Source organism: Aliiglaciecola lipolytica E3 (assembly GCF_000314975.1).
In the GTDB taxonomy this organism is placed as follows: domain Bacteria; phylum Pseudomonadota; class Gammaproteobacteria; order Enterobacterales; family Alteromonadaceae; genus Aliiglaciecola; species Aliiglaciecola lipolytica.
This window is the reverse complement of record NZ_BAEN01000011.1, coordinates 1-57,671: the sequence shown is the minus strand read 5'-3', so window position 1 is coordinate 57,671 and position 57,671 is coordinate 1. Positions and strand designations below refer to the sequence as shown.

Sequence of the window (57,671 nt, the reverse complement as noted above, 5' to 3'; positions counted from 1 at the left end):
CACTGGTTTGAATGTATGACCCTTGTTGATGTAAAGCATGAGTTAGGGCAGCGGGATCTGAACAGAGAATGACACCACAATCGTATGGCGTATTTAAGGTTTTGTGTCCATCGACAGACCATGAATTGGCCAAGTTTATACCTTTAGTTAACGTGGAAAATTGCGTTGACGCAGCGGCCCATAATCCAAATGCACCATCGATATGCACCCAAGCTTCGGCCTTTTTTGCTATCGGTATGATGCGGGCAAAATCGTCAAATGCACCACTACACACGTTGCCTGCTTGCAATACCATGATACAAGTGTTGTCTAGCTCAGGTATTTTTTCAATCCGCATTCGACCTTGTTCATCACAATCTACCCATTCTATTTGTTGTTGCCCAAACCCAAGTAGATTGAGCATTTTAATCACGGTACCGTGAGTTTGTTTTCCTAAAATGATACGTAGAGTGGGGGCTCCAAATAATCCTTGTTCAGATATATCCCAGTTTAAATTGCTTAGCAGTCGATACCGAGCGGCGGCTAAGCCACACAAACTCGCTACCGATGTTCCCCCTACTAACCCAGCCACAGTCTCATCGGGTAATGCAAAAAGTTGTTTTAACCATTGTTGGCAAATACTTTCTAACTTGGCAGCGACAGGGGACATCACATGTAACGCAGCATTTTGATCCCAAATATCAGCTAGCCATTTGGCAGCTAGTCCGATTGGCAATGCGCCACCGTTTACAAAACCATAATAACGGCCCCCAGAATAACGCACGGTATTTTGTCCACCTAGTTCCGCTAACTGTTTTATAATTTGAACACCATCGCCTACGTTTTCAGGTAAGTCTCCATCAAAACCAGTCAATAAATCCAAACTTTCATCACTGGGAAATACGTTTTTTTGCTCTGCATCTTCTAAGTACGTAAACGCACTGGTGCTAGCAAGCTTTAAAAGTTCACAAGAACGTGTTTGTTCGAGCATATGAATTTGTAGTTTGGACATGGGCCAGCTTGTTTGTGATTATTATTTAATACGTTATCACTAAATGTGATGTTTTTTCAGAAAAATATAAGCATAAAAAAAGCCATCTTGACGATGGCTTCTTAAAAACTTTTTAGGCAAATATTTTGTTCTAATAGTTTGCGTTGCCTGGTGAGCGAGGGAAGGGAATTACGTCACGTACGTTCTGCATACCAGTAACATAAGCCACTAAACGTTCAAAACCTAACCCGAACCCAGAGTGTGGCACAGTGCCATAACGACGTAAATCACGATACCAAGCGTAATCTTCTTTATCTAATCCCATCTCTTCTAATCTGCGATCAAATACATCTAAGCGCTCTTCACGTTGTGAGCCACCAATAATTTCGCCAATGCCTGGCGCTAACACATCCATGGCGGCTACTGTTTTACCATCATCGTTAATACGCATGTAAAACGCTTTAATATCTTTGGGATAATTTTGCATGATAATAGGAGCACCAACATGCTCTTCAGCCAGATAGCGTTCATGTTCAGAGGAAAGATCGACACCCCAATCCACCGGAAATTCGAATTTTTTACCGCAGTTCTGCAGCACGTCAATCGCATCGGTGTAATCCATGCGCACGAAATCTTGTGAGATTACTTTTTCGAGACGGTTCTTAACATCTTTATTGATGTGCTGAGCAAAAAACGCCATATCATCAGCGCGTTCGTCTAAAACGGCTTTGAATACGTATTTTAAAAGATCTTCCGCTAGTTGAGCTACGTCAGACAATTCAGCAAAAGCGACCTCAGGCTCAATCATCCAAAACTCAGCTAAGTGTCTGCTAGTATTAGAGTTTTCTGCTCTAAAAGTAGGGCCAAAGGTGTACACTTTTGACATCGCAGTACAATAGGTTTCGACATTTAACTGCCCAGAAACGGTTAAGTAGGTTTCTTTGCCGAAAAAATCTTGTGAATAATCTACATCGCCTTTGTCAGTTTTAGGTACATTCATCATATCTAGAGTGGATACTCTGAACATTTCGCCTGCACCTTCAGTATCGCTGGCGGTGAGGATAGGAGTACTGATCCAAAAATACCCTTTTTCGTGAAAAAAGCGATGAATAGCCTGTGACAAACAGTTGCGCACGCGTGTTACCGCACCTATAACATTGGTTCTTGCTCGTAAGTGAGCGTGTTCGCGAAGGTATTCAATGCTATGACGCTTAGCTGACATCGGGTAGGTATCAGGATTTTCAACCCATCCTAATATTTCAATGTTTGACGCTTCAATTTCTACCGCCTGACCTTGACCTTGAGATGCTTTTACTTCACCTGTTACTGCAATTGAGCAACCTGTAGTAAGGCGCTGGATATCTGCATAATTTTGCATGGTATTCAGGGCAATGACTTGAATTGCGTCAAAACAACTTCCATCGTGCAAATTTATAAAAGACAAACCCGCTTTGGAATCTCTACGAGTTCTAACCCATCCTTTTAAAACCAGCGTTTCTCCAATTGAGTATTTGCCAGTTAAAACGTCAACCACTGGGGCGTGCGCCATTGATATTCTCCACTACAGCAGGACAAACCTGCAAAATTTTTGATTACAAACTAAAATACGATAAACAACTAGGATTAAACACACCTAGTAGAAATCAATTTATTGCTCTACAGTAACGAAAGCTATTTAATAAAATTGACACTCGATTCAGCCGTTTAAATAAGGTGTGTAATCTTACTTAGCTAAACGACAGACTCAAGTAAAAATAGGCGTAAAATAACGAATATGTCTGAACAATCCTCTTGGCACGGCGAAAATCGTCGAATAACACCGCGTAGTCACGATAAATTTTACCAAATTGTATTGGCATTGAATATTGTTGCTTGGTTGATTTTTGTCGCATCCTTGATAGTTTTTCATTACGCACGTCCAGAATTGATCTCGGGTGTACAAGAATATTGGGGAGTAACTGGTCGCGAAGATTGGTCAATGTCATTAAGTATTTACTTAATTTTGCTGTTAGGTTTATGCACTGTGATGAGTATATTTGTACTTTTTATGCGCCGTTTTAGAACCCGACGTCAAAATGATTATTTCGGCATTAACGTTGTTATCTTACTTGCAATAAGTATCACAGTGCTGATTTGGATTTTATCAGATTTATAACCGCTATCTAATTTAAGGTTTGTAGACTAATTGCGATTGCCGCAGTTAACTGCGTTAATTCTGCAGACTCAATAATGTACGGCGGCATGATGTAAATAAGTTTACCAAAAGGGCGGATCCATACACCGTTATCGACAAACACACGTTGCAAGGCCGCAACATTAACCGCTTTTTTACACTCCACAACGCCAATCGCACCAAGCACCCTAACGTCTTCTACTGCTACATGATCTCTTAAGGGTAATAACTGCTGTTTAAGTTGTTTTTCAATTTGTTTAACTTGTTCTTGCCAAAGATTTTGTTCAAGAAGTTGTAAACTGGCGTTTGCCACTGCACAAGCTAATGGATTTCCCATATAAGTTGGGCCATGCATAAATACACCGGGCTCTGAGGCACACACACCCAAAGCCACATCTTCTGTACACAAGGTGGCGGCTAAAGTCATATATCCACCGGTTAGTGCCTTTCCTACACACATAATGTCAGGGCTGATGTTTGCATGCTCACAGGCAAATAACTTTCCTGTTCGGCCAAATCCAGTGGCAATTTCATCGCAAATTAATAAGATATTGTGTTCGTCGCATAACTGGCGACAGCGATGTAAGTACTCTGGATGATAAATTCGCATCCCACCTGCACCTTGCACTATGGGTTCTAAAATAACCGCAGCTACTTCGTTTTTGTGGGCCAGAATTAAGTCTTCGAGTGGGCCGATATCATCTTCATTCCAGGTTTGATCGAAACGTGTTTGCGGGGCGGGTGCAAATATTTGTGAAGCAAGCACCTGATTAAATAAACTGTGCATGCCATTGACCGGGTCACAAACTGACATGGCTGCGAAGGTATCGCCGTGATATCCGTTACGCGGTGAAATAAAGCGATGTTTTTCGGGGGCTCCCTGACAAGCCCAATATTGTAAAGCCATTTTCATGGCAACTTCGACAGCAACCGAGCCAGAGTCTGCTAGAAATACTCGCTCTAAGCCTTGGGGGGATATATCGATTAGCCTTCTGCAAAGGTCGATTGCAGGTTTGTGAGTTATTCCACCAAACATCACATGGGACATTTTTTCTAATTGTTGTTTAGCCGCCAAGTTCAAATGTGGGTGATTGTATCCATGTACCGTAGCCCACCAAGAGGACATACCATCCACTAAAGATTCCCCATCTTTAAGTTTGAGGTGAACGCCCTCAGCAGATTCTACTTCATAACATGGCAAAGGGTTGATGGCTGAAGTATAAGGATGCCAAATGTGTTTTTGGTCAAATTCGAGATCTGATAGCTGTGAATTGTTCAAAAAATGCTCGCTTGTAAATCTTGCTGTCTGGTAAGAGTTGACAATGTTTAAGTCGGCTTTAGACTAAGCCAACAGAATTCGATAGTAAAGGACCAAATATGGCGACGCCAGCAGATTTTTCAGGTGCAGCAGCAATAAGACATGACTGGACATTAGATGAAGTAAACGCATTATTTGCAATGCCTTTTAACGACCTGCTTTTCCAAGCTCAATGTGTTCATCGTCAGCATTTTGACCCTAATTACGTGCAAGTTAGTACCTTGCTGTCGATTAAAACCGGTGCATGCCCAGAAGATTGTAAATATTGTCCTCAAAGCGCGCGTTACGACACTGGGCTTGAAAAAGAGCGATTATTAGAAATAGAAAAAGTAATCCAGCGCGCTAAAGAAGCAGTAGCAACGGGTTCTACACGGTTTTGTATGGGCGCGGCTTGGCGAAATCCCAAAGAGCGTGATATGCCTTATGTCTTAGAAATGGTTAAAGAGGTGAAAAAGTTAGGCCTCGAAACCTGCATGACATTGGGTATGTTAACCCGTGACCAAGCGATTGCATTAAAGCAAGCGGGCTTAGACTACTACAATCACAATTTGGACACGTCACCTGAATACTATGGCGATATAATTACGACTCGTACTTATCAAGACCGATTAGATACGCTGCAAAACGTGCGTGACGCTGGTATGCATGTTTGTTCAGGCGGTATTGTTGGAATGGGGGAAGAAGCAGACGACCGCTCAGGTTTATTGATGCAATTGGCAAATTTGGAACACCATCCTGAAAGTGTGCCAATTAACATGTTAGTGAAGGTTAAAGGTACGCCGCTTGATGACGTCGAAGATTTAGATTCGTTTGAATTTATCCGCACAATTGCAGTCGCACGTATTTTGATGCCGAAATCGTTTGTGCGCTTGTCTGCCGGTCGAGAAGCTATGAATGAACAGATGCAAGCTATGTGTTTTATGGCTGGTGCAAACTCAATTTTTTATGGTTGTAAGCTGCTAACAACTTCAAACCCCGATACCCATGAAGATGTGATGTTATTCAAAAAACTGGGCATTAATTCTAAGCAAACGCGTGAATATTCAGACGAAGCGCATGCTGCGGCGTTAATGGAAGAAATTCAAGCTGGTGAAGCCGAAGAAGCTGGTAACGAATTATTTTATGATGCCAGTAAACCCGCAGCCGCAGTACCAGAAACGACCAACTAGCCAGTGGCTTTTGCTTATTTACAAGAAGCATTAAAACGTCGAAAACAAGATGGATTATTGCGCCAACGGCAAGTTGTAGACTCATCCGCTGGCGCTATGATTACAGTGGACGGGCAACATTATCTGAATTTTTCTGGTAATGATTATCTTGGACAACGGCAAAATTTGGCCGTAATGCAAGCTTGGGTCGAAGGTATTTCGGAATATGGCGTTGGCAGCGGAGCTTCGCCTTTAGTGACGGGACACACTCGAGCTCATCAACAACTAGAAGAGTATATTGCTAGTGGTTTAAAGCGGGAATCAGCATTGTTGTTTAACTCTGGATTTGCTGCTAACCAAGCAATTTGTCAGGCCTTGGCCACTAAGCACCTGAGTATCGTATCTGACAAACTTATGCATGCATCTTTTGTCGAAGCTGCTATGCATTGTGACGCTGTTTATAAGCGATTTAGACACAATGATATGGCCCATTTAACCAATTTGTTGGCTGATAAAAAGGACCCGCGAGATCAACCAACTGAAATAAATCAAGATTTACTCATTGCTACTGAAGGGATATTCAGTATGGATGGAGATGCCGGCGAGTTAACCCAATTAAAATTAATCGCTCAACAACATGATGCTTGGTTGATGGTTGACGATGCTCACGGTATGGGCGTATTGGGAAAACAAGGGTTAGGAAGCATTGAAGCATTAAACCTTAGTCAAGATAATGTGCCCGTTGTGATGGGGACCTTTGGTAAGGGCATTGGCACTGCCGGTGCTTTTGTGGCGGGTTCGCAAATTCTTATTGATTACATGCTCAACTTTGCCAAACATTATGTATATAGCACAGCAATGCCGCCAGCCATGGCAATGGCAACTTTTGCTAGTTTTCAATCTTTAGCAGATGGCCAGATGCAAGCACAGTTAACGCAGCGAATTTCTCAATTTCGTCACTTATGTTCCCAAGTTGGTCTACCCATTGCTGAATCAACTAGTGCAATTCAACCGATCGTGATCGGTGATCCGGACATTTGTACTAAAATTAGCACTGAGTTAAAACGTCTAGGCTTATGGGTCGCGGCAATTCGCTCTCCGACTGTGCCTAAAGGTACCGATAGACTTCGTATTACACTTGCCGCAAATCATACGCAAACTGATATAGAAGCGCTTGTAGATGCACTTCTTATTGTTCTTAGGCGATTTCAGGTAGTCATAAATGAGTGAGTTAGTATTGGATAAAAAACGCCGTATTGCTTATCAATTTAGTCAGTCAGCGCATCGCTATGACAATATTGCTCAAGTCCAATTAGACATAGGTTTTGATGCCATCCAACAAGTGCAACCTAATGCAACGGGGAAACTACTTGATATTGGCTGTGGGACAGGACGGTTAACGCGAATGTTAGCGCCTAAATTCCAACATACTTATGGTATTGATTTAGCGGAAGGGATGATAAATCATGCCCAGCAATGCATTGGCCAAGAACATGACCAACACAATATTGACTACCGCGTCGCTGATGCAGAAGCACTGCCATTTTTAGATAACCAATTTGATACCGTGTTTTCTTGCATGGCATTGCAATGGTGTTCGCCCATTAGCCAAAGCCTACAAGAAGCATTTCGGGTGTTAGTTGAAGAAGGAAACGCCGTAATTGCAATATTAACGGATGGTTCTATGGCGCAATTACACGCTACCTGGCAAAAAATTGATTCAGTACCAAGAGTTAATCACTTTATTTCTCATCAAGAACTCGTTGACGCGGCACAACGCATTGGATTTGATGTGTCTCATCAGCAAAAATCTTATACAACTTGGCATAAAGGTGCGGTTGAATTACTCAATAGTATTCGTCATATAGGTGCGAATGTTGTGTCTAAAACCGGCAATCACGCTAGATTTGCAAGAAATACATTAGCAGAGTTTGAACGTGCGTATCAGCAAGATTTTGCGGAACAGGATTTATTGCCTTTGACTTACAATGTAAGTTTTTTGAAGTTACATAAAAAGAGAATGAAATAGCTAAATGAAAAACTCTGTATTTATAACCGGGACAGATACGGATGCGGGTAAAACAGTAACTGCTAAAGCGATATTGCAAATTGCTGCTCAACGAGGATTAAGCACCGTTGGTTTTAAACCGATTTCCGCAGGCTGTAGCGAGACTGCAAATGGTCTCAGGAACGAAGATGCGCTGAGCTTGCAAAGTGCGAGCAGTATAAACGTCACGTATGACGAAGTTAACCCGGTGGCGTTCGCTGATCCGGTTGCACCACATTTGGCTGCGCTAAGAACAAAGCAAAAAATAAACGTTGAACAAATCACCAGTGCATATCTTCATTTAAATTCCTACAACGCAGACTTATTGTTAACCGAAGGAGCAGGGGGTTGGCGTTTGCCTTTAGGTCAAGGGCAGTTTTTATCCGACTTTGTTATCCAGCACAAAATACCGGTTATTTTGGTTGTGGGTTTAAAACTAGGGTGTTTGAATCATGCGCTTCTAACTTACCAAGCAATCATTGCAGATGGTGTAGAAGTGATAGGCTGGGTGGCTAACCAAATAGACGAGCAAATGTTATATTTGCAAGACAATATTGATAGCCTAAAAGAACTCATTCCAGCCCCGTGTCTCGGTGTAGTGCCTCGTTTAAACAATATAGAGCAAGCGCAAGACTTTTTAACCCTCGATGTTTTGTTTAAGTAAATAACTTAAATCGGCGTTTACGGGGATTATTTGATGACCGTTGCCATTAAATACGATGCCTTCGAGATCACCAACTAAGCGCAGTTCTTGATTTTCTAGCAACAAACCACTGCCTTCTCTGATCCCAACGACTGGAGTATCTGGATTCAAGATACAAAACTCTGCGATACGTTGTGCTCTGGTTTCACCATTGTGACCAGGTGGTTGGTAGTCACTGTAGTGTGGATTAATTTGAAAGGGGACAAACCCTAAAGCAGAAAATGATTGTGGTTGGATAATTGGCATATCATTAGTGGTTTTAATGCTCAATCCACAAATATTCGAACCGGCACTCCAGCCAATGTACGGCATACCATGGTTAACCGCATTATTGATTGGCTCGATAAGACGATTTATCTGTAATTCATGCAGCAAATTAAATGTATTTCCACCGCCGACTATGACCGCACTTGCTTGTTTAATCGCATCTATTGGATTAGAACAAGTATGAATGCCTTGGATGCTAATTTCAGGCAACGCTTCCTGTACTTTTTGTGTGTATAGGTCCCAACTCATTGAAACGCCAGCATAAGGAATGAAAATTGCGCTTTTGATTTCTCCTAAGAACGGCAAAATTGAGTTCTTAGCAGTGGCTAAATAATCTTCGTTACCCACTTTTGAACTGCTTAACATTAAAACACGCTTGTTAGACATTTTTTTCCTATGAATTGAATTTAACGCTAGACGCGCTCTGATACCTAGATAGAATAGTAAACAAAGCATAAGAGATTCAGGAATAGGAAACAACTCGAATGACTGACACAATTCGCTCTGTACTGTTTGTATGTTTGGGCAATATTTGTCGTTCTCCTAGCGCTGAGGCGGTGTTTAGACACAAGGCCGAAGAAAAAGGATTGCTGCTAAAAATCGATTCTGCTGGCACTCAGGGGTATCACACTGGAGCGAGTCCAGACGAGCGTTCTGTAGAGGCGGGTAGTGCTCGAGGTTACAATTTTGATGGTATAACTTGCCGTAAAGTCACCAAGCAAGATTTTTCAGATTTTGATTTGATAATTGCGATGGATGAAATGAATTTGCGTGGTTTGCAAAGTGAATGTCCCGAACAATATCAGGATAAGATCAAATTATTTATGTCTTTTTCAGGATTGGACGATGACATCATTCCTGACCCTTATTATGGTGGCAAAAAAGGATTTGAATACGTTTTGGATTTAATCGAAGCCTCTGCTGATGGTTTAGTTGAACATATTTCCGCGTTATTAGTTTTAGAAGAATAACGATATCCAGCGTTTCAGTAGTTTCATACGAATAAAGTTTTATACTGGTAGCCTAGATATACCGGTATAATGCAACGTTATAGTCCATAGATGAATAGGTTAGCGCTTATTGACATTGTACTATGTGAACGAACTAGGTTAACTTCCCCCATAATTTTATTTACTACAGATTAACCCTGTATTTTTTTGACTGTATTTGAGGAACGCCCGTGAGCCAATGGCAACCTGACAGCTGGAGGTCTAAACCTATCCAGCAACAACCCACTTATCAAGACCAAGCACTATTAAAAGAAGTTGAAGCCAAACTTCATAGTTATCCGCCTTTGGTATTTGCAGAAGAAACTCGTCAGTTGTATAAGCAATTAGGTGATGTTGCCGAGGGGAGAGGTTTTCTTTTACAAGGTGGCGATTGCGCTGAGTCTTTTGATGAATTTAACGCGCCGAAGATCCGCGATACGTTTAAAGTTATTCTGCAAATGGCGATTGTTTTAACGTTTGCAGGTAAATGCCCAGTAACTAAAGTAGCTAGAATGGCAGGGCAATATGCGAAGCCTCGTTCTGCGGATATGGAAACAATTAATGGTGTTTCGCTGCCAAGTTATCGCGGCGACATTATTAATAGTTTTGAATTTACCGAAAAATCGAGAATGCCAGATCCAAATCGGATGTTAGAAGCGTACCATCGTGGAGCATCTACTTTAAATTTATTGCGCGCATTTGCACAAGGTGGCTTAGCAGATTTACATCAGGTTAATCGTTGGAATATGACGTTTGTTGAAAACAATCCACTACGTGATCGTTATCAAGATATCGCCAACCGATTACAAGAAACCCTTGAGTTTATGGATGTAATTGGTATCAACAACCTCAATAATGCAACTTTACATGAGACTAACCTGTTCACATCTCACGAAGCATTGTTATTAAACTATGAACAAGCGTTAACTCGGATAGATACACTGACCGGCAAACCATATAACTGTTCAGCACACATGGTGTGGATTGGTGAGCGAACTCGTCAATTAGATCATGCGCATGTTGAATTCTTCCGTGGTATTCATAATCCAATTGGTGTCAAAATTGGCCCGACTATGCAAGAAGACGAACTGATAAAGTTAATCGATACTTTAAATCCAGATAACAGTGCTGGACGTCTTACTTTCATCACTCGCATGGGAGCTGATAAATTAGAACAAAACCTACCTAAATTATTGCGTCGCGTGAAATCTGAGGGACGGAAAGTCGTTTGGAGCTCTGATCCTATGCATGGCAACACGAAAAAAGCGTCTAGCGGCTACAAAACGCGAAACTTTGATGACATTCTTAGTGAAATTAAACAATTCTTTGCCGCACATGCAGCAGAAGGGACTCATCCAGGTGGTATTCATTTAGAAATGACAGGTCAACACGTGACTGAGTGTACGGGTGGGGCTTATCAAATCAGTGATGATGATCTGGCTCAAGCCTACAAAACTCAGTGTGATCCGCGTTTAAATGCTGATCAAGTGTTAGAAATGGCGTTTTTAGTGGCCGATCATTTAAAATCTGGTAAATAAACTGAGCAAAGAAATTTAGCTCTCGTTAATAATTTCAGATAGAGTTAATGCAAACTATAAAACCAGTTGTGAAAACAACTGGTTTTTTTTTGTGTTTATTCGCCATCAGTTCAAGTGACTTCCGATGCGTTTGTGGTAGCCTTGCTATAAAATAATTATGTAAACCTTAGTAAAATGAAAACGTTAATCGATCTTAGTCATACTATTGAAAATGGATTAGTCACATACAAAGGGCTCCCTGCTCCGATCATATGTGATTACATCAGTCGCGAGGCGTCTAAGGCGGTATACGCAGAAGGAACCAGTTTTCAAATTGGTAAAATTGACATGTGTTCCAACACCGGGACATACATTGATTCGCCATTTCACCGTTATGAATCAGGCAAGGATCTTTCAGAGCTTAATCTGGATGCTGTTGCGCAACTAGAAGCTATTAAAATTACAGTTCCTGAAAATCAGCATGCAATAGATGAGGCATACTTTAAAAATCAATCAGTTAACGGCAAGGCTGTATTAATCCAAACTAATTGGTCACGGCATTGGAATACAGAATCATACTATGAGAATCATCCTTTTTTGACCGAATCCGCTGCTTTGTATTTACGTGATCAAGGCGCTGTTTTAGTTGGCATAGATAGCCATAATATTGATGATACCCGTGGCAATCAAAGACCTGTTCACAGTATTCTACTTGGGGCTGACATCCTCATTGTCGAACATATGTGTAATTTACAATCTTTACCAACTGATAATTTTCACTTCTATGCTGTTCCGGTCAAAGTTAAAGGGTTCGGTACATTTCCAGTAAGAGCTTTTGCACAATTAAAAGCCTAGGGATGGCACAACTTTCTTAAGACGCAATTGTAGCGCTAGCGGCACGGCTTCATTAAATAGACTGCTAATAACTACATTAAAGGGAAATAACTGTATGAAAACGACCATTAAATGGATTATCTATACTTTGTTAGCAATGGGCATAATCGCCGTTGTTAGCTGGTGGTCGATTGGACCTGACAGGCGTGCTCTGCTTATCGAACTTCCAAAAAATAACGATGTGCTTTTCTGGACGCAAAAACAGCGAGATGTAGGGTTTCGCGTATTAGATCAGTTTTCTTGGTTAGTGAATACCCGCGAAATTTTACCAAGCAACAAGGTAAAAGAATTGGCTGTTGGGGATGAGTTAGTCATCAATGATGACGTTGATAGGTTTTTTACAGAGCAACGTTTGTCGGGAGCGATAATACTGCATAAAGGCAAGATTAGGTTTGAGAGATACAGTCTTGGACATTCTCCAGACGCACGCTGGACAAGTTTTTCAGTGGCTAAATCATTCACCTCAAGTCTTGTAGGTATTGCTCTTAAAGAAGGACATATAGAAAGTCTAAACGATAGTGTTTCGAAGTATATTATTGGTTTAAAAGGTTCAGCATATGATGATGTCACCATTGAACAATTGCTTACTATGACATCAGGCGTTGATTGGAATGAGGACTATTATGATCCAAACTCTGACGTTGCTATGTTTAACTCTCATCAGGCAGAAAATGGTTTGCCAACTATCGTTAGTTACATGCGCAACCTAAAAAGAGCTAATCCTCCCGGTGAAAAATGGCATTATTCTACAGGTGAAACAAATTTAATTGGCATTTTGGTAGAACGAGCAACCGGACGCAACTTAAGCGACTATCTTACTGAAAAGATATGGCAACCATATGGAATGGAAAATAAAGCAACTTGGGTCTTGGGCGCTGATGGTAATGAAATCTCAGGCTGTTGTATTCAGGCCAGTTTAAGAGACTTTGCTCGTTATGGTTTGTTCATATTAGATGGAGGGCGGATAGAAGGGCAGTCAATCTTGCCGAATGATTGGATAAGCAAAGCGACGTCTAGTCAAACCGACATTGGAACAGACGATGGTAGAGGTTACGGTTATCAATGGTGGACATTTGAAGATGGAAGTTTTACAGCGCGGGGAATTTTTGGACAGACCATTTTTATTGATCCAAAAAGAGAGCTAGTTATAGCTTTTAATGGTAATTGGCCAACAGCAACTGATGCTGATTTAGACCGAAAACGTTTCACATTTATTGATAGCGTTCAAAGCGCGATTGATTTGCAACAAAATCCTTGATTCGAGACTTGGTGCTCAGCGCAGTTGATTTACTACGTCAGTCTGGGTCTAATATCGCAGCAATAAACAGAGCACAGTGAATATCAATCCAAGCCACCTTGGCAAGGTACATAGTTTAGCGCTCTAAACTTATGCATGGGATTTGCTATGAGGGCCTGCACAATTCCACTAAATAAGCGAAGCGAATGAGATATCAATTTACCTCAAGATTAGACGATTTAATGGGGGAGAATTAATTAACGCTTACCGTCGTTAGTAAGCGTTATTTAGATTTGTGAAAGTAATTAACCTATTGATTATGCTTTCTTTTTATCCATTTTCACAACTTCCGCCTTTTCTTGTTCTAAAATCGAATCAGCATCTGTACCTTTAAATAATTTAGCAATCACATCTTTATTTTTCGATAACAAAATAGTTAGCTCTTCAGAAACATCACTCGGAAGTTTAATGCCTTTGGCTTGAATGTATGTACCAAGATTTTCTGCAACATCGAGCATTTTGTCATATTGATCAGCCGCTTTTTTATCTGAAGTCACCAGTTTTTCTTCTCCGTTTCGCTCAACAACGTATTTCACGATAATAGCCATAACGTATCTCCAAAGGTCAGTTGGTTGTGTTCTGTAAACTTATAAACAAATATAGCTTTATACTGTCTATATGTACAGTGTTAATATTGGCTATTTCAAAAATGAGGAGTCTGAATTAATCGGATGATAAGTATCAACACTTTCAATGAGGGTTTTTGCGGTCAATTGGGGGACGCTATAAACCTCAGTAGAAACATTGTATTTAGTTTTAATGTAACCCATGAGCATAGCGAAATCACCATCGCCACTTAGTAAAATAACTTCATCTAACTGCGGGGCTAAATCTATCATATCGACAGTAATTCCCACATCCCAGTCACCTTTGGCGGTACCGTCACTGCGTTGTATAAATGGCTTTAACTTGACATCAAAGCCAATATGTCTGAGAGCATCTTGAAACTTTATTTGTTGATCGTCTTGGCGAGCGATAGCATATGCATTGGCAACGATTAAATTGCCACGGTATGACAGTTCTTGCCACAATACACGATAGTTAAATTGTTTATTGTGAGCTTGACGGCAGGTGTAGTAAACATTTTGTACATCGACGAACAGACCAATGTTTTTTGACTTACTTTGCATACTGACTCCTGACGTCGGTCGCTAGATTGTATTTCGTTATGCTAGTTTTTTACTATTTAAATAATCTTCGTAATTTCCTTTGAAATCTACAATGCCGTTTTCAGTAATATCCAATATTCTTGTGGCCAAAGAAGATACAAATTCTCGATCGTGACTGACAAAGAATAGGGTGCCTGGATAGTTTTCAAGGGCTAGATTCAACGATTCAATGGACTCCATATCTAGGTGATTAGTGGGCTCATCCATTAAAAGAATATTATTTTTTTGGAGGATAAGTTTGCCGAAAATCATTCGTCCTTGTTCCCCGCCTGAAATAACTTTGACGGATTTGTCTATTTCTTTCTGTGAAAACAGTAATCTACCTAATGTACCACGAATAACTTGCTCATCGTCGCCGTCTTGGCCCCATTGATACATCCATTCTAATAACGTCATGTCCTGTTCAAAGTCGTGGGCATGATCTTGAGCATAGTAACCAAGCGACGCATTTTCTGACCATTTAATCGTACCGCTATCTGAAGCCAAATCACCAAATAAACAACGCATCAACGTCGTTTTACCTGCGCCATTAGGCCCAATAATGGCAACTCTTTCACCCACTTCTACCATTAAATCTAAATTAGAGAATAATGGCGTTTCAAACGATTTACTTAAGCCTTCAACTTCAAGCGCTAAGCGATGTAACTTCTTGTCTTGATCAAAACGAATAAATGGATTTTGTCGACTTGATGGTTTCACCTCATCTAATTGAATCTTATCTATTTGTTTGGCACGAGAGGTTGCTTGTTTAGATTTAGAGGCATTGGCAGAAAAGCGACTAACGAACGTTTTTAATTCCGCTATTTGCGCTTTTTTCTTAGCATTGTCTGATAATAGGCGCTCTCGTGATTGAGTGGCAGCGGTCATGTATTCATCGTAATTACCAGGGAAAAGTCTTAATTCACCATAGTCAAGATCGGCCATGTGCGTACAAACACTGTTTAAAAAGTGACGATCATGGGAAATAATTATCATCGTGCAGTTACGCGCGTTTAGGGTATCTTCCAACCAACGAATCGTATCGATATCAAGGTTATTGGTCGGCTCATCTAACAGCATGATATCAGGATCAGCGAATAGAACTTGGGTAAGTAAAACGCGCAATTTCCAACCTGGTGCCACCTCACTCATTGGTCCGAAATGCAAAGACTCATCTATACCGACCCCGGTTAGCAGCTCGGCTGCGCGAGATTCCGCAGTGTAACCGTCCATCTCGGCAAATTCAGACTCAAGCTCTGCTGCTCGGATGCCGTCCGCTTCGCTCATTTCAGGATTTGCATAAATCGCATCACGTTCTTCTTTAACTTTCCAGAGCTCTTCATGCCCCATAATCACTGTATCAATGACCGAATAATTTTCGAATGCAAACTGATCTTGCTTTAGTTTTCCGATTCTTTCGTTTGGATCTTTCGTAACGTTACCGGATGATGGTTCTAGATCATTGCCTAAAATTTTCATGAAGGTAGACTTGCCGCAACCGTTTGCGCCTATTAGCCCGTAGCGATTGCCCTCGCCAAACTTAACTGAAACATTTTCAAAAAGGGGCTTGGCACCAAACTGAATGGTGATATTGGCTGTCGTTAACACGTTGAAAATTCCTAATTTTAAGAAACAGATAAAAATTGCGCGGGATTATGCCACAAATTACGTTATATTTATGGGGTTTGTTGAGATTAATCACTTAAACCTACCCATCCAAAATGGGTTTAATAGATTTACAATTGATTAAAGAAGAGAAAACAAACTTCAAGTTGGTTAAATGAATCGATACGGAAAACGCTATTGGAGTGTTAATTCACTAATATTCCACCTAAAACATCATTTTAAGTGGAATAAATTTGACAATAGGTTTGACTCAGAATTGTCTTAGTAAGAATTATTGATCGAGTGGCGTATTAAAATCTTCAGATAATTCAAAATCACCAGTCACACTAGCAATTTTTTCATCAGCAAATTGAATAATTAACTCTTTGCGAAAATCTTCGCCTCTTTTTCGCATACCACGCTTCATTTCGTAAACATAATACCAAGTGTCATGGTCGAAAGAATCTTTTACCACTGGACGACCCAAAACATAAATAACTTGTTCTTTGGTCATTTCGATGCGCAATTGTTTAACGCTTTTATCTTGCAAAAAGTTCCCTTGTGGTACGTCGATCCGATAAATCCAGTCCACACACCCAGATAAAAATAATGTGGTTAAAACAGCAATTAATACACTTTTATACTTCATTCTTTCATTCATATTAGATTATTAGTCAAGCTATACTCATAGAGTACGCGTATTTCTGGACACGCATGCTAACTCAGCAGTAGGCTTGCAATCAATGATTAATCGAGACTAATGATAACTACCCAATAGCTCTTTTGCATTTTCAATTGCCGAGTTGGTCAAAGTGTCACCCGCTAAAAGACGAGCTAACTCTTCAATACGTTCCTTTTCCTGCAAACATATCATATGCGTTTCGGTGGTTTTTTTGTCTGAAAACTTAGTGACAAACATCTGTTGATGCCCACTGGCTGCGACTTGTGGTAAATGAGTAACACAAATTACCTGGCTCGATTGACCTAATTTACGTAGCAACTTACCCACCACAGAAGCCGTAGGGCCACTTATTCCAGTATCTACTTCATCGAAAATCATAGTAGGAATTAAGTTACCTTTTGCACTGATAACTTGTAAGGCAAGACCAACTCTAGAAAGTTCACCACCTGAGACGACTTTTTCAAGGCTATCAGCTTTTATACCTAAATTGGTTGAGATCAAAAAGCTAACCTTGTCTAATCCAGAAGGTGAGGGGGCTAATTGCGGATCGAACCCTATGCTGACCGTAAACTTAGCCTGAGTCATATTCATATCTTGAATATGTTGCTCTACCAATTTTGCTAATTTATTGCCTGCTTTACTTCTACTTGCACTGAGCTTTTGAGCAACTTGTAAGTAATTTTCCTGCAAACTTACAATTTTACGTTGTAATTCTTCAAGGGATTCATCTTGGCTATCCAAATCGTTTAACTCAGAAGATAATTGCTGATGATGTTCAAACAGTGCTTCAGGACGAACTCCGTGTTTTCTAGCAAGATCTAAGGCTAATGAATAACGTTGTTCGATTTGTTGCATTCGCATTGGATCTATTTCTAATCGGTCGGTATAAGCACGTAATTGACTAGATGCTTCATCAATATTAATCAAAGCTTCGTTTAATATGGTAACGATTGGGCTTAATTCCGGATCATGTTCCTGAAGTTCGCTTAGCATATCAATACTGCTTTGTACCGCACCTAATGCACTTCCTTCATCGGCATCGAATAACTGATAGAAGCTTTTTTGAGACTGTTCTAACAAAGCCTGACTATTACTCAGTTTTTTATGTTCACTTTCTAATTCAACGAATTCATTTTCATGTAAATTAAACTCATCTAATTCCTGTACTTGATACTGCAAAAGGTTACGTCTATCGGAGCGCTTTTGGCTGCCAGAAATAAGGGCTGTCATTTGCTTTTGAGCTTGGTTTAGTAGTTCGTATTCTTGCTTGACCGCTTTTATGAGGTTGTCATGTTCAGCAAAGTTATCAACTACCTGTTTTTGTACATCCGCTTTAAGTAGCATTTGGTGGGCATGTTGACCGTGGATGCTGATTAGTTGCAATCCCAGGGTTCTAAGTTGTTGTACAGGGACTGGGTAGCCATTTACGTAGGCTTTGGAACGGCCTTCACTCGATACGACTCTACGGATCATTAATTCTTGATGAGTATCACTATTATTTAGCTCTTGTTCGCCTAAATCGTTTTCAAATAACCAAGCTTTTACTTTTGTTAAGTTTGTGATGTCAAAGGTTGCACATACATCAGCTTTATCGCAATTTGGACGAACCATACCGGCATCAGCACGATTACCTAAGCACAGGCCAAGGGCATCAATTGCAATCGACTTACCCGCGCCAGTCTCTCCGGTGATAACGCTAAGACCTTGCTTGAAATCAACATCAAGAGATTTGACAACCGCTAAATTTTGCACAGACAAATGAATTAACATAAAAACTTACATGGTTATTTATACAGTAACTGTAAATATATACATAAATTTGTGCTTGTAAAGTAGAAAAAGCGTTTTGATGTGAAATTAATAGAGTTTTGAACCCCAACCAAGTTTGGTCCGTAAAACATTAAAATAGTTATAATCTTTGGGATGTATGAGTGATAGGCGATCTTGATTTTTCTTAATGTGTATCTCATCACCGGGCAGTACTGTCAGTGCGATGTGGCTATCACAACTGACTTGTAAATTATCTGTGTTGTCACAGGAAACTTTCATTTTTACAATACTATTCGCATCCACCACTATTGGCCTACTACTTAGTGTGTGCGGAAACATCGGGACTAACGTTAACGCATCCAAGTTGGGGGTGAGGATAGGGCCTCCACCTGAAAGTGAATAAGCTGTTGATCCCGTTGGTGTTGCTACGATTAATCCGTCTGAGCGCTGACTAAACACGAAGTTATCGTCAATATATATTTCAAACTCCATCATGTGCGCCACTTTTCCATGGTGCAATACCACTTCATTTATAGCTACATTTGAACTTTGTTTAATGCCCTCGCGAAATACTTCAACTTGTAAAATAAATCGCTGTTCTCGGACAAATTCACCATCAAACAAGCAGGTTAACTGTCTATCAATGTCTTCTGGATGAATGTCGGTCAAAAAACCTAAATTACCTCGGTTTACACCAACAACCGCAACGTCGTGCTTGGCTAACACCCGAGCTGCACCTAACATATTGCCATCACCACCCACCACAATAGCGAGATCTGCCTGTAAGCCGATACTTTCTAAATCTGCAGTTTCAAAACCATTGCCTTGCAGCATGCCAGCGACTTTTTTCTCAACAATCGTTCGACAACCTTTCTTTTTTAGAAAGTGTAAAATTGCATTTAAGCTGGTGTTGGCACCTTCATGTGCTGGCTTTCCGATCAATCCAATGGTTTTAAATGACATAAAATTCGATGATAATTTAAAAACTCAGTATAACCATGCTTAGCGATTAAAACCAAGCATGTTGATACAGCCAGCAAAAATTGAAGCGCTATCGTCGACAATCTAGATTATTTCCGTAAAGGGTAGTTATCTAGCTGTCCAACCGCCATCTATAACTAAAGCCTGAGCAGTAATGTTTTTCGCAGCATCACTTATCAAAAAAGCTGCGCTACTGGCTAATTCTTCTATTTCAATAAAGGCTTTCTTTGGCATGGGCTCGAGCATAATTTTATTAATTACATCTTCTTCACTTATGCCGTTTTCTATAGCTTGAGCTGCAATTTGCTGTTCGACCAATGGGGTTTTAACATATCCTGGACAAAGTGTATTCACCGTAACGTTGCAGTCACCTGTTTCTAACGCTAGCGTTTTAGCAAAACCGAGTAAACCGTGTTTTGCGGCAACATAAGCCGATTTATAAGGCGAAGCTACAACCGAATGCAACGAACCCACATTGATAATTCTTCCAAAGTTTTGTTCGCGCATTTGTGGCAAAAATGCTTTTGCCAATAATGCTGGGCCAACCAACATTATATTTATCAGTTGTTGCCATTTTTGCGCCGGAAAGTCCTCTAACCTAGAAACGTGTTGAATTCCTGCATTGTTAATTAATACATCTATTTGGTCTGGGAGAAGTTTCTCGGGAAGCGCTTCAATCTGAACTGCATCAGCAACATCTAATTGCACTGCAAGTGCATTTATTTTAACCGTTATTAATTTGTTTACTGCGTTTTGCGCAGCTTCCAGATTAATATCGGCTACGATTATTTTGTGGCCCAGTTCACCTAGGTGTTGGGCAATGCCAAATCCAATACCACTAGCTGCACCGGTGATTAATATGGTCTTACTTTGCATGTTTTATCCTTTACGATTCGGTTGGACGGCAAGTGATTTGACTATATTTTTCACTGCCTGAATTTGTTGTCCTTGTTGGTTTGCATAATTTTCGTCGGTGTAGCCCCACCAATCCCAGCAACCCTGAGGGTTCATTGGCAACATCATTGAGGTATTTGTTTGTGGATATAGCACAACCAATTGATTACTGTCTGCCCAACGATTTAAGCCATTATTTTGGATATATTCTTGACCTATGGTTTCAGCATTTTGGTTGCAGCCATGAAAATTGACGTGAACCTCGCAGGTTTGGCCTCTTGCGCATGCTTGAGGAACGTAAAGATAACCCGTCTCAGCTAATGACTCAGCAGGTTCCCCACCTAATTCATGTTGATTTATTGCGTTGATTTTGCCATTTAACTTTTGTACGGGAGGGGTTAAATCGGAATATAAATAATTCAAAAGTTCGCCAGCTGCGTCAAATTGGCAATTCCCTAAAAAGGGAGATTCTGACGTGTCACATCTTGCTCCTGAGGCAAGGGTAGGGAAGTGGTGAGCGAAAGGTTTCTCTTTTACATAAGTCAAATTTTCGGGGGCTACGAGCGTTTGATATTGTTGGAAAAGCGCATTCGCCACCGATCTCGTTACTCTTGCATCCAAGGTGCCATGCAATAGCCAAACTTGACTGTCTTTTAAGTTAGATAAAGGGGCAATCAAGCCTTTATCTGCATATTGCTTTAATTGCGCGTTTAAAGGGGCTAAAGAAAATTCATCCGATTGCTTATTAACACACTGAGAAAGTGCAGTTGTGATACTACCTTGAGCACAATAGTAAGGACCTGCTGCTAAAATCGCTGCTCCCCTCACCCAATCTGAATGGGCTATGTGAAATTGATTCGCCATAAAGCCGCCACTCGATAATCCCGAGACAGTGATCTTTTCAATGGCTAGATCTAGTTTTGTGGGTTCAGCTGTTGCTTGGATACTGGTAATTAAACCTATTAATACAACCAGTTTGTGGAGTTTGATCATGTTCTTTTTCTACCTACTTGTTTAGAAATGAATTAATGAGTTCAGCATGTTTGCTAATGCCGGTAACGCCTTCTAAGTGTCCCAATGTGCCTGGCAGTATTTTAAGTTGGCTATCTTTGCCACTATCTAATAATAATTGATGGGTTTTTTCTACATTGTAGGGCATCAATAACAAGTCAGTAGCGGCGGGTAAGAATAGGGTTTTCGCCTGCACTTTTTGTAGTGCATTTTTTAGATCACCTTGATGCCCCGCAACATATAATTGGCAAGCTCTGACCAAATACAGCAGGTGATTCGCATCCATTGTCTCTGCTCTAGCTTGCGCTCTTTTTTTCAACCAATTTACGATGCTTGGTGTTTGCCGAATGTCTTCTAACGGGCCCGTCTCGGAAGTTGAAAATCCAATTTGTTCACCGACTTGATTGAAAAAGTCGGGGTAAAGTGCGTCTTGGGTAATAAGCATCAGTGATGCCACTAAACCATCTACAGGCGGTTGGGAATCGTAATAATTACCTTGCTGCCAATGCTTATCTAGTTTGATCGGGGATGCCCAATGTTCTAAGTTGGCCGATGTCCAAGCATCAGCTTCGCCAGCGCCGATTACTGAAATCATTCTTTCGACCCATTCTGGGTAAGCAATGGCCCAATCAAGTGCTTGCATTGAACCCATCGAAGGACCAACGACTGCATATAATTTAGAAATGCCTAACGAAGTTAGCAATTGTTTTTGCACATTTACAAAATCGCGAATCGTGACTACTGGGAAGTCTAAGCCGTAGGGTTTACCCGTTGCTGGGTTGATCGAGGCAGGGCCTGTTGTGATCACATTAGGATCATGCACGCCTAAGTTAGCTAGGCTATCGACACTGATAACATAAAAGCGATCGGTGTCGATTGCTTTGCCTGGGCCAATTATGTCATTCCAATATCCAGCGGTAGTATCACTAAGTTGGTATTTGCCTGCTGCATGAGAGTTTCCGGTAAAATAATGGGTGATCAAAATTACGTTATCTTTTGCCGCATTAAGATTGCCATAACTTTCCCATCCTACGGTCACGCTAGGGATAGTTTTACCGCCAAAAGTAATAAAGTTCTCAGAAGTAAACGCGTTTTTCTGAACCAATGGCAGATTTTTTTGTTCGTCAATATTAGCATTGGAGCGGTCGTTATTATTGGCGCAGGCAGATTGCGTTGCAAAACACACCAACAATAAACACAACCTACCAAATCTTAGATAATTCAATTTCAAGTGTGTTCTCCTAACACTGATTTTACGATTTAAAATATTGTGAATAGGGCAATCGCTAGACATAATCCGATAAGTGGTATTACAACGGTCAATGCCCCGACAGCCCAATAGGCACGTTGGTGTGTCTCATGACAAATTGCTCTTATCGTGGTGACAACATAGCCATTATGCGGTAATGAGTCTAACGCACCCGAAGAAATGGACACAATTCTATGCAATTGTTCTGGATCGACGCCCTGATCCATATAGTGTGGACCCACTAAAGGTAATGCGATGGCTTGTCCCCCTGACGCTGAACCGGTTAATCCGGCAATAACACTGACCGCTATTGCGGCACCAATTAATTCATTTCCTGGTATCTGAGTCATTACCTCAACAGCGGCTTGAAAGGCTTCGGTGGATTTTGCGATTGTGCCGAATCCTACCACCGCGGCAGTGTTACCGATTGCGATTAGCGCACCTGTTGTACCTACACCTACAGCAGCGGTTAAGTTATGAAAATATTTAAAATTGATAACCATTAAGGTAAGTACGCCGCCACCTAAAGCAACAATTAAAGCCATTTGTTGGAGTGATTCGTGAAAAGTAAATGACAAGACTAACACCACGAGCAGCGGGATTAAGCCTGTTATCCAATGGGGATAATCTCTTTCTGGAATTTTAGGATCATGATCTTTGGCTTCAAAACGTTCGCCAGCCGCTAAGGCTTTATTCATCATCTTTTTAATCCACCAGAAGCCTAATGTCGCCATAAATATTGCAACCACTAAACTGACTTCCCAAGCTGCAAAAGGTGAGGTACCTAAATATTTAATCGGGATCCAGTTTTGAATTTCAGGTGAACCTGCGGATGTCATCGTAAAGGTAACAGAGCCGAATGCTAAAGCAGCTGGGATAAATCGTCTTGGCAGGTCTGCATCTTTAAATAGACTTAATGCCATAGGATAAACTGAAAATGCAACGACGAAAACGCTTACGCCGCCATAGGTAAGTATTGCACAAGCGATAACCACTGCGGCAACAGCATGTTGTTTACCTAAACGACCGATGATTGCTTTGGCTACTGCATCTGCAGCACCTGTATCTTCCATAAATTTACCAAACAAGCTGCCTAGTAAGAACATAAAAAACCAGTTCGCGACAAAACCGGCAAATCCAGACATATAAGTTTCGACAAAATTGGTGTCACCAATAAATACTGGTAAACCGCTTGTTAGAGCTACAATCAAGGCGCAAAGTGGCGCAGCGACAAAAAGGTTCATTCCTTTAATCGTTAATACAATTAATAAAAATAAGCCGCCGATTAAGCCAATTAGACTCAGCATTTTTATTCCTTTTTTTAAATGATACAAATATCTGTGACCGCAGAGAGCTATATCATTTCACTCAATATTAATAATTAAATGCAATATTGGGCCCTATATAGTGTTCAACTTTTTTGCCCTTTGCGACATAGTACTATGGTACTAATGTAAAATATTTGTAAATCCATTAGAGTGTTTTCACTGTCACTGTGACCGCAGCGAATCTAACAAATTAAAAAAAGAAAACTGTGTAAAAAGGACACTTTAATGAAAACCACACAATCACAATCTACGTCAAATAAGGGTAAGTTATTGAAACTTTCTATCATTGCATCAGCTGTCACTTTGTCTTGTCTCTCCGGACAATTAGCAGCACAAGAAGAATCTAAAGCTGGCTTAGAGCGAATCGAAGTTACTGCGCGTAAAACAGTTGAGAGTCTGCAAGAAGTGCCTGTTTCTGTTACCTCATTAGGGGCTGCAGAAATGTTGGAGAAAGGGATGTCAGTGATGACTGAAATCCAGCAACAATCTCCTAACACAACATTACAAGTGAGTCGCGGTACTAACTCTACCTTGACCGCATTTATTCGTGGTGTAGGTCAACAAGATCCTGTCTGGGGCTTCGAACCTGGAGTAGGTGTTTATATCGATGATGTTTATATTTCAAGACCTCAAGGCGCGGTCCTCGATTTATTTGATTTAGAACGTGTGGAAGTCTTACGTGGTCCGCAAGGAACTTTGTATGGTAAGAATACCATCGGTGGCGCAATTAAATATGTTACTAAAAAAATGTCAGGTGATACTGAATTTAACATTAACGCCACGGTAGGGAGTTACTCTCAAAAAGACTTAAAAGTCATGGGGCAAATCCCACTTAGCGATAATTTTTACTTTGGATTTGCAGTTGCCACTTTGAATCGTGATGGGTTTGGTGAATTCTTAGTTGCCCCGGCTGGTGAAGATACAGAAAACTACAACAAAGACGTTTTAGCAGCGCGCTTCACTTTAGAATATCAAGCGAATGAAGACCTGTTTTTCAGATTCAATTACGATAAAACCAGAGATGACTCAAACGCAAAAGGGGGCTATCGCTTAACGGACAGTATTTTAACTGATGCGCCTCAACCAGACAGTGTTTACGATTCTTACTCTAGCTTGCCAACCTGGAACAAAGTAGAAACTGAAGGTATGAGCTTAACCGTTGAATGGGATATCAACGACAGCTGGGCGTTTAAATCTGTTACTGCTACCAGGGAAGGTGATTCTCCTACCAATATTGATTTTGATAACACGCCTTTAGGGATTTTCGATACGCCAGCCACGTACACTGATGAGCAAATCTCTCAAGAATTTCAGCTTAATTATGTAGGCGATGGCGTCACGTTTGTTTCTGGTGCTTATTATTATGATGCTGAAGCTTGTGGTATTTACGATGCGTATTTGATGGCCTTTGGAATATCAATTGAGCAAAGCGGTTGTACTGATACGAAAAGTTTAGCGGTATACGGACAAGCGTCTTATGATATTACTGATAAACTTTCTACCACCCTAGGTTTACGTTACACCAAAGATGAAAAACATGGTGTGGTAGATGCAGGAGTTAGATTGGGTCAAGCCTACCCGAATTCAGGCTGGGTCGATGGCTATGTTAGACCTGACTATCCAGCAAATATCGTTATTGACGATACGGAATCTTGGTCGCGTTTTACCCCTAGAGTGGGTTTAGAGTACGCATTAACTGATTCTACGATGTTTTTCGGTAGCTATTCTCAAGGCTTTAAGTCTGGAATGTACAACCCTCGAGCAACTTTCTTTCAACCAGCTGCTGCGCCTGAAATTGTTGACTCATATGAAATTGGTATGAAGAGTGACATAACTGATTCATTTAGATTGAATGCAACCTTGTTCAAATTGGATTACACAGACAGACAATATGTTGTAAACGTACCTTCTGATGATCTATCTGAACCTACTCAACGAATCGCTAACGTGGGCGAATCAGACGCTAACGGTATTGAGATTGAAATGACCTATGTCGCTGCAGAAGGGTTAACTTTCACCAGTGCATTGGGCACCATTGATGCTGAATTTACCCAAGTATTCTCTGTGGATGCTGCTGGAAACCCAATTGATTTATCAGACAACTTTGTCATTTCGAACACACCTGATTTTACCTTCAATGCTGGGGTTAATTATGCCTTTACTACAGATGTAGGTGATTTCGTATTTAATGGTAATTACTACTACCGTGACGATTACGAGCTGTTTGAATCGCCAGATGAATTGCTTCGTCAAGAAGGCTACGGTTTAGTTAATCTGAGTTTGGTATGGTATAGCGATGATGGCCAATGGAATGCTGGCTTACATGCTAAAAACGTAACTGATGAAGAGTATCGAGTAGGGGGTTACAACTTCACTGGTGGTAGAGATGCAAACGGTGATTTGTTACCTGGTCTTGGCGGCGATACAACCTTGATTGGCTACTATGGCGATCCACGCACATTCCACCTTACGGTAGGCTATAGTTTCTAACGGCACTTTGTGTTGTTCCCAGGGGCGACTTAGTCGCCCTTTTTTATTGCTATGCAATTAATATCTCTTGAGGTTGGTAGCTAGGTCCCATATGCTGCTTTTTTATAGCCGTATTTAGTCAGTTGTCAGATTTTTATTTATGTCAGTAAAAGCACTTATTGCAGATGATCACCCATTGTTTAGAATTGCGCTAAAGCAAGCTGTGAGTGCGTTGTTAGATGATGATATTACCGAAACCTCTACACTCGACGAAACCTTAGCTGCACTAAACAATGATCCGCAAATTGCGCTTGTGTTTTTAGATTTAAATATGCCGGGCAATGATGGTTTATTTGGTTTAAGCCAAATTCGATTGTTACATCCGGATGTATTAGTCGTCATAGTGTCAGGTGAAGAAAAACCGTTAATTATTCAAAAAGCCATTAATTTAGGTGCCAGTGGTTTTATTCCAAAGTCCAGTTCGTTAGCGGAAATAGCAACAGCTATAGAGCAAGTACTAGATGGTTTGCAGTGGCTCCCTGAACATTTAGTTGCGCAAGTAGAAGCAGATTTGCCAGCGGAAGAATCTGAATTTGCAAAAAATTTAGAACAGCTCACACCACAACAGTTTGTAGTCTTGAAAATGATGGCTGATGGATTATTGAATAAACAAATTGCCTATGAACTAGGGATTAAAGAAACCACTATTAAACAGCATGGCTCAGCAATACTCAAAAAGCTTAAACTGAATAACCGCACTCAAGCAGGCGTTTTATTCAAGCAACTGATGAATCAGGTTTAAAATAATAAAGTAGCAAGTGATTTATGGATTACCCAGCGTTTAATTCATTTTGTGGTTCTTTAGCGGCGACGACTTATGTTAAGCAATGGGGAGGTTCCCATGTTTGGAAAGTCGGTGGTAAAGTATTTGCTATCGGTGGTTGGAGTAGTGAAAAAAAACCAGCTTTCACTTTCAAAACTTCAGAACAAAATTATCACTTTTTGTGTGAAGCTGACGGTTACAGACCTGCGCCTTATTTTGCCAATCGCGGTATGAAATGGATACAGCTTTACAATTCACAAGTGGCAAGTGATGACGATCTGATGTATTACCTTACTGAATCTTATCGTTTAGTTTCATTAGGGCTAACAAAAGCAAAACAGAAAGCACTTGGGTTAAATCAGCAGTAATGCCGTTTTTCACTTAAGTCCAAGAAATTTGTCGAAGCATACGTTTTAATGCCGCGCTTTTAAGTGGTTTAGGCAAAAATAGTAGTTCTGCATTTTGTGCATTTTCACGCATATTATCACTTCGATCTGCTGAGTTAAGTATACCCGGTATCGCAGATTGTGTTTTGTGTCGTACCGCTTGCGCAATTTCAACCCCTGTTAACTGATTGTCTAAATGATAATCCAATAACATTAAATCGATGTTTTGATTGATATTTTGTACATCTTCGAGATTCTCTACACACACAACTTTGGCTTCCCAACTTTGTAATAATTGTATGACAGCATCACGCGTTTGCGGGTCATTTTCAGCCAGTAATACGGTTTTGTTGTGCAAAATTTCAGTTTTCACCGGCGTAGGCATACTGGTTTTAACAGCGTTATCACACTTTTTACCAGAGGGTATTAATACCGAAAAGTTACTGCCTTTACCTAATTGCGACTTCAAGCTAATCGGATGATTAAGTAAAGTAGAAATGCGGTCCACAATGGTCAAGCCTAAGCCCAAGCCTTGCTGAATTTTAGTTTTATTAAGTTGTTTAAATTCTTCGAAAATGAAATGTTGATCAGCAATTGAAATACCTGGACCGGTATCTACAACACATACTTTTACGCCAGCTTTACTATGCCGACAACCTACTACTATTTTCCCCGCCTGCGTGTAGCGGATAGCATTTGACAATAGGTTTTGAATAATGCGTTTTAACAGCTTTTTATCAGATTGCACTACAGCGCTACTTTTTACGTAAGATAATGTTAAATTCTTACGTTGGGCCATGAGATTAAAATCGTTTACAAGAGGCATCAAAATATCATTGATAGGGAATTCCTGAATATGAGATTCCAATACGCCAGACTCTAACTTTGTCATATCTAGAAGCAACGAAAGCAATTCTTCAGCATTATTAATTGAGTCGTTTAACGATTGACTTAGTTGTTTGATTTCTGGTTCATTTGATTTCTGTTGGATTAACTCACCAAATAAACTCGCAGCATTGAAAGGTTGCATTAAGTCATGACCGGCCGCAGCTAAAAATTTTGTTTTACTCTCATTGGCTCTTTCAGCCTGTAATTTCGCTTTAGACAATGCTTGATTAGATTGATTAAGCTCTTCAGTTCGTTTTTCAACGCGCTTCTCCAGATGAGATTTAGCTTGTTCTAGCTGTTGTTGAATTTCCATGTACTCGGATATGTCACTATACGTTGTTACAAAACCACCACCGGGAAGAGGGCCGCCGTTAAGTTCAATAACGTGCCCATTGGGCTGCTTTCGTACATACTTATATATGCTTCCTTGTTTGATGTACTCAATCCGCTTGTCGATCTCTTGTTGTGGATTAGCGGCGCTGCCAAATAAGCCGCGTTTGGCATTAAAAGCAAGAACCTGTCGCATGGATATGCCAGCATGAATATACCCATCTGGATAATCGAACATTTCAATATAACGTTGATTCCAAGCGATTAATTTGAGATCGGGATCGACTACGCTAATTCCTTGTTGGATGTGTTCAACACTGGATTGCAATATTTCATGGTTAAATTGAAACGTTTGTGCAGCTTCTTCCATCCACTCAACGAGTTCAGTTAACGGAACTTCGTCTTTTTCCGCAATGGCAGAAACTAATATTCTTGAACTAGCGCCGCCAATTTTAGCGGCTAACATATTTTCCACGGTCTCAATAACATTGAGACTGGCATAACTGGTTAAATCCGCATTACCTAATTTATTGTTTAAATGCGTTAATTCGTTTTGACTAAGCACGTTTTGGGTTAATGCCATCAAATTTGCGAGTTTAATAGGGTGTTTCTGTGGTGAGTTGCTGTGAATTGTGCGCTGTTGTTGCGCACTAATTTTAGGTGAAAACCAAGTAATGATGCCAAAACACATCCCATTGGCTAATAAGCTTAAAACAAAACCTCTACCTAATTCTAAATCAGTTGGAGTAGGATCAAAATAATAGCTAGAGGTAATACTCGGCCACAACAACCAATAAAACCAACCTACAGAGCCTACAAGCAAACCACAATATGCAGCTATTTTATTCGCTTTAGGCCAATATAAACTAAGGATTATCATCGGAAACGTTTGCGCTAACAATGCCATTGCAATTATTCCACTATTTACTAATGGCGAACCAGAGCTAACATCACGATGATAAAAATAGGATACGGCTAACACTGACGCTATTGTCACTCTTCGAATCAATAAAATGATTCGAGGGCTTAGGGTATTTTGTTTTTGGTTTATCAACTTTAACTTGACCCACGCCGGGGTTATTAAGTTGTTGGAAATCATAATCCCAACAGCAAGGGTTGCGACTACTACCATACTGGTTGCGGCAGCTAAACCGCCTATGAAGCTAACTAATGTTGTGACGCCGTTGTTGGAATACAAAGGCAGTGCTAAGGCATAAATATCTGTTGATACATTTTGTTTATCAAAGATGATGTGACCGGCAAGGCCTATCGGCAACACGAACAACCCCATACCTACCAAAAAAAGTGGAAAAAGCCACCTAGCGGTATTGAGTTCATTTTTGGATTTATATTCCACAAAGTTGACATGGAATTGTCGAGGAAGACAAAACATTGCACAGATACCCAATAAAATATGGCTGATATACACCCAACCACCGGAATTAGCGTGCAGAATTGGTTGTGCATTAGTCGATAATTGCGCCTGGCCTAATAAATCAAACACCCCGTTAAATAATTCATAACAAACAAAAAGACCGACAAAACTCAGGGCAATCAGTTTAAGTGAGGAAGCAAATGCCACGGTTAACATTAAACCAGGTTTTTTGTCCGTTAAATCAAATGAACGTGTACCTAAAAAAATCGCCAATACAGCGAGCACTATGGCCACGTACAACCCTATGCTGGTTGAACTTTCGTTGGTTAAAAGAGTTAAACTGTCTACTACAGAGTCGAGCTGCAATGCGACATAGGGCACGACACCGATAAAACATAATAATGACACTAACGCGGCTAACAGATTGGCACTGTTATATTGCACACCAATAAAGTCGGCTAACGAACTAATGTTATTGAGCTGACATATTTTCGCAATTTTCAGCAATGCGCCAAAGCCAAATAGCATCACTAAAATAACCCCTAGATAAGTCGGCACGAATGCCCAGCCATATTGAGTTGCTTGCGTTGTAGTGCCAAAAAATGCCCAAGATGAACAATGTACTCCTAAGGCTAAACTGTAAATGATGGGATGCTGCGCACCTTGGCGTAGATATTTATCGCCGAAATAACCTATTAGGAAAAGTACAATCAGATAGACGAAAATGATTGTGGACATTGAATAAAGGGTAAACATAGGGTGATTATTATCCTTTTACAGCGGCCAATTGCATAAAGTTATTATTATTTTTCGGGCCGAACACACTATAAAACTGTTCCCTTTTAATTCCAATTAGAAATGTTTTTTGTATTTCAACAAAAAAACTGGGTTTTTAGCCCTTGAAGCCTTTTAAACAAGCCCCATTAATAACGCAATTCAAATTTAATCCAATTATGTAGTGAAAAAAGGCGATGGAGTAAGGCATGAGCAAAGATCAACAGCCAACAGATAAAAATCAACAAGAACAACCTGAAGTTGAACAGGCGGAGCAGTTAGAAGCTGAGCAAGTAGCAGAAAATGCTGACGTGAGTGAGGCTGAGCAAACCATTGCAAAACTTCAAGACGCGTTAAGTAAAGCTGAAGCGACTGTCAATGAGCAAAGAGATTCAGTGTTACGCGCTAAAGCCGAAATGGAAAATGCACGCCGTCGCGCTGAAGGTGAAGTAGAAAAAGCTCGTAAGTTTGCGTTGGAACGTTTTGCAGGTGAGCTTTTACCTGTTGCTGATAATTTGGAGCGTGCTTTACAACTAGCCGATCCAAATAATGAATCGCTCAAACCTATGATGGAAGGAGTGGATATCACCTTAAAATCATTCGTTAGCACAATTGAAAAATTTGGATTGAAAGTGATTGATCCGCAAGGTGAACAATTTAATCCAGAATTGCATCAGGCAATGTCAATGCAAGAAAACGCGGAACTAGCACCTAATACAGTGATGGCGGTTATGCAAAAAGGCTATGAAATTAATGGCAGATTGTTACGTCCGGCTATGGTTATGGTTTCAAGAGCAGCTGAAGGTGGCGTAGACATCGAAGCATAAGAATTTTTGTGAAGATTTTTTTACGATTATCATTGAAAAAAATCAGAATAACCCCACAAAAGATACAGGCTTAGTTTTAAACAAATTTTAATGGAGACACGCTAATGGGTAAGATCATTGGTATCGACTTAGGTACAACAAATTCATGTGTCGCAGTTTTGGAAGGCGACAAAGTTAAAGTTCTTGAAAATGCAGAGGGAGATCGCACAACCCCGTCAATCATCGCATTTAGTAATGACGGTGAGACTTTGGTTGGTGCGCCTGCAAAACGTCAAGCAGTAACCAATCCGAAAAATACTTTGTACGCGATTAAGCGTCTTATTGGACGTCGCTGGGAAGATAAAGAAGTTCAGCGTGACATCGACATCATGCCTTTTACCATTGCTAAAGCCGACAATGGTGACGCTTGGGTTGAAGTGAAAGGTGAGAAAATGGCACCGCCACAAATCTCAGCTGAAGTATTGAAAAAAATGAAGAAAACAGCAGAAGATTACCTTGGTGAAAAAGTCACTGAAGCGGTCATCACTGTTCCTGCTTACTTCAACGATTCTCAACGTCAAGCAACTAAAGACGCAGGTAAAATCGCGGGATTAGAAGTTAAGCGTATTATCAACGAACCTACTGCTGCTGCGCTTGCATACGGTATGGACAAGAAAAAAGGCGACAATGTTGTTGCTGTTTATGACCTCGGTGGTGGTACTTTCGATATTTCAATTATTGAAATTGATGAAGTTGAAGGTGAGCATACGTTCGAAGTACTTGCTACCAATGGTGATACTCACTTAGGTGGTGAAGATTTCGATAACCGTGTAATTAATTATTTAGTAGACGAATTCAAGAAAGATCAAGGCGTAGATTTACGTAAAGATCCGCTTGCAATGCAACGTCTAAAAGAAGCCGGTGAAAAAGCTAAAATCGAATTGTCTTCTGCACAACAAACAGAAGTTAATTTGCCGTATATCACAGCTGATGCATCTGGTCCTAAGCACCTTACTATCAAAGTGACTCGTGCTAAGTTGGAATCATTAGTTGAAGATATGGTGAAGGAAACACTTGAGCCAGTGAAACAAGCATTAGCGGATGCTGATTTATCAGTAGGCGACATCCACGACATTATTTTGGTTGGTGGTCAGACGCGTATGCCATTGGTTCAAAAGTATGTAACTGAATTCTTCGGTAAAGAGCCAAGAAAAGACGTGAACCCTGATGAAGCCGTTGCTGCTGGTGCTGCAATTCAAGGTGGTGTTTTAGCAGGTGATGTGACAGACGTACTACTGTTAGACGTAACACCATTGTCTCTAGGTATCGAAACAATGGGTGGCGTTATGACTCCACTTATTGAGAAAAACTCTACGATTCCTACTAAGAAATCACAGACTTTCTCAACAGCGGAAGATAATCAATCTGCGGTAACCGTGCATGTATTGCAAGGTGAGCGTAAGCAAGCGGCAGGTAATAAGTCTCTTGGTCAGTTTAACCTTGAAGGTATTCGTCCTGCTCAACGTGGTGCACCTCAAATTGAAGTTACCTTCGATATTGATGCTGACGGTATTTTACATGTGTCTGCTAAAGATAAAGACACAGGTAAAGAGCAGAAAATCACTATCCAAGCTTCTTCAGGTTTAAGTGAATCTGAGATTGAAAAAATGGTAGCTGATGCGGAAGCGAATAAAGACGCCGATGCTAAATTTGAAGAAATGGTACAAACACGTAATCAAGCTGATGGCATGATCCACGGTACCAGAAAGCAAATTGAAGAAGCCGGTGATGATTTACCTGCTGAAGATAAAGCAACTATCGAAGCAGCAATTGAAGCGCTTGAAGCGGCAGTGAAGAGCGAAGATAAAGCTGAAATTGAAGCTAAGACTCAGGAATTGATTCAAGCTTCAGCTAAGTTGATGGAAATCGCTCAAGCAAAAGCTGCAGCTGATGGAGCAGCAGCTGGCGCGGAACAGCCACAAGCTGAAAAATCTGGTGCCGACGACGATGTTGTAGACGCTGAATTTGAAGAAGTAAAAGACGATAAAAAATAACGCGTCTTAGCTTGTCTTAAGACAGGTGAAGTTGAAAAAAATAGGCGCAGAAATACTCTTTCTGCGCCTTTTAAGTGTTATCCCCTTGCTACTTGAGTTTAATTTTTAGGTGGCAATGGGATAAAAGCCCAACATGAAAGGGCATGTTTAATAGGTCAAGTTCAACCTCACTTTTTTGGGGTTGGCATCAAAAAGGATAAACAAGCGATATGTCGAAGCGAGACTATTATGAAGTGCTTGGTGTTGGCAAAAGTGCTGACGAGCGTGAAATTAAGAAGGCTTATAAACGCCTCGCCATGAAATATCACCCTGATAGAACCAAGGGTGATAAAGAAATGGGCGAAAAATTTAGAGAAGTGCAAGAAGCCTACGAAATCCTGACCGATTCGCAAAAACGTGCCGCCTATGATCAGTATGGTCATGCGGGTGTAGATCCTAACCGAGGCGGCGCTGGCTTTGGTGGTGGAGCTGATTTTGGTGACATCTTTGGTGATGTGTTTGGCGATATCTTCGGTGGCGGCGGGCGCGGTGGTCGTCAGTCCAGAGCCCGTCAGGGTTCAGATTTACGCTATAATCTTGAGCTTAGCCTTGAAGAAGCAGTGCGTGGCAAAAGTGTAGAAATCAAAGTACCAACTTTGGTTGCGTGTGAGCCATGTGATGGCAGCGGCGCTAAAAAAGGTACTAAGCCAACTACGTGCCCGACCTGTCACGGTAATGGCCAAGTGCAAATGCGCCAAGGTTTCTTTGCTGTTCAACAAACGTGTCCAACATGTTCTGGACGAGGTCAAATTATTTCTGACCCTTGCCGCGAATGTCATGGGCATGGTCGCACCGAAAAAACCAAAACACTTTCGGTAAAAGTGCCTGCGGGCGTAGATACTGGTGATCGTATTCGCTTGACAGGTGAAGGTGAAGCAGGGGAGAGCGGTGCTCCTCCTGGTGATTTATATGTACAAGTACATGTACGTGAACATAATATTTTTACCAGAGATAGTAATAACCTGTATTGTGAAGTTCCGCTGAGTTTTACAACAGCTGCACTAGGTGGTGATATTGAAGTTCCTACTTTGGATGGTAAAGTTAAGCTTAAAATTACACCTGAAACACAAACTGGAAAACTATTCCGCTTGCGTGGCAAAGGCGTTAAATCGGTACGAAGTGGCAGTGTCGGTGATTTAATGTGCCGGGTTGTAGTAGAAACACCAGTGAACCTTAACAGCAAACAAAAAGAGTTGTTGCAAGAGTTAAATAACTCTATGGGTAAAGGTGATGAAGCCGCTAAATACCGGCCGAAAGAGAAAGGGTTTTTCGACGGTGTGAAGAAATTCTTCGATGACTTAACGGGTTAAACTTAGTCTAAGTGTTATGATAAAGACGTCATTTTTATGGCGTCTTTTTGTATCTAAGTTTATTGAATAATTTTAGAGTTTATCGATGTTTCTCTTGATTACAAATTATATAACAAGGTAAGTTGTATATTGCATGTCGAGACTAAGTTCACTAAATCCCAAAAACTACCCAATTAAAAGAGGTCACTATGAAAAACATAATCGCCCCAGCGATGTTAGGTATAACGTTAATAACTACGAGCTCGATTTCTGTTGCAGTTGAATCTGCAAAATCAGAAAAACATGCGACTGCGGCAGTTGAATATCGCCAATCAATATTGACTTTAGTTAAAAGTAACGTAGGAATTATGGGCGCAATGGCGAAAGGTCAATTGCCACTGGATGCCGAAGCGTTAGAAAAAAATGCGGCGCGTATCGAGCAGTTGTCATTAATGATGGACGATTATTTCTCTATAGATACGCGTGAATATAACGTGAAAACAGCCGCTTTACCCGATATCTGGAAAGACTATTCTGATTATCAATCTAAAATTACCGCCTTAACCAATGCCGCTAGTGATTTAAAAATGACGGCAGCAAGTGGTGATGAAAGTGAGCTGAAAACTAAAATTGGGGCGATATTTAAATCATGCAAAGGTTGCCACGATTCTTATAAGGCCGATTAGATTCCAGTTGCTCGATAATTTGTAATTAAAAGTAGTACTCAACTTCTGGTGTTGGTGCTGCAATTGCAATCAACCAATACAAGAAAATAGCGATAATAATTGCAAAAATAATCGCGCGTAATACTTTCGACGAGCCGATACTTTTCCCTTCAGTATCGGCTTTTTTACCGCTAAACATTGCTCCGATTAATGGTATTTTTCGACCAAATTGATACCAAAGAATAGCCACAATATGAATACCTGCAATGGCTAGAATAAGGTTAAATATTTGATGGTGTAGGCCATCCAACATACCTTGAGTTTCACTACTCACCGCCGACATATAGGGACCGGAGGAAAGCACGTCATCACTGGCAAACAACCCCGTAATCGCTTGCGCGCCCACCAATAAAATAACCGCAGGAACAATAAGGCCTCCTAGGGGATTATGTCCGGTATATTTTGGGTTTTTACCTTTTACGAATAAAATGAGATATTGCCAAATGATTTTAGGGGAATAGATGAATTGACTAAATCTAGCGTATTCTGGGCCAACAAATCCCCAGATTAAACGAAATATAATGAGTCCCAATGTGAAGTAACCAATATAGAAATGCCAATCCATATATTCGCTACCCAATTCTGAGGTAATCCACTGCGATAACAGCGCGATAACTAATAGCCAGTGAAATAATCTAAGCGGGATATCCCAAATCAATTTCTTTTGCATTTAGATTCTACTCTCATTCGTTCAAAGTAAATTTACATCCAAGATTTTCGTTTAAATGAAACAGTAAATAGGACATTTTCAAGTATGCTTTTAGCGTCATGTTGTCGCATAAATGGAATGCGCAGTGCACCTGATGCCATAATAACATTAATACTTGCTAAACCTTGTTTCAACATCATTCTGCTTTGAATAAATTGCGTTTGTTGTACTTTAAATTTTGGAAAACAGTAATGATCAACACCGAATAATCCTTTTCTTATGTAGATGTATTCGTTATCGCTCGCGTATCCCCAGCGTTTCCAGCGGATATAGATTAAACAAATAATAAAACTACAGATTATTTGAATCAGCAGAATTCCCATCAATCCTGATTTAAAATATGCCATTAAACTAAATAGTAGATTTAGAGGGATTAACCAAAGACATTGTCGCAAAATAAATCGCGGGCTAATCGCATTAAAGCTAATTTTGCCTAAATTATTGTCAGAAAAAGCATCGCGAATGATTATGTCAGCTTCACTGTGGGTTACCGAAGGGACCAGTATTTTATTTTGATTATCTTGTAACTCGTTAGTCTGTTGAATCCCTGAACTATTCTGTTTTAGTTCTAAATTAATTCTTCCCAAAATCACGTCTAGCCAATCTTGCTTCTGAGCTATGACTTGTAAGCGAGAGCGTTTAATCGTGACTTCTTGTTTGGTAAATAAACCGCTACGTCGAATATATCTATCGTCGGTTTTCGCCAGCGAATAATCATAAAATAAAACAATTGATCCTATTACAGACAGTAATGTTACCGATAACATGGCAACAAATATTAAGGAAATAATAGCTAAACCTACTTGCCAAAATGCTTGAGACTGAGAGTCGAAATAATGTTGATAATCTATTCCTGCTCGTTCAGCAAACCCAGCTAAAGAACGTGCCACGTCATCATAAAACGGGGCCATTGCACCGATGATTATCCACACTCTATTATTGGTAATACCGTGAATAACTAAATCTTTGATAGAACGCGTATTGAGCACATATTCGGCTTGGGCGTTTTGCGCCAGCGATTCTGATGCGCAATCTGTAGCACTTTTCGAGGTTGCCGGTTTTTCTTTTAAGAGAATCGAATGTTTAAGTCGTTCTGCATAATCTACAGGTAACGCCACAATTTTCGCTTCTTGTTTTGCCGAACCTGCAGTATCCAGCTGTAAACAACAAGTGTTAGTGAAGCGGTAATATAGTGGCCGTTCAATGGTAACGTTTTGAATCCGTGTGAAAGGTAAATTTATATAGGTTTTTGAGAAAACCCCAGATCGAATTTCAATGTTTTCGTTAGCTAAGCGAAAAGAGTAAAAAGCATATTGAAGAAATGAAGTAAGACTTATCAAACACAACACAGCAATTACAATGGGTATCCAGAGTTGTGGGCTTTCTTTTGCTGTTGAATAACTTACTGCAAGTGCAGGGAGTAAATAAATAGCATTATTAGCAGCGGTTTTGATTCCACTTGCAACAAAATACAGCACTGCAATTGGAGATAACCTTTGCCAATGATTATTGGATGCTTCTGGCGCTAGGAGATCCTTATCCATCAGTTAAAACATCCTTATGGTCTAAAATATATTGTCTTATTTTCTGCGAATCACGCATATCTAAGCCAGGGATTTCAAAGGTGTGCAAAGAGCCTCCTGCACTGAATACTTGTAAAGATGCCAAATTAAATGCTCTTTCCAGCGGGCCTCTTTTCAACTCTACGTGTTGTATCCTTAAAATCGGTTGACTAATTATTTTGCGAAAAATTAAACCGCTACAGTAATGTAAATCGTGTTCTTTTAGACAATACTTCTTACATGGAATCGCAAAAAATAAATAAACACTTATCAATAACGTGATGATCATCACGCAGCCAAAAGCGTATGGATATATCGCTAATAAATCGGTATGCAAGTTGATAAAAGGCTGGAAGCGAGTGATTGTCATAATGGCGATAAACAACAGAGCAAAAAGCCAAGTTGTGCAAATTGCCAAAGGCCTATAGCGCTTATTCAATGATTCGAAGTTAATTTCATTTGGGTCAGGTAATGCCGAGGTTTCTACAATCTGATAATTCACAATATTTGGTTAATGTTTAGTGATTTGTTGTTAATGTAAAGGAATATAGTTTTGAATCAATCCCAATTCGGTTACAAATTCTTAATAGTGTCAGTTAAGTTTCCAATCAAATATAACTTATCGCATTTTTACTGCTGCAACTTTTGCGTTTATATAGCACAATAATTATAGAAATTTTGTATAGGTTAATGAGTTAATAAATGACAGGAATTGGTGTTTTAGGCGCAAATGGCAGGATGGGGCGCGTCTTAATTGAAGCGGCAAGCTTAGATTCAGATGTGACTTTGCAAGCATCTACCGTGCGAGAGGGATCGCAATGGAACGGCGTTGATGCCGGTGAATTAGCTGGTATTGGAAAACAAAATCTATTGGTTTCTTCGTCATTAGATTCAAAAGCTGAAGATATTGATGTTGTTATCGATTTCACCTTACCAGAAATGCTTAAGCAGAATCTTTCCTGGTGTATAGAAAACAATAAAGCAATTGTAATCGGTACGACAGGCCTTAATGCTGAACAAAAACAAACCCTTGAATATGCTGCCAGTAAAATCCCAGTTGTTTTTGCGGCTAATTATAGTGTGGGTGTCAATTTGATGTTGAATTTGGTTCGTCAAGCGGCCAAAACTATGGGGCATTCGGCAGATATTGAAATTTTAGAAGCGCATCATAGATTCAAAAAAGATGCTCCATCGGGAACCGCAGTAGCTATCGGAGAAGCCATCGCAGATGAACTTGGTCGTGATTTAAAAGAATGTGCTGTTTATGGCAGAGAAGGCGATACCGGTGAAAGACCTCAACAAACTATTGGGTTTGCTACGGTAAGAGCAGGCGATGTTGTGGGAGAACATACAGCGTTGTTTGCGGATATTGGAGAACGCTTGGAAATCACCCATAAAGCGTCCAGCAGATTGACTTTTGCAAAAGGTGCTATAGCCGCAGCAAAGTGGTTAGCTGATAAACCAGCAGGGTTATACTCAATGCAAGATGTACTTAGCTTTAACTAATTAAGCGCTAATTTAAGGTCACTAAACGGCAAAATAAGATGTTCTTTTGGTGGCTTGTTAGTGTTTTTCGAATGAAAAGCCTATTTTGATAATTTTTCTACTTTACATTGGATCTGTTTAATCCATTAGTGTATGATCTCGGGAATTTGCCAAATTTTCGGAATGATAGCGTCTTATCTCCCGTAAATACTCGTGGTAATGAATGTAAACGGGATGTGAAATAATAATTTTAACTCGTTTTTTATAGGGTTTTGGCGCTTAGCTGGCAAAAAAACCTTGGGTTGTCCTTAATTAGGAGGTTGACTTGGCTATTTCTGCTCTTTTGGTGCTAGAAGACGGTTCTGTTTTCAAAGGCACATCGATTGGAGCTTCTGGTATTTCCGTTGGTGAAGTGGTGTTCAATACATCAATGACTGGCTATCAGGAGATTTTAACTGACCCGTCCTATGCCGAACAAATTGTTACATTAACCTATCCTCATATAGGTAACACCGGCACTAATGATGAGGATGTTGAGTCCACTAAAATTTGGGCTAAAGGCCTAATTATCCGTGACCTTCCTCTGCTAGCTAGTAATTTCCGCAATCAATCATCTCTTTCTGACTATTTGAAACATAACAATATTCTGGGTATCGCCGATATTGATACGCGTCGACTAACGCGTATTTTAAGAGATAAAGGTGCGCAAAGGGGCTGTATCGTTACCGTTCAAGAAGATAGCCAGTCAAAAATTGATGAAGCATTAAATGCAGCTAAAGCATTCCCTGGTTTAAAGGGAATGGATCTCGCGAAAGTCGTCACAACCGAGAAGGCTTACCCTTGGCAAGATGGCGTTTGGTCACTAGAAAGTGGCTATGAAAAAGATAAGCAAAATTGTAAATATCATGTGGTTGCTTACGATTTTGGTGCGAAACACAATATATTACGTATGTTGGTTGATAGAAATTGTCGATTAACGGTGGTCCCAGCGACGACATCAGCTAAAGACGTTTTAGCAATGGAACCAGATGGTATCTTTTTGTCTAATGGCCCGGGTGATCCAGAGCCATGTGATTATGCTATTAGCGCAATAAAAACCTTTTTGGACACAGATATTCCTATCTTCGGTATTTGCTTAGGCCACCAATTATTGGCACTGGCCAGTGGTGCAAAAACTGAAAAGATGAAATTTGGCCATCATGGTGCTAACCATCCAGTAAAAGATTTAGCTCGCGATGTTGTGATGATTACCAGCCAAAACCATGGTTTTGCGGTAGATGAGTCGTCTTTGCCTGATAATTTAGATGTGACCCATGTTTCTTTGTTTGATAAGTCATTACAAGGGATACATCGCAATGATAAGCCAGCATTTAGTTTCCAAGGCCACCCTGAGGCAAGCCCTGGTCCACATGATGCCGCGCCTTTGTTTGACCATTTTATTGAGCTGATAGAAAAGTCGAAATCAGCAACAAATTCACTTTCAGCTTGATACTTAGAGAAAGAATACTATGCCAAAACGTACTGATTTAAAAAGCATTCTGATTCTGGGCGCAGGTCCAATTGTAATTGGACAGGCATGCGAATTCGATTATTCAGGAGCTCAAGCATGTAAAGCGCTGCGCGAAGAAGGGTATAGAGTCATACTGGTTAATTCTAATCCAGCTACCATAATGACTGATCCGGATATGGCAGATGCCACATATATCGAACCAATTCACTGGGAAGTGGTAAAACGTATTATCGAAAAAGAACGTCCAGATGCCATCTTACCGACTATGGGTGGACAAACCGCTCTGAATTGTGCTCTAGATTTGAATAAACACGGCGTATTAGACGAATATTCTGTTGAAATGATTGGCGCAACTGCTGATGCCATTGATAAAGCCGAAGATCGTGAGCGTTTTGATAAAGCGATGAAGTCAATTGGCCTAGCCTGTCCAAGAGCTGAAATTGCACATACGATTGAACAAGCCCATGACGTTCTTAGTAGAATTGGATTTCCGTGTATTATCCGTCCATCGTTTACAATGGGTGGCTCTGGTGGCGGTATCGCTTATAACGTAGATGAATTTGACGAAATATGTCGTCGCGGATTAGATCTTTCACCTACCAGTGAATTACTCATAGATGAGTCTTTGATTGGTTGGAAAGAATATGAAATGGAAGTGGTACGAGATAAGAATGACAATTGCATTATTGTTTGTACTATCGAAAATTTCGACCCAATGGGTGTGCACACCGGAGACTCAATTACCGTTGCTCCAGCGCAAACGTTAACCGACAAAGAATTCCAAATTATGCGTAATGCAGCTATGGCTGTGTTAAGAGAAATTGGTGTTGAGACTGGTGGCTCTAATGTGCAATTTGGCGTTGACCCACAAACTGGCCGCTTGGTTATCATCGAAATGAATCCAAGGGTATCTCGTTCTTCTGCGCTTGCTTCTAAAGCAACGGGGTTTCCTATCGCTAAAGTCGCGGCAAAATTAGCAGTCGGTTACACCTTAGATGAACTAGCCAATGATATTACCGGTGGTTTAACCCCGGCATCATTTGAGCCAGCTATCGACTATGTGGTTACCAAGATCCCACGTTTTAACTTTGAAAAATTCGCTGGCGCTAACGATCGTTTAACTACTCAAATGAAGTCTGTGGGCGAAGTAATGGCCATCGGGCGCAATCAACAAGAGTCGTTGCAAAAAGCTTTACGTGGCTTAGAAGTCGGGGTTAACGGCCTTGATTCAATCATCGATATTAATGATCCAGAAAGCGAAGATATAATTATTCGTGAGTTGAGAGAACCTGGTGCCGAACGCATATGGTATATAGCTGATGCGATGCGCATGGGCATGAGCGTTGAGCAAGTGTTTGCGTTAACCAATATTGATCGCTGGTATTTAGTACAAATAGAAGAACTTGTTAATCTAGAAAAGCAGGTTGCTGAAATCGGTTTAACCGGAATTGATCAAGACTTAATGCGTAAATTGAAACGTAAAGGTTTTGCTGACGCGCGATTAGCTGAATTAACGAATGTTGCAGAGAGCGATGTTCGTGAATTAAGACGCTCTATGGAAATTGTGCCCGTGTATAAACGTGTCGATACATGTGCGGCTGAGTTTTCAACTAGCACCGCTTATATGTATTCTACATATGAAGAAGAGTGCGAGGCTAATCCATCAGATAAAGATAAGATAATGGTGTTAGGCGGTGGACCTAATAGAATCGGTCAAGGTATTGAATTCGATTATTGTTGTGTACATGCTGCACTGGCAATGCGAGAAGATGGCTATGAGACTATTATGGTCAACTGTAACCCTGAGACTGTGTCAACCGATTACGATACTTCTGATAGATTGTATTTTGAGCCAGTTACACTTGAGGACGTGCTCGAAATTGTACGTATTGAAAAGCCTAAAGGCGTGATTGTGCAATATGGCGGTCAAACCCCCCTTAAGTTGGCGCGAGCGCTTGAAGCCGCTGGTGTACCTATTATCGGTACTTCACCTGATGCGATAGATAGAGCGGAAGATCGCGAACGATTCCAGCATATGGTGAATAAACTCAACTTAAAGCAGCCTGCCAACTCTACCGTGAGTAACATGGAACAGGCGTTGGCCGAAGCTGAAAAAATTGGCTTCCCGCTAGTGGTACGTCCTTCTTATGTTTTAGGTGGGCGCGCGATGGAAATCGTTTACGACCTTAAAGATCTAAAACGCTATTTAAAAGAAGCTGTTAAAGTATCTAATGATTCGCCAGTCCTACTTGATCGCTTCTTAGACGATGCCATTGAAGTGGATATCGATGCTATGTGTGATGGTGAAAATGTCGTGATTGGCGGCATTATGGAACACATAGAACAAGCAGGAGTGCATTCAGGTGACTCAGCTTGTTCGTTACCGCCATATTCGCTTAGTGAAGAAATTCAAGACGTGATGCGTAAGCAGGTTAAGGATATGGCCCTTGAATTAGGGGTTGTAGGTTTGATGAATACGCAATTTGCTGTGAAAAATGGTGAAGTGTATTTGATTGAAGTTAATCCGCGTGCTGCCCGTACGGTTCCATTTGTTTCAAAAGCAACAGGTATGGCTTTGGCAAAAATTGGCGCACGTGCCATGGTAGGGCAATCTCTTGCATCACAAGGTGTGACAGAAGAAATTATTCCGCCATTTTATTCTGTTAAAGAAGTTGTTTTACCGTTTGCTAAATTTCAAGGTGTTGATCCACTTCTAGGCCCTGAAATGCGCTCAACGGGCGAAGTAATGGGTGTCGGAGATACATTTGAAGAAGCCTACGCTAAAGCCAATTTGGGAGCAGGGGAGCCGATTCCGCAAAAAGGCAAAGCACTTATCTCAGTTCGACATAATGATAAAACTCGCGTGGTTAAGCTTGCCCAACGCATGATAGAAAAAGGCTTCAGTTTAGAAGCTACCTCAGGTACAGCAAAACAATTGAATGATGCTGGTATTGCTTGTTCTGTAGTCAATAAACTAACCGAAGGTCGACCTAACATTGTTGATGCAATAAAAAATGGTGAGTATTGTTATATTGTTAATACCACTGAAGGACGTAAGGCAATCAATGATTCGGTTTACATTCGTCGAGAAGCATTACTCAATAAAGTTACCTATACCACAACTTTAAATGCTGCTTTTGCCACGGTTAATGCCCAAGAAGCGGACGACCGTGCCAATGTAAACTCTGTACAATCTTTACATCTGAGAGTTAAAGAACGTTAAACTTGTGGTAAACTAAAAATCATATCTAAGTAAAAAAGTGCGCATTTGATGCGCACTTTTTAATTAATTTCAGATCGGGTTAATTAACCTCAACATAAACAAAAGCACATATAAGTGAGCGTTGATCAATGAATCAATTTCCAATGACAGCAAAAGGCGCAGAGATGCTGCGTGTCGAACTTAATGAACTTAAATCAGTTAAGCGTCCACAGATCATTCAATCTATTGCAGAAGCCAGAGAGCATGGCGACTTAAAAGAAAATGCTGAATATCATGCTGCACGTGAACAGCAAAGTTTTTGCGAAGGGCGTATTCAAGATATAGAAGGCAAATTGTCTAATGCACAAATTATTGATGTAACTAAAATCACCAATAATGGCAAAGTTATCTTTGGTGCTACTGTTACCATTATTAATCTTGATTCAGACGAAGAAACAACCTATAAAATTGTCGGCGACGACGAATCAGATATTAAGAACAATCTCATTTCTGTTAACTCGCCTATCGCTCGAGGATTGATTGGAAAAGAAGAAGACGACATTGTGACCATTCAGACTCCGGCTGGTACAGTCGAATATGAAATTTCTCAGGTCGAATATATATAAATAACGCTTTTAAAAACGCTTAATACTAGTGGCTGAAATGCCAATATTTCAGCCGCTATTGCCACTTACCTAATACCTTCTGCTCCCAGATTTAAGATGCTTCAAGTTTTATTGCCGTTTGTTTTTTGAATAATCTACAATCATCCAAATAAAAGCCAATAGTGATAATAGCCACAACGGCAAATCCCCCCATTTTCTATATGGGGTAAAACCTGTTGTGGTTGCGAGATCTGCGGATAACACCCCCGCTTCAAATTGCGGTAAGCGGCTAATTACAGCGCCGTCATGGCCGATAAACGCAGTGATACCATTGTTGGTCGCCCGCAACACAGGAATACCAAATTCCTTCGCTCTTACCTGGGCAATTTCTAAGTGTTGGTCCGGGCCATGTGAGCGGCCAAACCAAGCATCGTTGCTGACAGTAATGATAAAATCGGTGTCTGCCATCAAATTGGCTGATATTTGCCTTGGAAATGCAATCTCGAAACAAACGGCTGGCGCTAAGTTGATACCATTTGAAACTATGTTGGGTTGTAGATAATCACCTCTAGTAAATGATGACATCGGTAAATCAAAAATAGGGGCCAGATTTCGTAACCAGGCTTCAAAGGGAATAAACTCACCTATAGGTAACAAGTGGTGCTTATCATAACGATTAGCATGCATATAGTGATATTGACCTTGGGTGTCTTGTGGAGACAATTTCCCTACAGCAATTAAATTGTTAAACGCCTGTCGTGAGTCATAGTCATAATTAACAATGCCTGTGATTAGTCCGGTATCGCTGTCTACTGCTTGTGCATCTAATTTTAACAAGAATGATTCAGCGCTCGACTCCAATTGCGGAACAGCCGCTTCTGGCCAAATAACGAGTTTATTGTGCCAATGTTGACTAGTTAAATTCATATACTTTTGCATGGTTGGAGCCTCCTGTTCAGGCATCCAACGCATTTCTTGTTTGATATTGCCTTGTACCATAGCAATGGAGGTTGTGTTAGCTTCAGGCGTCACCCAGCTAATCTTATTGAGAGCCCAACCACCGGTAAAGAAAATCAGTGGTAACATAACAACTGAAAGATAAGATTTTTGTTTTAGGGATAGTGCAACTGACACCGTTAAGGCGATTAAAATGACACTGACACCTGTCTCACCGATAACGGGCATCCAACCAGACAGTGGACTTTGAATTTGGCTGTAGCCTAACGATAACCAAGGAAAGCCAGTCAGAAGCCAACTGCGTAAGAACTCAATTACAAACCAAATGAAAGGCGCTAGCAAAGGCCAGTAACGTAACTTAACGAATCGGTAAAGAAAATAACAGAATAGCCCAGGATATAACGCCAAGAAGCTGCACAATAAAACCATGAGGCCGACTGAGCCTATGATTGGTAGCCCACCAAAATCAGCAATACTGACATGTACCCAAGAAATACCAGCACCAAACCAGCCTAAGCCAAATACAAAACCAGTGTTAAACGCAGATTTTGCTTTATTCGTGTTAAGTAGCAGATAAAAAAATCCGCTAAGTAAAACGGGTGTTAGAAACCAAAATGAAAAAGGTGCGTAACTGAACGTCAGTAATGCACCTATTAAAATAACACCTAAATAATGCAGCATGTTTATCTACTACTTAATCTTCTTTATTCGGTAAGGTAACTTTAAGTTGCAATAAACGGCGTTTATCTGAATTTGTGATTTTAAATAGCAGGCCGTCAATTTCGATTTCATCATCTGTCATTGGCATATGACCAAACGCTTTTAATACTATGCCACCAATCGTATCGGCTTGCTCAACATCGTATTGAGTTTCGAAGAACTGATTGAAATCTTCAATTGGGGTTAAAGATTTTACTGAGTAGGTATAGGTATTTAAAGGACGAATATCATCGGTATCATTTTCATCGATATCGTGTTCATCTTCAATTTCACCAACTATCAACTCAAGAATATCTTCAATGGTGACTAAACCAGACACACCACCATATTCATCAACAACAATTGCCATATGATAGCGTTGCTGTCTAAATTCTTTTAGAAGAACATCAACACGTTTGCTTTCGGGTACTATCACTGCGGGGCGTACAACGTCTTTAAGATGAAACTCTTTTCCCGGTATAAATGCATACGCGAGCAAATCTTTTGCTAATAAGATGCCTTCTATATGATCTTTGTCTTCATTTATGACTGGAAATCTTGAGTGGGCAGACTCGAGCATGACGGGTAAAAATTCTTCGACTGATTCGTCGATATTAATGGTCATCATTTGTGCCCTTGGGATCATAATATCCCTGACACGCATTTCATTGACGCCCATTACACCTTCGATCATCTCTCTGGTTTGCGGGTCAATAACCTCGCGCTGCTCAGCATCGGAGATTATTTCAACTAATGCTTCTTTACTTTTCGGCTCTGCGTTAAAAGTTTGTACTAGTTTATCTAGCCAGCTTCTATTCGTAGAACCGCTAGTAGAGTGGGGGTTGTCTTCGCTCATAATATCTTTTTTTGGTTCCTTGGATCACTATACTTAATGATCTTGATAGGGATCGTCAATGCCTAATTTAGTTAAAATCTGTCTTTCTAGACTTTCCATCGTATGAGCCTCATCATCGTTTTCATGATCAAACCCGAGTAAATGTAGCGTTCCATGGACAATCATATGTGCCCAATGGTGAGATAACTGCTTGTTTTGTTGTTGTGCTTCTTGCTCAACTATATCTGCACAAACAACTAAATCACCGAGAAGATTGAGTTCAATCTCTGCTGGTGCTTCAAACGGAAATGATAAAACATTCGTTGGTTTATCTTTGCCGCGGTAAGTTAAATTTAGCATTTGGCTTTCTTCGCTGGTTACCAATCTTATGGTAACTTCAGCTTCTTTAATGTGTTGGCTCGCAGCTGCTAATTCAACCCATTTTTCAAATTGTTCCACTGAGGGAAGGTTTTGGTTCTCACAGGCAACTTGAATATCAACTTCAATCTTCACTTAGAGACATTCTCGTTTTTCATATTGGCGTTTTGTTCTGCCTGTTTTTTTATTTTGGCTTTTTCTTGTTCAGACTCAAATTCTTCATAAGCTTGCACTATTCGTGCAACAACCGGGTGACGAACTACGTCATTGGCACTGAAAAAATTAAAAGAAATATCTTGAACATTTTTTAATACTTCAATTGTATGACGCAATCCAGACCGCACTCCTCGTGGTAAATCGATTTGCGTAATATCACCGGTGATTACAGCGCGAGAATTGAAACCTATACGAGTCAGAAACATTTTCATTTGCTCAACAGTGGTATTTTGACTCTCATCCAAGATAATAAAAGCGTCATTAAGCGTTCTACCACGCATATATGCAAGCGGTGCTACTTCAATGACATTGCGTTCAATTAGTTTTTCGACTTTCTCGAAACCTAACATTTCAAACAACGCGTCGTATAAAGGACGTAAATAAGGATCAACCTTTTGCGAAAGATCACCAGGTAAGAAACCCAGTTTTTCGCCAGCTTCAACTGCTGGACGAGTAAGTAATATTCGGCGAATCTCTTGTCGCTCCAAAGCATCTACGGCACAGGCTACAGCGAGATAGGTTTTCCCCGTTCCTGCAGGACCGACACCAAAACTTATATCGTGATTGATAATATTAGATACATATTTACTTTGATTAGGGTTTCTAGGCTTTATTACGCCTCTACGTGTTTTGATATGCACTTCTTTGGCGTAGTGCCCAGCTTCTGCGCGTTCTAAGCATTTAGCTTCTTGAATGGCTAAGTGAACTTGGTCAGACTCCAAAATTGGAATCTTTCCTTTTACAGGCTGTGTTTCTATATAAAGTAATTTTAATAGTTCAGCTGCGCCATTACTTTGCAGAGGATCTCCTAGCACCTTGAACTCATTGTTGCGATAGGTAATCTCTACACCTAAACGTCGCTCAATTTGTTTAATGTTGTCATCCAATGGACCACATAAACTCGAAAGACGTTTATTATCGGCGGGTTCAAGAAATACTTCGCTACTGACAATTGTACTCAAATTAAATTTTACCTTTTACTGGTTTAGGGAAGATGGAGAAAATTGTTGCACACCTAAATCGTTCGCTGGTGCAGCTTTCTTAGACAAAATAGCTTTCGGTGCGACGCTTACTCTAAGTCCCATCTCGCTCTCTCGTCTGACAACGTCTCCACGCAAAGAATTTGCAAACACATCGGTAATATTGACATCGATGAATTCACCGATCATATCGGGTGTTCCTTCAAAGTTTACCACTCGATTATTTTCTGTACGACCAGAAAGTTCCATAGGATTTTTCTTTGATGGACCTTCCACTAAGATTCGTTGTTCTGTATTTAGCATATTTCTAGCGATTCTTAGCGCCTGTTGATTGATTCGGTTTTGTAAAATCTGTAAGCGCTGTTTTTTAGTTTCTTCACTAACATCGTCGGGCAAATCTGCCGCTGGTGTGCCAGGCCTTGCGCTGTATATAAAGCTGAAACTCAAATCAAAATCAACTGCTTGAATGAGATCCATCGTGGCTTGAAAGTCTTCATCGGTTTCGCCGGGAAATCCAATAATAAAGTCAGATGACATGCAAAGGTTAGGGCGGACTTTCTTTAATTTTCGGATCTTGGATTTATATTCGATCGCTGTATGCCCTCGTTTCATCAAATTTAAAATGCGATCCGCACCACTTTGCACGGGCAAGTGCAGATGATCTACTAATTCTGGAATAGTGGCGTAGGCTTCAATCAAGTCTTCAGTAAACTCGACAGGGTGTGAAGTGGTGTAGCGGATTCGATCAATTCCATCAATTGAGGCGATTAACTCCAATAATTCGGCAAAATTACAAATTGACTCGTCAAAATGTGGGCCTCTGAAGGCATTGACGTTCTGGCCTAATAGATTGACTTCGCGAACTCCTTGCTCGGCAAGTTGTGCAACCTCTAGAAGTACATCGTCTACGGGTCTACTTACTTCCTCACCTCTAGTGTAAGGTACAACACAAAAGCTACAGTATTTAGAGCAACCTTCCATAATCGAGACAAAAGCACTTGGTCCTTCGGCACGAGGCTCAGGTAGGCGATCGAACTTTTCAATTTCGGGGAAGCTTACATCTACGACTGATTGTGAGCCGCTTTTAATTTGGTTTATCATCTCGGGTAGGCGATGCAAGGTTTGTGGACCAAAAATAACGTCTACAAAAGGCGCACGTTGTCGGATGGTATTGCCTTCTTGGGATGCAACACAACCACCCACACCAATAATCAAATCGGGTTTATGCTTTTTTAAGTTTTTCCAGCGGCCAAGCTGATGAAATACCTTCTCTTGAGCTTTTTCACGAATAGAACAGGTATTTAGCAATATGACATCGGCATCTTCAGCTTCATTAGCCAGTTCATAACCGTGTGTCGAATCGAGAAGATCGGCCATTTTTTCCGAATCATACTCGTTCATTTGGCAGCCCCAAGTTTTAATGTATAACTTTTTGCTCATATTGTGTTTCTAAACCCTAATCTTTGAATACTAGCCCAGCAGTATTTCTGCGCAGCCCAAGCTAACCAACTTCTTCAAAAGAAGCTAAATCGAACCGCTTATTTTAACGTTTTTTGTTGATTGAATCTAGCTTTGTTCTGCTATTTCACTATGACGGAGCTATAACTGCAGAATTTATTCTTAAATTAGCTGATTAATCGTGAGTTATTTCAGTATGATATAGGTATGACTAATATTTTGGCGCGTAAAAAATATGTTTGATGTAGCGATTGTTGGCGGTGGAATGGTAGGTGCTGCAGCAGGTATTGGCTTAGCTCAGCAAGGATTAAACGTAGTCATTTTTGAATCTGTATTGCCATCTCCTTTTAGTCCTGAGCAGTCACCTGACATGCGAGTTTCAGCAATCAATTTACATTCTCAGTCGCTGTTGGAGTCGTTGGGAGTCTGGTCGGAAATTGAAAAAATGCGACTATGTCCATTTACCCAAATGCAAGTATGGGAAGATGAAAAGGCTTTAACGCGTTTTGATTGTGCAGAACTAAATCAAAATCAACTAGGTTTCATTATTGAAAATAGATTAATTCAACTCGCATTATTTAATCGGATTAAGATGTTGCAGAATATTACTGTCGTAACCGAAAAAACGATAAAAAGTGTTTCAGAGGGTGCGGTTATTTCAATTCAAACTTTGGATGATGAATTATTTGAAAGCAAAGTTTTAATTGGAGCTGACGGAGGCCATTCGCAGATAAGAAACTTATTGAAAATTGGATCACAGGGTTGGCAGTATCAACAACATGCGATGGGGATCAATATTAAAATGGTTGATTCGCAACAGCAAAATATAACCTGGCAACAATTTACACCTTCAGGGCCCAGAGCATTCTTACCTTTGTATGGTGATTTTGCTTCATTGGTTTGGTACGACAGTGCGGAAAGAATTAGTGAACTAACACGTCTAAATCATAGTAATTTGAAAGCTCAAATCGTGGCTAACTTTCCGCAGAAGTTGGCTGATTTCGACATTCTGCAAGTAGCGAGTTTCCCGCTAACCAGAATGCATGCCACTCGTTATTGCAAAAATAACACAGTCTTAATTGGTGATGCAGCACACACTATTAACCCGCTTGCAGGGCAGGGCGTAAATTTAGGCTTTAGTGATGTACAGGTATTACTTAATAATATGCAAGGTTGGGATAAAGATGTCATTTCGGTCGCGGCGTTATTGAAGCGTTATGAAAGTATTCGTAAGCCACAAAACTTATTGATGATGTCGACTATGGATGCAATTTATGCGACCTTCAGTAACAACATTTTTCCGTTAAAAGTGTTGCGAAATGCAGGTTTAAAGCTAGCGGATAAAGCTGGCCCACTTAAAAAGCAGGTAATGAAAGTCGCGTTAGGACTGACCTAAGGCAGCGTCAGTCCAAAAACCTTATTTACCCCAAATTCCTTTTTCAGTTTCTCCTTGAATAACGCAATCACCGTTTTTGTATTCAGGTGCTTTGCCTGCTTTGCGCTTCTCAAAGTAATCTTGACTAATCGAAACTATTGTAGGAGTCATCCAAACTACCGCGATAATATTAATAAAGGTCATTAAACCTAAAGCCATGTCGGCCATGGCCCAAACTTTGGGTAGTGAAGCCATGGAACCCCAAAAAATCATCAACAAATAACCTGTGGTATATACCCATCGGCCAATTTTGTTATCTAGTTTGAACATATGCAGATTACTTTCACCGTAAGCGTAGTTGGCTACGACAGAGGTAAAAGCGAAAAGACTAATCGCTGCTGCCACAAAATCTCCCCCATAACTGCCTAAATGACTGCCCATGGCATCTTGGGTCAAGCGAATACCTTCCATTTGCTCACCGCTAGAGCCACCTGCCAACAAAATAACGACAGCTGTGCAGGTACAAAGCACCATAGTGTCGATAAATACGCCGAGCATTTGCACGTATCCTTGTGATACTGGGTGATTCGGATTAGGTGATGCGCCCGCTGCGGCATGTGGGACGCTTCCTGACCCCGCTTCATTTGAATATAGGCCACGTTGAATACCATTTTTTATCGCCGCCCCTAATGCACCAGCTGCGGCTTCTTGAAGTCCAAATGCAGACTTAATAATATCAATCAGCATGGCTGGCACTAGGTCAATATTTACTATCGTAATGGTAAGTGTCACTAAAACGTAAGTAATTGCCATAAAAGGCACAATCCATTCGGCGAATCTTGCGATTGCTCGCAACCCACCAACAACGATTAGCCCGGCCAATAGAATAATAACTAGACCTGAATATTGAGTTGGAATTTCGTATGCGTGATTGAGAGCGTCTGTGATGGTGTTGGCCTGAACTGCGCTAAAAATAAATCCATAACCAAGAAATAGACATAACGAAAATATGACAGCTAGCCAGCGTTTATTTAAACCCTGTTGTATGTAATAGGCTGGACCGCCTCGAAATTCACCATTAGTATCTTTAACTTTGTATAGCTGGCCTAACACACTTTCGGCAAAGCCGGTTGCCATACCGAGTAAGGCAATCATCCACATCCAAAAAATAGCACCGGACCCACCTAAGGAAATAGCGACAGCGACACCCGCTAAATTACCCGTGCCTACACGAGCAGAGAGGCTTGTACATAGTGCTTGAAATGAACTTATCCCCGCAGCGTCACTTTTGGTACTGTTTTTCATAATGCTGAACATGTGGCCAAAATGTCTAAATTGCAGAAAGCCTAACTTCACTGTGAACCACACACCTGCAAACACCAGCATGACTGCTAATATTGGGACATAAAAACTGGATTGTTCGGCATCAGTTTCCCATAAAACGCTTAATCCTTTATTCCACAATACATCGTTTATAAAATTGACAATGTCATTTATCACACTAGTTCCTAGTAATTTATAATTTTTATAGGTTAAGTGTGAATGGATCTAGTTAGCAAGTAAAGGGGATGGAGAAGGTGAATTTTCCAAATAAAAAAGCCCAAGAAATTATCTTGGGCTTAGATATGGCTGGGGTAGCTGGATTTGAACCAACGAATGGCGGGATCAAAACCCGCTGCCTTACCGCTTGGCTATACCCCAAAAGGCAATAAGTGCAAATGCACTTATTACGCAGAAAGTTGGCTGGGGTAGCTGGATTTGAACCAACGAATGGCGGGATCAAAACCCGCTGCCTTACCGCTTGGCTATACCCCAACAAAAATGGTGCGGAAGGAGAGACTTGAACTCTCACGCCGTGAAGCACTGGAACCTAAATCCAGCGTGTCTACCAATTCCACCACTTCCGCAGTTGCTTGTCCTAAAACAAGACTTGGTGGCTACGGCGGGACTCGAACCTGCGACCCCATCATTATGAGTGATGTGCTCTAACCAGCTGAGCTACGTAGCCATCTATCTTTGGGTACTCCTCTTTGGAGTGGCGCGTATTATGCTGATATGGGATAAGGTCGTCAACCCTTTTTTGAAGTGATTTGTTCGTTTGCTCGATATCTAAACAAACTTGTAGGGTAAATCGATATTTTGTTAATCAATTTGTTTGCTTTTGACGTAGATTCACGTTTAAAACAAACTTTAATCGGTATTTGTTGGTTAAGAGACTCGCATAAAAAAGCCCGCATAAGCGGGCTTTTAATCTATTCGAATGAAATATTAATTATTGCGCTTCAACGTCAATAACTGTTAGACCATTCTCATTTCCATTTTCGTCTTTATATATAACACCACCAACGTAGTTTTCACCCGCTTGTAGTCCATACATTCCCACATACACTCTACTTGTACGGCCAGCTACAGCTCTTGAAGACGCTCTAACAGTCAATCCAGTCGTACCAGACTCATCGACAGTCCATACATGTAGTGGAACTTCAGTAGGCCCTTCACCGGCCATGTCCCAACCATGAACAAATACTAGGTAAGTATCAAATCCACCTAAATTAGCTAACGGAGTAGGATCTACTAGAGTCACAGTTTCGTCGGAATCGAAGTTTGTGCTTGCGCCCACTTGAGAGCAGCTAAACTGAGGACACTCCCAAACGTATAGATCTAGATCCATAGCTGGATTTGGCAAATCATCAGTATTAATTTCAAATTTCGCAATTCTGGTTCCTTCAGGTACATCAACCATGTATACCGCTAAACCAGGTTCAAGGAAAGCAAACGTACTATCTGGATCTTGCGATACGACATGTGATTCACCGTAAACCTGACCAAGACCTGTTTCCTCATCGATAGTGGAGGTATCTAGACCAATTCCTTGTGCATAGAATCTGCCGTTATACCCAACTTCTGCAGATAAGGTGACACGTGCAGCTGAACCTGTAGTAACAAGGTTTATTTCATCAGGAGCTGTAACACGAACAGGTTCTGTTGGCATGATTGCTATTGGACTGCGAACATTATGTGTGCCATCACTCCAAGTAATCGAACCAAACGTCCACTCATTAAGCTCAACATCAGCATTCTTACTGAAGGTCAATTGGTATAAGCCTAGACCATCACTTTCTCTGAAGCCCATAACATCTGAATCGACAAAAGTACCTGTGTTCCAATCAAGAACACTCACTGTTACATCAATACCAGACGGCGCTTCAACACTAGCAACATAACTATTTAAGTCACTTACATTATTGACATAACGAGTGATTGTTTGTGTCCCAGCAAGCTCGTCAATAGCGATTGAGGCAATGTTCAGATCACTTGCATCTGTTGGATAACCCGCATTTTCGAACGCTGCACAACTAAAGCCAGAAGTTGATTCAGTAAATGCTGATTCACCTTGACCACACAAGAATGCCCAATAGTCAAACTCGTTTGCGTCGTAGACTAATCCCGGATCGACAGCGAAGTTTGGATCCACATGTCCTGCACCATAATCAAATGGGTCGGCTGCGGTTGCTCCATCTTCTTTAGTTAGATTTTGTCTTGCTGTGGTCATTATTGCAGATTTAACCGCAGCAGGGCTCCATGTAGGATTTGCTTCACGTACTAATGCCGCTAGTCCAGCAATATGAGGAGAAGACATTGACGTACCACTTAGGTAGGCATAGCTTTCACCCATCAAACCGCTATCTATTTGTGAACCAGAAGTTCCCGCTAGAATCTGCTGACCTGGCGCTGTGATATCAGGTTTAATGATGTCTGCTGTGGCTAAACTTTCACCTCGAGAAGAAAATCCTGCAATCTGATTTCCTATTTCTGTTGATGTTCCTCCAGAAATTGCATCGTAGGTCATATTAACGCTAACAGTTACTTCATCAACTAGACCTGCTAATTCAAGGCCTTTTTCATTCGTAATCATAACCCCTGGAATCGTAATGCCAGTTGCATCACCACCCATAGGGGTAGGAGCGCGGTTATCTGAGTAAACAACAACGCCAGTTGCACCAGCATTTTGCGCGTTCAGTATTTTAATACTGAAGTTACATACTCCACGTGCTATCAATGCGATGTTTCCAGCAATTTCTGCTGGATTAGTGAGCCCATCATCGCATGCTAGGGCAGGAGTTGCTGCAACTAATTGACCTGATAATCCTTCTTCAGGCACTGGTGCTGTAATTGAACCATGAACTGAATATAAATCGTCAGTTACATCGTCGTAGCTAACTTCTAAAGTATTACCAATAAGTGCAGTATCGCCATCATAAGTAGATGCAGCAACTGTAGTTACCCAAGGTACATTGTGGGCAACTGTTTGCGCGCCCGGACCTGAGTTACCAGCAGAAAGCGAACTAAATACACCGCCTCTAGCTGCATTGAAAAACGCTACATGAACTGGGTCTACTAAATCTGTTCTACTGCCGCTTATAGAAAAGTTTATAACATCCACACCGTCCGCGACTGCAGCATCAATTGCTGCTACGGAATCTGTAGTCGCACAACCACTATTTCCTGGGGCACTTCCGTTCCAACAGACTTTATATGCCGCCACACGAGCTCTAGGAGCCATGCCGGTAACTAAACCAACATCAACTCCAAGTATCGACGCTGAAACACTTTCGTTACCGCCAGCAGTTGTCATTGTATGAGTACCATGACCGTCGGCGTCACGTGGTGAATCAAATTCACCCGGTAACAACGATTCAGGTCCAAAACCCGTGTTGAAGTAACGAGCACCGATTAATTTGTTATTACATTCAAACAAAGGATCAGTACCGACATCACACACATCTTCTTTATTAGGCCATTCAGGTCTAGTGTCTTGAATTGGAGCAAAACCGGTATCATCTAGACTAGGGTTTTCCGGCCAAACTCCAGAATCCACTACGCCAATGATCATGTCTTCACCTTTATTACCTAAAGTGTGAAGTCCATCCGGTGATGTTAGACCTAAGAAAGATGGCGTATTTGACGTGTCCATTTCACGGATTTCATCAGGCCAAATATTTATAACTTCCGAATTAGTCCTCAATTTTGATACCTGTGCGGAAGTTAAATTTGCTGCAAAACCATTAAAAGAATGTTCGTAGGTATATACAGCTTCTTTAATCCCTACATCATTCATAATTTTGTTTTGTTTATTAACTAATTCTTTCCTGTATGCAATATTAGAAGCTGAATTAGCATCATATTTAGCGCTTTTAAGAATACCACCTGCTTTGTTCGGTAGATTCGTTTTAAGGGGGCGATTAGCTGCTGGCGCTCCTCTTAATTGAACTATATAACGTGTCTTTGAAGCAGAGGTCTGAGAAGTAGAACCATCTGCGGTGACAAAACTGCGGTCTGGATTTGATAATGCCAATGCACTATGTACAGACATCGCCAAAAAGCACCCAGTTCCGAGTACAGTTAGCTGTTTGCGTAACATAGAATTTTCCTTTGTTGTTTTATAATTTTTTTTGAGCAGTTTGATACTGCATACGTATAGAAACGTTTTCCAAACTTCTTTGGTTTGGTAACTTGACTTGGTTAGCCAAACTTAGGTTGGGAACGATGAATTAATAATGGTTTCATTTTTTATTGTCTCAACTTCTAAGCAAAATTTAAGAAGCAAGAAACATTCCTTCTATATAGCATACTGATATATATAATAATTTTTGTTACTAGGAAAAGTGCATATTGATATATGTTAAAAACCCTGACATTGTTTTGGTCGAATGGTATACAGAAATCAGTTAGTTTTTAATGGACAGGCAA

The 57,671-nt window shown here is 40.7% G+C and carries 46 protein-coding genes and 4 tRNA genes (1 of these 50 running past the window's edge); 21 read left to right on the top strand and 29 right to left on the bottom strand.

Going from position 1 to position 57,671, the window contains the following annotated elements; translation table 11 throughout:
- Together GLIP_RS01545 and asnS are read right to left on the bottom strand one after the other, a co-directional pair.
- Window positions 1-991 carry the 5' portion of a pyridoxal phosphate-dependent decarboxylase family protein gene (locus GLIP_RS01545; RefSeq protein WP_008842786.1) on the bottom strand. The gene continues 416 nt to the left of window position 1, outside the view, so 991 of the gene's 1,407 nt are visible here — the first part of the coding sequence; it begins with the start codon at window positions 989-991; its stop codon lies beyond the left edge, outside the window.
- 130 nt (window positions 992-1,121) lie between these two features.
- Window positions 1,122-2,519, bottom strand: a complete 1,398-nt coding sequence (asnS, locus tag GLIP_RS01540) for an asparagine--tRNA ligase (protein ID WP_008842785.1) — start codon at window positions 2,517-2,519, stop codon at window positions 1,122-1,124.
- A gap of 225 nt (window positions 2,520-2,744) precedes the next feature.
- Between asnS and GLIP_RS01535 the strand changes: the two genes are divergently transcribed.
- Entirely contained in the window at window positions 2,745-3,125 is a 381-nt protein-coding gene (locus GLIP_RS01535; protein ID WP_008842783.1) for a hypothetical protein, read from the top strand.
- A 7-nt stretch (window positions 3,126-3,132) separates the two neighbouring features.
- Here the strand turns inward: GLIP_RS01535 and bioA are convergent, their stop codons facing one another.
- A complete protein-coding gene (gene bioA, locus GLIP_RS01530) occupies window positions 3,133-4,422 on the bottom strand; it encodes an adenosylmethionine--8-amino-7-oxononanoate transaminase (protein WP_008842782.1) in 1,290 nt (429 codons plus the stop codon).
- Window positions 4,423-4,520: 98 nt separating this feature from the next.
- Between bioA and bioB the strand changes: the two genes are divergently transcribed.
- The 4 genes from bioB to bioD are packed head-to-tail and all read left to right on the top strand — an operon-like array spanning window position 4,521 to window position 8,320.
- Window positions 4,521-5,630: a biotin synthase BioB gene (gene bioB / locus GLIP_RS01525; RefSeq protein ID WP_008842781.1), complete on the top strand. Its 1,110-nt coding sequence runs from the start codon at window positions 4,521-4,523 to the stop codon at window positions 5,628-5,630.
- 3 nt (window positions 5,631-5,633) lie between these two features.
- On the top strand, window positions 5,634-6,839 hold the full coding sequence (locus GLIP_RS01520; RefSeq protein WP_008842780.1) for an 8-amino-7-oxononanoate synthase: 1,206 nt from the start codon (window positions 5,634-5,636) through the stop codon (window positions 6,837-6,839).
- Window positions 6,832-7,638, top strand: coding sequence for a methyltransferase domain-containing protein (locus GLIP_RS01515; RefSeq protein WP_008842779.1), 807 nt, complete (start codon window positions 6,832-6,834; stop codon window positions 7,636-7,638). The genes GLIP_RS01520 and GLIP_RS01515 overlap by 8 nt, the downstream gene beginning before the upstream one ends.
- Before the next feature lie 4 nt (window positions 7,639-7,642).
- Window positions 7,643-8,320, top strand: a complete 678-nt coding sequence (gene bioD / locus GLIP_RS01510) for a dethiobiotin synthase (RefSeq protein WP_008842778.1) — start codon at window positions 7,643-7,645, stop codon at window positions 8,318-8,320.
- Here bioD and pepE read toward each other — a convergent pair.
- On the bottom strand, window positions 8,294-9,013 hold the full coding sequence (pepE, locus tag GLIP_RS01505) for a dipeptidase PepE (RefSeq protein WP_008842777.1): 720 nt from the start codon (window positions 9,011-9,013) through the stop codon (window positions 8,294-8,296). The two genes, bioD and pepE, sit on opposite strands and share 27 nt — an antisense overlap.
- Before the next feature lie 98 nt (window positions 9,014-9,111).
- Between pepE and GLIP_RS01500 the strand changes: the two genes are divergently transcribed.
- The 4 genes from GLIP_RS01500 to GLIP_RS01485 all read left to right on the top strand — a co-directional run bounded on the left by GLIP_RS01500 (window position 9,112) and on the right by GLIP_RS01485 (window position 13,284).
- Window positions 9,112-9,597 carry a low molecular weight protein-tyrosine-phosphatase gene (locus GLIP_RS01500; RefSeq protein ID WP_008842776.1) on the top strand — a complete coding sequence of 162 codons (486 nt, stop codon included), beginning with the start codon at window positions 9,112-9,114 and terminating at the stop codon, window positions 9,595-9,597.
- Window positions 9,598-9,806: 209 nt separating this feature from the next.
- Window positions 9,807-11,153 (top strand): class II 3-deoxy-7-phosphoheptulonate synthase, encoded by a 1,347-nt coding sequence (locus tag GLIP_RS01495; RefSeq protein WP_008842775.1) that lies wholly within the window; start codon window positions 9,807-9,809, stop codon window positions 11,151-11,153.
- A gap of 174 nt (window positions 11,154-11,327) precedes the next feature.
- Window positions 11,328-11,987: a cyclase family protein gene (locus tag GLIP_RS01490; RefSeq protein ID WP_008842774.1), complete on the top strand. Its 660-nt coding sequence runs from the start codon at window positions 11,328-11,330 to the stop codon at window positions 11,985-11,987.
- 94 nt (window positions 11,988-12,081) lie between these two features.
- Window positions 12,082-13,284 (top strand): serine hydrolase domain-containing protein, encoded by a 1,203-nt coding sequence (locus GLIP_RS01485; RefSeq protein WP_008842773.1) that lies wholly within the window; start codon window positions 12,082-12,084, stop codon window positions 13,282-13,284.
- A 296-nt stretch (window positions 13,285-13,580) separates the two neighbouring features.
- On the opposite strand, the gene GLIP_RS01480 is transcribed toward GLIP_RS01485, so the two are convergent.
- The 10 genes from GLIP_RS01480 to GLIP_RS01435 all read right to left on the bottom strand — a co-directional run bounded on the left by GLIP_RS01480 (window position 13,581) and on the right by GLIP_RS01435 (window position 23,970).
- A complete protein-coding gene (locus GLIP_RS01480; RefSeq protein ID WP_008842772.1) occupies window positions 13,581-13,871 on the bottom strand; it encodes a YebG family protein in 291 nt (96 codons plus the stop codon).
- A gap of 90 nt (window positions 13,872-13,961) precedes the next feature.
- Entirely contained in the window at window positions 13,962-14,453 is a 492-nt protein-coding gene (locus tag GLIP_RS01475; protein ID WP_008842771.1) for a LabA-like NYN domain-containing protein, read from the bottom strand.
- Between the two features lie 36 nt (window positions 14,454-14,489).
- Window positions 14,490-16,079 carry an ABC-F family ATPase gene (locus GLIP_RS01470; protein ID WP_008842770.1) on the bottom strand — a complete coding sequence of 530 codons (1,590 nt, stop codon included), beginning with the start codon at window positions 16,077-16,079 and terminating at the stop codon, window positions 14,490-14,492.
- Window positions 16,080-16,368: 289 nt separating this feature from the next.
- Window positions 16,369-16,725 carry an outer membrane protein assembly factor BamE gene (locus tag GLIP_RS01465; protein ID WP_008842768.1) on the bottom strand — a complete coding sequence of 119 codons (357 nt, stop codon included), beginning with the start codon at window positions 16,723-16,725 and terminating at the stop codon, window positions 16,369-16,371.
- Window positions 16,726-16,833: 108 nt separating this feature from the next.
- Window positions 16,834-18,528, bottom strand: a complete 1,695-nt coding sequence (gene recN / locus GLIP_RS01460; protein ID WP_008842767.1) for a DNA repair protein RecN — start codon at window positions 18,526-18,528, stop codon at window positions 16,834-16,836.
- A gap of 87 nt (window positions 18,529-18,615) precedes the next feature.
- On the bottom strand, window positions 18,616-19,491 hold the full coding sequence (gene nadK / locus GLIP_RS01455) for an NAD(+) kinase (RefSeq protein WP_008842766.1): 876 nt from the start codon (window positions 19,489-19,491) through the stop codon (window positions 18,616-18,618).
- Between the two features lie 126 nt (window positions 19,492-19,617).
- Window positions 19,618-20,385, bottom strand: a complete 768-nt coding sequence (locus GLIP_RS01450) for a 3-hydroxybutyrate dehydrogenase (RefSeq protein ID WP_008842764.1) — start codon at window positions 20,383-20,385, stop codon at window positions 19,618-19,620.
- 3 nt (window positions 20,386-20,388) lie between these two features.
- A complete protein-coding gene (locus GLIP_RS01445) occupies window positions 20,389-21,396 on the bottom strand; it encodes an extracellular catalytic domain type 2 short-chain-length polyhydroxyalkanoate depolymerase (protein WP_008842763.1) in 1,008 nt (335 codons plus the stop codon).
- Window positions 21,397-21,409: 13 nt separating this feature from the next.
- Window positions 21,410-22,606 (bottom strand): E22 family MetX-like putative esterase, encoded by a 1,197-nt coding sequence (locus GLIP_RS01440; RefSeq protein ID WP_008842762.1) that lies wholly within the window; start codon window positions 22,604-22,606, stop codon window positions 21,410-21,412.
- 68 nt (window positions 22,607-22,674) lie between these two features.
- Window positions 22,675-23,970, bottom strand: coding sequence for a GntP family permease (locus GLIP_RS01435; protein WP_008842761.1), 1,296 nt, complete (start codon window positions 23,968-23,970; stop codon window positions 22,675-22,677).
- Between the two features lie 246 nt (window positions 23,971-24,216).
- Here GLIP_RS01435 and GLIP_RS01430 point away from each other — a divergent pair, with 246 nt between their 5' ends.
- From GLIP_RS01430 to GLIP_RS01420, 3 genes are all read left to right on the top strand, one after another.
- On the top strand, window positions 24,217-26,481 hold the full coding sequence (locus GLIP_RS01430; protein WP_008842760.1) for a TonB-dependent receptor: 2,265 nt from the start codon (window positions 24,217-24,219) through the stop codon (window positions 26,479-26,481).
- Between the two features lie 139 nt (window positions 26,482-26,620).
- Window positions 26,621-27,262, top strand: coding sequence for a response regulator (locus GLIP_RS01425; protein WP_008842759.1), 642 nt, complete (start codon window positions 26,621-26,623; stop codon window positions 27,260-27,262).
- A gap of 23 nt (window positions 27,263-27,285) precedes the next feature.
- The gene (locus GLIP_RS01420; protein ID WP_008842758.1) at window positions 27,286-27,651 is read left to right on the top strand and encodes an MmcQ/YjbR family DNA-binding protein; all 366 of its coding nucleotides are present in this window, start codon (window positions 27,286-27,288) and stop codon (window positions 27,649-27,651) included.
- A gap of 13 nt (window positions 27,652-27,664) precedes the next feature.
- On the opposite strand, the gene GLIP_RS01415 is transcribed toward GLIP_RS01420, so the two are convergent.
- Window positions 27,665-31,018: a PAS domain-containing hybrid sensor histidine kinase/response regulator gene (locus GLIP_RS01415; RefSeq protein ID WP_008842757.1), complete on the bottom strand. Its 3,354-nt coding sequence runs from the start codon at window positions 31,016-31,018 to the stop codon at window positions 27,665-27,667.
- Window positions 31,019-31,245: 227 nt separating this feature from the next.
- On the opposite strand from GLIP_RS01415, the gene grpE reads away from it, so the two are divergent.
- The 4 genes from grpE (at window position 31,246) to GLIP_RS01395 (ending at window position 35,910) form a co-directional block, all read left to right on the top strand.
- Window positions 31,246-31,863 carry a nucleotide exchange factor GrpE gene (gene grpE / locus GLIP_RS01410; RefSeq protein WP_008842756.1) on the top strand — a complete coding sequence of 206 codons (618 nt, stop codon included), beginning with the start codon at window positions 31,246-31,248 and terminating at the stop codon, window positions 31,861-31,863.
- Between the two features lie 104 nt (window positions 31,864-31,967).
- Window positions 31,968-33,896, top strand: coding sequence for a molecular chaperone DnaK (dnaK, locus tag GLIP_RS01405; RefSeq protein ID WP_008842755.1), 1,929 nt, complete (start codon window positions 31,968-31,970; stop codon window positions 33,894-33,896).
- 209 nt (window positions 33,897-34,105) lie between these two features.
- Window positions 34,106-35,245 (top strand): molecular chaperone DnaJ, encoded by a 1,140-nt coding sequence (gene dnaJ, locus GLIP_RS01400; protein ID WP_008842754.1) that lies wholly within the window; start codon window positions 34,106-34,108, stop codon window positions 35,243-35,245.
- A gap of 188 nt (window positions 35,246-35,433) precedes the next feature.
- A complete protein-coding gene (locus tag GLIP_RS01395; protein WP_008842753.1) occupies window positions 35,434-35,910 on the top strand; it encodes a c-type cytochrome in 477 nt (158 codons plus the stop codon).
- A gap of 25 nt (window positions 35,911-35,935) precedes the next feature.
- Here the strand turns inward: GLIP_RS01395 and GLIP_RS01390 are convergent, their stop codons facing one another.
- Genes GLIP_RS01390 through GLIP_RS01380 form a run of 3 tightly spaced genes read right to left on the bottom strand, consistent with a single transcriptional unit; the run spans window position 35,936 to window position 38,722 of the window.
- Window positions 35,936-36,619: a cytochrome b/b6 domain-containing protein gene (locus tag GLIP_RS01390; RefSeq protein WP_008842752.1), complete on the bottom strand. Its 684-nt coding sequence runs from the start codon at window positions 36,617-36,619 to the stop codon at window positions 35,936-35,938.
- Between the two features lie 32 nt (window positions 36,620-36,651).
- A complete protein-coding gene (locus GLIP_RS01385; RefSeq protein WP_008842751.1) occupies window positions 36,652-38,202 on the bottom strand; it encodes a PH domain-containing protein in 1,551 nt (516 codons plus the stop codon).
- Complete coding sequence (locus tag GLIP_RS01380; protein WP_008842750.1) at window positions 38,195-38,722, bottom strand: PH domain-containing protein; 528 nt, start codon at window positions 38,720-38,722, stop codon at window positions 38,195-38,197. The genes GLIP_RS01385 and GLIP_RS01380 overlap by 8 nt, the downstream gene beginning before the upstream one ends.
- Before the next feature lie 200 nt (window positions 38,723-38,922).
- Between GLIP_RS01380 and dapB the strand changes: the two genes are divergently transcribed.
- From dapB to greA, 4 genes are all read left to right on the top strand, one after another.
- Window positions 38,923-39,726 carry a 4-hydroxy-tetrahydrodipicolinate reductase gene (gene dapB / locus GLIP_RS01375; RefSeq protein WP_008842749.1) on the top strand — a complete coding sequence of 268 codons (804 nt, stop codon included), beginning with the start codon at window positions 38,923-38,925 and terminating at the stop codon, window positions 39,724-39,726.
- 304 nt (window positions 39,727-40,030) lie between these two features.
- Window positions 40,031-41,194, top strand: coding sequence for a glutamine-hydrolyzing carbamoyl-phosphate synthase small subunit (gene carA, locus GLIP_RS01370; RefSeq protein ID WP_008842748.1), 1,164 nt, complete (start codon window positions 40,031-40,033; stop codon window positions 41,192-41,194).
- A gap of 19 nt (window positions 41,195-41,213) precedes the next feature.
- Window positions 41,214-44,438, top strand: a complete 3,225-nt coding sequence (gene carB, locus GLIP_RS01365; protein WP_008842747.1) for a carbamoyl-phosphate synthase large subunit — start codon at window positions 41,214-41,216, stop codon at window positions 44,436-44,438.
- A 128-nt stretch (window positions 44,439-44,566) separates the two neighbouring features.
- Window positions 44,567-45,043 (top strand): transcription elongation factor GreA, encoded by a 477-nt coding sequence (gene greA, locus GLIP_RS01360; protein WP_008842746.1) that lies wholly within the window; start codon window positions 44,567-44,569, stop codon window positions 45,041-45,043.
- A 108-nt stretch (window positions 45,044-45,151) separates the two neighbouring features.
- Here the strand turns inward: greA and lnt are convergent, their stop codons facing one another.
- The 5 genes from lnt to miaB are packed head-to-tail and all read right to left on the bottom strand — an operon-like array spanning window position 45,152 to window position 50,527.
- A complete protein-coding gene (gene lnt / locus GLIP_RS01355) occupies window positions 45,152-46,660 on the bottom strand; it encodes an apolipoprotein N-acyltransferase (protein WP_008842745.1) in 1,509 nt (502 codons plus the stop codon).
- Between the two features lie 13 nt (window positions 46,661-46,673).
- A complete protein-coding gene (locus GLIP_RS01350) occupies window positions 46,674-47,534 on the bottom strand; it encodes an HlyC/CorC family transporter (RefSeq protein WP_008842744.1) in 861 nt (286 codons plus the stop codon).
- Between the two features lie 33 nt (window positions 47,535-47,567).
- Window positions 47,568-48,026 (bottom strand): rRNA maturation RNase YbeY, encoded by a 459-nt coding sequence (gene ybeY, locus GLIP_RS01345; protein WP_008842743.1) that lies wholly within the window; start codon window positions 48,024-48,026, stop codon window positions 47,568-47,570.
- Complete coding sequence (locus tag GLIP_RS01340; RefSeq protein WP_008842742.1) at window positions 48,023-49,069, bottom strand: PhoH family protein; 1,047 nt, start codon at window positions 49,067-49,069, stop codon at window positions 48,023-48,025. The genes ybeY and GLIP_RS01340 overlap by 4 nt, the downstream gene beginning before the upstream one ends.
- 15 nt (window positions 49,070-49,084) lie before the next feature.
- Entirely contained in the window at window positions 49,085-50,527 is a 1,443-nt protein-coding gene (miaB, locus tag GLIP_RS01335) for a tRNA (N6-isopentenyl adenosine(37)-C2)-methylthiotransferase MiaB (protein WP_008842741.1), read from the bottom strand.
- A gap of 253 nt (window positions 50,528-50,780) precedes the next feature.
- On the opposite strand from miaB, the gene GLIP_RS01330 reads away from it, so the two are divergent.
- Window positions 50,781-51,941 carry an FAD-dependent monooxygenase gene (locus GLIP_RS01330; RefSeq protein WP_008842740.1) on the top strand — a complete coding sequence of 387 codons (1,161 nt, stop codon included), beginning with the start codon at window positions 50,781-50,783 and terminating at the stop codon, window positions 51,939-51,941.
- Window positions 51,942-51,962: 21 nt separating this feature from the next.
- On the opposite strand, the gene GLIP_RS01325 is transcribed toward GLIP_RS01330, so the two are convergent.
- The 6 genes from GLIP_RS01325 to GLIP_RS01300 all read right to left on the bottom strand — a co-directional run bounded on the left by GLIP_RS01325 (window position 51,963) and on the right by GLIP_RS01300 (window position 57,342).
- Window positions 51,963-53,420 carry an alanine/glycine:cation symporter family protein gene (locus GLIP_RS01325; protein ID WP_008842739.1) on the bottom strand — a complete coding sequence of 486 codons (1,458 nt, stop codon included), beginning with the start codon at window positions 53,418-53,420 and terminating at the stop codon, window positions 51,963-51,965.
- A gap of 126 nt (window positions 53,421-53,546) precedes the next feature.
- Window positions 53,547-53,621: transfer RNA gene (locus GLIP_RS01320), tRNA-Gln, on the bottom strand.
- A gap of 39 nt (window positions 53,622-53,660) precedes the next feature.
- Window positions 53,661-53,735: transfer RNA gene (locus tag GLIP_RS01315), tRNA-Gln, on the bottom strand.
- Between the two features lie 7 nt (window positions 53,736-53,742).
- Window positions 53,743-53,827 (bottom strand) — tRNA-Leu (locus tag GLIP_RS01310).
- A 24-nt stretch (window positions 53,828-53,851) separates the two neighbouring features.
- A tRNA-Met gene (locus tag GLIP_RS01305) sits at window positions 53,852-53,928 on the bottom strand.
- Window positions 53,929-54,192: 264 nt separating this feature from the next.
- Window positions 54,193-57,342: a S8 family serine peptidase gene (locus GLIP_RS01300; RefSeq protein ID WP_008842735.1), complete on the bottom strand. Its 3,150-nt coding sequence runs from the start codon at window positions 57,340-57,342 to the stop codon at window positions 54,193-54,195.
- Window positions 57,343-57,671 lie beyond the last annotated feature (329 nt).

What these genes read in the sequence shown, in the direction of transcription:
- GLIP_RS01330 (WP_008842740.1), top strand. Translation starts at nt 50,781, where the DNA reads ATGTTTGATGTAGCGATTGTTGGCGGTGGAATGGTAGGTGCTGCAGCA.
- GLIP_RS01435 (WP_008842761.1), bottom strand. Translation starts at nt 23,970, where the DNA reads ATGCTGAGTCTAATTGGCTTAATCGGCGGCTTATTTTTATTAATTGTA.
- GLIP_RS01450 (WP_008842764.1), bottom strand. Translation starts at nt 20,385, where the DNA reads ATGCAAAGTAAGACCATATTAATCACCGGTGCAGCTAGTGGTATTGGA.
- recN (WP_008842767.1), bottom strand. Translation starts at nt 18,528, where the DNA reads ATGTTAATTCATTTGTCTGTGCAAAATTTAGCGGTTGTCAAATCTCTT.
- dapB (WP_008842749.1), top strand. Translation starts at nt 38,923, where the DNA reads ATGACAGGAATTGGTGTTTTAGGCGCAAATGGCAGGATGGGGCGCGTC.
- asnS (WP_008842785.1), bottom strand. Translation starts at nt 2,519, where the DNA reads ATGGCGCACGCCCCAGTGGTTGACGTTTTAACTGGCAAATACTCAATT.
- GLIP_RS01300 (WP_008842735.1), bottom strand. Translation starts at nt 57,342, where the DNA reads ATGTTACGCAAACAGCTAACTGTACTCGGAACTGGGTGCTTTTTGGCG.
- lnt (WP_008842745.1), bottom strand. Translation starts at nt 46,660, where the DNA reads ATGCTGCATTATTTAGGTGTTATTTTAATAGGTGCATTACTGACGTTC.
- GLIP_RS01480 (WP_008842772.1), bottom strand. Translation starts at nt 13,871, where the DNA reads ATGGCTATTATCGTGAAATACGTTGTTGAGCGAAACGGAGAAGAAAAA.
- GLIP_RS01535 (WP_008842783.1), top strand. Translation starts at nt 2,745, where the DNA reads ATGTCTGAACAATCCTCTTGGCACGGCGAAAATCGTCGAATAACACCG.
- GLIP_RS01475 (WP_008842771.1), bottom strand. Translation starts at nt 14,453, where the DNA reads ATGCAAAGTAAGTCAAAAAACATTGGTCTGTTCGTCGATGTACAAAAT.
- pepE (WP_008842777.1), bottom strand. Translation starts at nt 9,013, where the DNA reads ATGTCTAACAAGCGTGTTTTAATGTTAAGCAGTTCAAAAGTGGGTAAC.
- nadK (WP_008842766.1), bottom strand. Translation starts at nt 19,491, where the DNA reads ATGTCATTTAAAACCATTGGATTGATCGGAAAGCCAGCACATGAAGGT.
- GLIP_RS01465 (WP_008842768.1), bottom strand. Translation starts at nt 16,725, where the DNA reads ATGAAGTATAAAAGTGTATTAATTGCTGTTTTAACCACATTATTTTTA.
- GLIP_RS01390 (WP_008842752.1), bottom strand. Translation starts at nt 36,619, where the DNA reads ATGCAAAAGAAATTGATTTGGGATATCCCGCTTAGATTATTTCACTGG.
- GLIP_RS01445 (WP_008842763.1), bottom strand. Translation starts at nt 21,396, where the DNA reads ATGATCAAACTCCACAAACTGGTTGTATTAATAGGTTTAATTACCAGT.
- GLIP_RS01350 (WP_008842744.1), bottom strand. Translation starts at nt 47,534, where the DNA reads ATGAGCGAAGACAACCCCCACTCTACTAGCGGTTCTACGAATAGAAGC.
- GLIP_RS01415 (WP_008842757.1), bottom strand. Translation starts at nt 31,018, where the DNA reads ATGTTTACCCTTTATTCAATGTCCACAATCATTTTCGTCTATCTGATT.
- GLIP_RS01515 (WP_008842779.1), top strand. Translation starts at nt 6,832, where the DNA reads ATGAGTGAGTTAGTATTGGATAAAAAACGCCGTATTGCTTATCAATTT.
- dnaJ (WP_008842754.1), top strand. Translation starts at nt 34,106, where the DNA reads ATGTCGAAGCGAGACTATTATGAAGTGCTTGGTGTTGGCAAAAGTGCT.
- carB (WP_008842747.1), top strand. Translation starts at nt 41,214, where the DNA reads ATGCCAAAACGTACTGATTTAAAAAGCATTCTGATTCTGGGCGCAGGT.
- dnaK (WP_008842755.1), top strand. Translation starts at nt 31,968, where the DNA reads ATGGGTAAGATCATTGGTATCGACTTAGGTACAACAAATTCATGTGTC.
- GLIP_RS01430 (WP_008842760.1), top strand. Translation starts at nt 24,217, where the DNA reads ATGAAAACCACACAATCACAATCTACGTCAAATAAGGGTAAGTTATTG.
- miaB (WP_008842741.1), bottom strand. Translation starts at nt 50,527, where the DNA reads ATGAGCAAAAAGTTATACATTAAAACTTGGGGCTGCCAAATGAACGAG.
- GLIP_RS01500 (WP_008842776.1), top strand. Translation starts at nt 9,112, where the DNA reads ATGACTGACACAATTCGCTCTGTACTGTTTGTATGTTTGGGCAATATT.
- GLIP_RS01395 (WP_008842753.1), top strand. Translation starts at nt 35,434, where the DNA reads ATGAAAAACATAATCGCCCCAGCGATGTTAGGTATAACGTTAATAACT.
- greA (WP_008842746.1), top strand. Translation starts at nt 44,567, where the DNA reads ATGAATCAATTTCCAATGACAGCAAAAGGCGCAGAGATGCTGCGTGTC.
- GLIP_RS01385 (WP_008842751.1), bottom strand. Translation starts at nt 38,202, where the DNA reads ATGGATAAGGATCTCCTAGCGCCAGAAGCATCCAATAATCATTGGCAA.
- bioB (WP_008842781.1), top strand. Translation starts at nt 4,521, where the DNA reads ATGGCGACGCCAGCAGATTTTTCAGGTGCAGCAGCAATAAGACATGAC.
- bioD (WP_008842778.1), top strand. Translation starts at nt 7,643, where the DNA reads ATGAAAAACTCTGTATTTATAACCGGGACAGATACGGATGCGGGTAAA.
- grpE (WP_008842756.1), top strand. Translation starts at nt 31,246, where the DNA reads ATGAGCAAAGATCAACAGCCAACAGATAAAAATCAACAAGAACAACCT.
- GLIP_RS01420 (WP_008842758.1), top strand. Translation starts at nt 27,286, where the DNA reads ATGGATTACCCAGCGTTTAATTCATTTTGTGGTTCTTTAGCGGCGACG.
- GLIP_RS01490 (WP_008842774.1), top strand. Translation starts at nt 11,328, where the DNA reads ATGAAAACGTTAATCGATCTTAGTCATACTATTGAAAATGGATTAGTC.
- GLIP_RS01425 (WP_008842759.1), top strand. Translation starts at nt 26,621, where the DNA reads ATGTCAGTAAAAGCACTTATTGCAGATGATCACCCATTGTTTAGAATT.
- GLIP_RS01485 (WP_008842773.1), top strand. Translation starts at nt 12,082, where the DNA reads ATGAAAACGACCATTAAATGGATTATCTATACTTTGTTAGCAATGGGC.